Origin of the sequence: Streptomyces africanus (genome assembly GCF_030816955.1) — a bacterium.
Lineage (GTDB): Bacteria > Actinomycetota > Actinomycetes > Streptomycetales > Streptomycetaceae > Streptomyces > Streptomyces africanus.
Genome location: NZ_JAUSYP010000001.1, coordinates 8,481,233 through 8,536,585, shown reverse-complemented (window position 1 = coordinate 8,536,585; position 55,353 = coordinate 8,481,233). Strand labels below are relative to the sequence as shown.

Annotated in this window: 53 protein-coding genes and 2 pseudogenes (2 of these 55 only partly in view); 25 read left to right on the top strand and 30 right to left on the bottom strand. The window is 72.2% G+C overall.

What is annotated here, in order from left to right:
- The 8 genes from QF034_RS38815 to QF034_RS38780 form a co-directional block, all read right to left on the bottom strand.
- Positions 1-771: the 5' portion of a winged helix DNA-binding domain-containing protein gene (locus QF034_RS38815; protein WP_307179345.1), read on the bottom strand. 330 nt of this gene lie to the left of the window's left edge; only the first 771 of its 1,101 coding nucleotides appear in the window; its start codon is at positions 769-771; the stop codon falls past the left edge of the window.
- A 152-nt stretch (positions 772-923) separates the two neighbouring features.
- Positions 924-2,051 carry an LLM class flavin-dependent oxidoreductase gene (locus tag QF034_RS38810; protein WP_307179344.1) on the bottom strand — a complete coding sequence of 376 codons (1,128 nt, stop codon included), beginning with the start codon at positions 2,049-2,051 and terminating at the stop codon, positions 924-926.
- Positions 2,052-2,102: 51 nt separating this feature from the next.
- Positions 2,103-3,086: an ABC transporter substrate-binding protein gene (locus QF034_RS38805; RefSeq protein WP_307179342.1), complete on the bottom strand. Its 984-nt coding sequence runs from the start codon at positions 3,084-3,086 to the stop codon at positions 2,103-2,105.
- A 34-nt stretch (positions 3,087-3,120) separates the two neighbouring features.
- On the bottom strand, positions 3,121-3,885 hold the full coding sequence (locus tag QF034_RS38800; RefSeq protein WP_307179341.1) for an amino acid ABC transporter ATP-binding protein: 765 nt from the start codon (positions 3,883-3,885) through the stop codon (positions 3,121-3,123).
- Positions 3,882-4,814, bottom strand: coding sequence for an amino acid ABC transporter permease (locus QF034_RS38795; protein ID WP_307179340.1), 933 nt, complete (start codon positions 4,812-4,814; stop codon positions 3,882-3,884). Before QF034_RS38795 ends, QF034_RS38800 begins: the two co-directional genes overlap by 4 nt.
- Before the next feature lie 3 nt (positions 4,815-4,817).
- Complete coding sequence (locus tag QF034_RS38790) at positions 4,818-5,771, bottom strand: ABC transporter substrate-binding protein (protein ID WP_307179339.1); 954 nt, start codon at positions 5,769-5,771, stop codon at positions 4,818-4,820.
- Positions 5,768-6,265 carry a GNAT family N-acetyltransferase gene (locus QF034_RS38785; RefSeq protein ID WP_307179338.1) on the bottom strand — a complete coding sequence of 166 codons (498 nt, stop codon included), beginning with the start codon at positions 6,263-6,265 and terminating at the stop codon, positions 5,768-5,770. Before QF034_RS38785 ends, QF034_RS38790 begins: the two co-directional genes overlap by 4 nt.
- Positions 6,262-7,389 carry an LLM class flavin-dependent oxidoreductase gene (locus tag QF034_RS38780; protein ID WP_307179337.1) on the bottom strand — a complete coding sequence of 376 codons (1,128 nt, stop codon included), beginning with the start codon at positions 7,387-7,389 and terminating at the stop codon, positions 6,262-6,264. Before QF034_RS38780 ends, QF034_RS38785 begins: the two co-directional genes overlap by 4 nt.
- Before the next feature lie 555 nt (positions 7,390-7,944).
- Between QF034_RS38780 and QF034_RS38775 the strand changes: the two genes are divergently transcribed.
- From QF034_RS38775 to QF034_RS38765, 3 genes are all read left to right on the top strand, one after another.
- Entirely contained in the window at positions 7,945-8,940 is a 996-nt protein-coding gene (locus tag QF034_RS38775) for an amino acid ABC transporter permease (RefSeq protein WP_307179336.1), read from the top strand.
- A gap of 108 nt (positions 8,941-9,048) precedes the next feature.
- On the top strand, positions 9,049-10,278 hold the full coding sequence (locus tag QF034_RS38770; protein WP_307179335.1) for an acyl-CoA dehydrogenase family protein: 1,230 nt from the start codon (positions 9,049-9,051) through the stop codon (positions 10,276-10,278).
- Between the two features lie 52 nt (positions 10,279-10,330).
- Positions 10,331-11,230 carry a TauD/TfdA dioxygenase family protein gene (locus tag QF034_RS38765; protein ID WP_307179334.1) on the top strand — a complete coding sequence of 300 codons (900 nt, stop codon included), beginning with the start codon at positions 10,331-10,333 and terminating at the stop codon, positions 11,228-11,230.
- A 47-nt stretch (positions 11,231-11,277) separates the two neighbouring features.
- Here the strand turns inward: QF034_RS38765 and QF034_RS38760 are convergent, their stop codons facing one another.
- Positions 11,278-12,858 carry an MDR family MFS transporter gene (locus tag QF034_RS38760; protein ID WP_307179333.1) on the bottom strand — a complete coding sequence of 527 codons (1,581 nt, stop codon included), beginning with the start codon at positions 12,856-12,858 and terminating at the stop codon, positions 11,278-11,280.
- 111 nt (positions 12,859-12,969) lie between these two features.
- Complete coding sequence (locus QF034_RS38755; RefSeq protein ID WP_307179332.1) at positions 12,970-13,665, bottom strand: TetR/AcrR family transcriptional regulator; 696 nt, start codon at positions 13,663-13,665, stop codon at positions 12,970-12,972.
- 135 nt (positions 13,666-13,800) lie between these two features.
- Between QF034_RS38755 and QF034_RS38750 the strand changes: the two genes are divergently transcribed.
- The 3 genes from QF034_RS38750 (at position 13,801) to QF034_RS38740 (ending at position 15,906) form a co-directional block, all read left to right on the top strand.
- Positions 13,801-14,214 carry an SRPBCC family protein gene (locus QF034_RS38750; protein ID WP_307179331.1) on the top strand — a complete coding sequence of 138 codons (414 nt, stop codon included), beginning with the start codon at positions 13,801-13,803 and terminating at the stop codon, positions 14,212-14,214.
- Between the two features lie 16 nt (positions 14,215-14,230).
- Positions 14,231-14,539, top strand: coding sequence for a hypothetical protein (locus QF034_RS38745; protein WP_307179330.1), 309 nt, complete (start codon positions 14,231-14,233; stop codon positions 14,537-14,539).
- Between the two features lie 80 nt (positions 14,540-14,619).
- The gene (locus tag QF034_RS38740; protein WP_307179329.1) at positions 14,620-15,906 is read left to right on the top strand and encodes a cytochrome P450; all 1,287 of its coding nucleotides are present in this window, start codon (positions 14,620-14,622) and stop codon (positions 15,904-15,906) included.
- Positions 15,907-16,192: 286 nt separating this feature from the next.
- On the opposite strand, the gene QF034_RS38735 is transcribed toward QF034_RS38740, so the two are convergent.
- Entirely contained in the window at positions 16,193-17,185 is a 993-nt protein-coding gene (locus tag QF034_RS38735) for an SDR family oxidoreductase (RefSeq protein WP_307179328.1), read from the bottom strand.
- Between the two features lie 217 nt (positions 17,186-17,402).
- Here QF034_RS38735 and QF034_RS38730 point away from each other — a divergent pair, with 217 nt between their 5' ends.
- Positions 17,403-18,497: a carboxylate-amine ligase gene (locus QF034_RS38730; protein WP_307179327.1), complete on the top strand. Its 1,095-nt coding sequence runs from the start codon at positions 17,403-17,405 to the stop codon at positions 18,495-18,497.
- 14 nt (positions 18,498-18,511) lie between these two features.
- Here the strand turns inward: QF034_RS38730 and QF034_RS38725 are convergent, their stop codons facing one another.
- Both QF034_RS38725 and QF034_RS38720 read right to left on the bottom strand, forming a co-directional pair.
- On the bottom strand, positions 18,512-19,045 hold the full coding sequence (locus QF034_RS38725; protein ID WP_307179326.1) for a hypothetical protein: 534 nt from the start codon (positions 19,043-19,045) through the stop codon (positions 18,512-18,514).
- The gene (locus QF034_RS38720) at positions 19,042-19,185 is read right to left on the bottom strand and encodes a hypothetical protein (RefSeq protein WP_307179325.1); all 144 of its coding nucleotides are present in this window, start codon (positions 19,183-19,185) and stop codon (positions 19,042-19,044) included. Before QF034_RS38720 ends, QF034_RS38725 begins: the two co-directional genes overlap by 4 nt.
- A 304-nt stretch (positions 19,186-19,489) precedes the next feature.
- On the opposite strand from QF034_RS38720, the gene dhaK reads away from it, so the two are divergent.
- The 3 genes from dhaK to QF034_RS38705 are packed head-to-tail and all read left to right on the top strand — an operon-like array spanning position 19,490 to position 21,534.
- Positions 19,490-20,482, top strand: a complete 993-nt coding sequence (dhaK, locus tag QF034_RS38715; RefSeq protein WP_307179324.1) for a dihydroxyacetone kinase subunit DhaK — start codon at positions 19,490-19,492, stop codon at positions 20,480-20,482.
- A gap of 49 nt (positions 20,483-20,531) precedes the next feature.
- A complete protein-coding gene (gene dhaL / locus QF034_RS38710) occupies positions 20,532-21,131 on the top strand; it encodes a dihydroxyacetone kinase subunit DhaL (RefSeq protein WP_307179323.1) in 600 nt (199 codons plus the stop codon).
- Complete coding sequence (locus tag QF034_RS38705; RefSeq protein ID WP_086558469.1) at positions 21,124-21,534, top strand: PTS-dependent dihydroxyacetone kinase phosphotransferase subunit DhaM; 411 nt, start codon at positions 21,124-21,126, stop codon at positions 21,532-21,534. Before dhaL ends, QF034_RS38705 begins: the two co-directional genes overlap by 8 nt.
- A gap of 40 nt (positions 21,535-21,574) precedes the next feature.
- Here QF034_RS38705 and QF034_RS38700 read toward each other — a convergent pair whose 3' ends face one another.
- Positions 21,575-22,288 (bottom strand): glycoside hydrolase family 75 protein, encoded by a 714-nt coding sequence (locus QF034_RS38700; RefSeq protein ID WP_307179322.1) that lies wholly within the window; start codon positions 22,286-22,288, stop codon positions 21,575-21,577.
- 375 nt (positions 22,289-22,663) lie between these two features.
- On the opposite strand from QF034_RS38700, the gene QF034_RS38695 reads away from it, so the two are divergent.
- Both QF034_RS38695 and QF034_RS38690 read left to right on the top strand, forming a co-directional pair.
- Complete coding sequence (locus tag QF034_RS38695) at positions 22,664-23,674, top strand: fibronectin type III domain-containing protein (protein WP_370880915.1); 1,011 nt, start codon at positions 22,664-22,666, stop codon at positions 23,672-23,674.
- A 170-nt stretch (positions 23,675-23,844) separates the two neighbouring features.
- Positions 23,845-24,387: a hypothetical protein gene (locus QF034_RS38690; protein ID WP_307179320.1), complete on the top strand. Its 543-nt coding sequence runs from the start codon at positions 23,845-23,847 to the stop codon at positions 24,385-24,387.
- Positions 24,388-24,483: 96 nt separating this feature from the next.
- Here QF034_RS38690 and QF034_RS38685 read toward each other — a convergent pair whose 3' ends face one another.
- From QF034_RS38685 to QF034_RS38675, 3 genes are all read right to left on the bottom strand, one after another.
- Positions 24,484-25,044, bottom strand: coding sequence for a PadR family transcriptional regulator (locus tag QF034_RS38685; RefSeq protein WP_307179319.1), 561 nt, complete (start codon positions 25,042-25,044; stop codon positions 24,484-24,486).
- A gap of 28 nt (positions 25,045-25,072) precedes the next feature.
- Positions 25,073-27,088 (bottom strand): NADPH-dependent 2,4-dienoyl-CoA reductase, encoded by a 2,016-nt coding sequence (locus QF034_RS38680; protein ID WP_307179318.1) that lies wholly within the window; start codon positions 27,086-27,088, stop codon positions 25,073-25,075.
- A 169-nt stretch (positions 27,089-27,257) separates the two neighbouring features.
- The gene (locus QF034_RS38675) at positions 27,258-27,626 is read right to left on the bottom strand and encodes a hypothetical protein (RefSeq protein ID WP_307179317.1); all 369 of its coding nucleotides are present in this window, start codon (positions 27,624-27,626) and stop codon (positions 27,258-27,260) included.
- A 252-nt stretch (positions 27,627-27,878) separates the two neighbouring features.
- Here QF034_RS38675 and QF034_RS38670 point away from each other — a divergent pair, with 252 nt between their 5' ends.
- On the top strand, positions 27,879-29,957 hold the full coding sequence (locus tag QF034_RS38670; RefSeq protein WP_307179316.1) for a SpoIIE family protein phosphatase: 2,079 nt from the start codon (positions 27,879-27,881) through the stop codon (positions 29,955-29,957).
- Between the two features lie 36 nt (positions 29,958-29,993).
- Here the strand turns inward: QF034_RS38670 and QF034_RS38665 are convergent, their stop codons facing one another.
- Positions 29,994-30,788, bottom strand: a complete 795-nt coding sequence (locus tag QF034_RS38665; RefSeq protein WP_307179315.1) for a putative protein N(5)-glutamine methyltransferase — start codon at positions 30,786-30,788, stop codon at positions 29,994-29,996.
- A 285-nt stretch (positions 30,789-31,073) separates the two neighbouring features.
- On the opposite strand from QF034_RS38665, the gene QF034_RS38660 reads away from it, so the two are divergent.
- The 8 genes and pseudogenes from QF034_RS38660 to QF034_RS38625 all read left to right on the top strand — a co-directional run bounded on the left by QF034_RS38660 (position 31,074) and on the right by QF034_RS38625 (position 38,148).
- Positions 31,074-31,538: a MarR family winged helix-turn-helix transcriptional regulator gene (locus tag QF034_RS38660; protein ID WP_307179314.1), complete on the top strand. Its 465-nt coding sequence runs from the start codon at positions 31,074-31,076 to the stop codon at positions 31,536-31,538.
- Positions 31,539-31,597: 59 nt separating this feature from the next.
- Positions 31,598-32,203: a sulfite oxidase-like oxidoreductase gene (locus QF034_RS38655; protein WP_307179313.1), complete on the top strand. Its 606-nt coding sequence runs from the start codon at positions 31,598-31,600 to the stop codon at positions 32,201-32,203.
- Positions 32,196-32,951: a ferredoxin reductase gene (locus QF034_RS38650; protein ID WP_307179312.1), complete on the top strand. Its 756-nt coding sequence runs from the start codon at positions 32,196-32,198 to the stop codon at positions 32,949-32,951. The genes QF034_RS38655 and QF034_RS38650 overlap by 8 nt, the downstream gene beginning before the upstream one ends.
- A 325-nt stretch (positions 32,952-33,276) precedes the next feature.
- Entirely contained in the window at positions 33,277-33,861 is a 585-nt protein-coding gene (locus tag QF034_RS38645; RefSeq protein ID WP_307179311.1) for an Rv1733c family protein, read from the top strand.
- Positions 33,862-33,983: 122 nt separating this feature from the next.
- Positions 33,984-34,952, top strand: a complete 969-nt coding sequence (locus tag QF034_RS38640; RefSeq protein ID WP_307179310.1) for an acetylxylan esterase — start codon at positions 33,984-33,986, stop codon at positions 34,950-34,952.
- Positions 34,953-35,086: 134 nt separating this feature from the next.
- Positions 35,087-36,253, top strand: coding sequence for a serine hydrolase domain-containing protein (locus tag QF034_RS38635; protein ID WP_307179309.1), 1,167 nt, complete (start codon positions 35,087-35,089; stop codon positions 36,251-36,253).
- Between the two features lie 130 nt (positions 36,254-36,383).
- A pseudogene (locus QF034_RS38630) lies at positions 36,384-37,177 on the top strand (GntR family transcriptional regulator).
- Between the two features lie 149 nt (positions 37,178-37,326).
- Complete coding sequence (locus QF034_RS38625) at positions 37,327-38,148, top strand: alpha/beta fold hydrolase (RefSeq protein ID WP_307179308.1); 822 nt, start codon at positions 37,327-37,329, stop codon at positions 38,146-38,148.
- Here the strand turns inward: QF034_RS38625 and QF034_RS38620 are convergent, their stop codons facing one another.
- Together QF034_RS38620 and QF034_RS38615 are read right to left on the bottom strand one after the other, a co-directional pair.
- Positions 38,149-38,874: a class I SAM-dependent methyltransferase gene (locus QF034_RS38620; RefSeq protein WP_307179307.1), complete on the bottom strand. Its 726-nt coding sequence runs from the start codon at positions 38,872-38,874 to the stop codon at positions 38,149-38,151. It abuts the gene before it with no gap.
- Positions 38,875-38,878: 4 nt separating this feature from the next.
- Positions 38,879-39,442, bottom strand: a complete 564-nt coding sequence (locus QF034_RS38615; protein WP_307179306.1) for a PadR family transcriptional regulator — start codon at positions 39,440-39,442, stop codon at positions 38,879-38,881.
- Between the two features lie 69 nt (positions 39,443-39,511).
- Between QF034_RS38615 and QF034_RS38610 the strand changes: the two genes are divergently transcribed.
- From QF034_RS38610 to rho, 3 genes are all read left to right on the top strand, one after another.
- The gene (locus tag QF034_RS38610; RefSeq protein WP_307179305.1) at positions 39,512-39,910 is read left to right on the top strand and encodes a nuclear transport factor 2 family protein; all 399 of its coding nucleotides are present in this window, start codon (positions 39,512-39,514) and stop codon (positions 39,908-39,910) included.
- Between the two features lie 79 nt (positions 39,911-39,989).
- On the top strand, positions 39,990-40,817 hold the full coding sequence (locus QF034_RS38605; RefSeq protein ID WP_307179304.1) for a class I SAM-dependent methyltransferase: 828 nt from the start codon (positions 39,990-39,992) through the stop codon (positions 40,815-40,817).
- A 250-nt stretch (positions 40,818-41,067) separates the two neighbouring features.
- Positions 41,068-42,216 (top strand): transcription termination factor Rho, encoded by a 1,149-nt coding sequence (rho, locus tag QF034_RS38600; protein ID WP_307179303.1) that lies wholly within the window; start codon positions 41,068-41,070, stop codon positions 42,214-42,216.
- A 69-nt stretch (positions 42,217-42,285) separates the two neighbouring features.
- Here rho and QF034_RS38595 read toward each other — a convergent pair whose 3' ends face one another.
- Entirely contained in the window at positions 42,286-44,421 is a 2,136-nt protein-coding gene (locus QF034_RS38595) for an FG-GAP repeat domain-containing protein (protein WP_307179302.1), read from the bottom strand.
- 220 nt (positions 44,422-44,641) lie between these two features.
- Between QF034_RS38595 and QF034_RS38590 the strand changes: the two are divergent.
- Positions 44,642-45,475, top strand: a pseudogene (locus QF034_RS38590) (D-alanyl-D-alanine carboxypeptidase family protein); the annotation flags it as partial.
- A 59-nt stretch (positions 45,476-45,534) separates the two neighbouring features.
- Here QF034_RS38590 and QF034_RS38585 read toward each other — a convergent pair.
- The 9 genes from QF034_RS38585 to crcB form a co-directional block, all read right to left on the bottom strand.
- A complete protein-coding gene (locus QF034_RS38585; RefSeq protein ID WP_307179301.1) occupies positions 45,535-46,917 on the bottom strand; it encodes a glycosyltransferase 87 family protein in 1,383 nt (460 codons plus the stop codon).
- A complete protein-coding gene (gene mptB / locus QF034_RS38580; protein ID WP_307179300.1) occupies positions 46,914-48,308 on the bottom strand; it encodes a polyprenol phosphomannose-dependent alpha 1,6 mannosyltransferase MptB in 1,395 nt (464 codons plus the stop codon). Before mptB ends, QF034_RS38585 begins: the two co-directional genes overlap by 4 nt.
- 223 nt (positions 48,309-48,531) lie before the next feature.
- Positions 48,532-49,455, bottom strand: a complete 924-nt coding sequence (locus tag QF034_RS38575; protein ID WP_086558492.1) for a glutaminase — start codon at positions 49,453-49,455, stop codon at positions 48,532-48,534.
- Positions 49,456-49,499: 44 nt separating this feature from the next.
- Positions 49,500-50,912, bottom strand: coding sequence for an aspartate ammonia-lyase (gene aspA, locus QF034_RS38570; protein ID WP_307179299.1), 1,413 nt, complete (start codon positions 50,910-50,912; stop codon positions 49,500-49,502).
- 142 nt (positions 50,913-51,054) lie between these two features.
- Positions 51,055-52,071, bottom strand: a complete 1,017-nt coding sequence (locus QF034_RS38565) for an asparaginase (protein ID WP_307180079.1) — start codon at positions 52,069-52,071, stop codon at positions 51,055-51,057.
- 32 nt (positions 52,072-52,103) lie between these two features.
- Positions 52,104-53,546, bottom strand: a complete 1,443-nt coding sequence (locus QF034_RS38560; protein WP_307179298.1) for an amino acid permease — start codon at positions 53,544-53,546, stop codon at positions 52,104-52,106.
- Positions 53,543-54,220, bottom strand: coding sequence for a FadR/GntR family transcriptional regulator (locus QF034_RS38555; protein WP_307180078.1), 678 nt, complete (start codon positions 54,218-54,220; stop codon positions 53,543-53,545). The genes QF034_RS38560 and QF034_RS38555 overlap by 4 nt, the downstream gene beginning before the upstream one ends.
- Positions 54,221-54,395: 175 nt before the next feature.
- Positions 54,396-55,232, bottom strand: coding sequence for an undecaprenyl-diphosphate phosphatase (locus QF034_RS38550; RefSeq protein ID WP_307179297.1), 837 nt, complete (start codon positions 55,230-55,232; stop codon positions 54,396-54,398).
- A gap of 71 nt (positions 55,233-55,303) precedes the next feature.
- Positions 55,304-55,353, bottom strand: partial view of a fluoride efflux transporter CrcB gene (crcB, locus tag QF034_RS38545; RefSeq protein ID WP_307179296.1) — the 3' end only. Its footprint extends 298 nt past the window's final position; the window shows 50 of its 348 coding nt (coding positions 299-348); its start codon lies off the right edge, out of view — the gene reads right to left on this strand; the stop codon is at positions 55,304-55,306.

The window sequence follows — 55,353 nt, the reverse complement described above, 5'->3', positions numbered from 1 at the left end:
GTCCAGCAGTTCCCGGCCGCGCTCGTCGCGGAAGGCGACCAGTTCCTCGCGCAGGGCGGAGACCGCGGCCGGCAGTCCCGCCAGTCCGCACCAGGCGCGCAGATCGGCCGAGGCGGCGGGTCCGAACGCGGCCAGGTACCGCCTTACCAGTGCCTGTCCCACGGGATCGGAGCCGTCCGGGTCCGGTGGGTCGATCTCGCGCCCCAGCCAGGAGGAGACCAGGGCGTAGCGCACTCCCGCCGTCGTGCGCCACAGGCCGCGAGGCGGCAGCTGCACCATCGGGAGCAGGCCGGCGACCAGCATCTCGCCCAGTGGCCGGAGCCCCGCTGCCGGCCAGCGCCCGGCGACGGCTCGCGCGAGGTCGCCCATGGAACGGGGTTGGCCGTCGGCCATGACCTGCCGCCCCGCCGCCGCGAGTTCGCCGAGGTCCACGCCCTCCAACTCGCGGCGGTACGTGCCGAGTACCCGCTGGCGCAGCATCGCGTCGTGGCGGGCCCGCCAGGCCACGAGGTCGTCGGCGGTGACGAGGTGGACGGTGCGGCGCATGAGATGGGTCCGCACGACGCGCCGCCCGGTCAGCAGTTCCGACAGCACCGCCGGGTCGAACGCCCGCAGCCGGGACCAGAGCCCGATGAACGGTTCCTGCGGTTCCTGCGCCTGGAGACCGCCCAGGTGCGCGACGGCGTCGAGGACCGGCAGGTCGGCGCGGTCGAGGAGCAACTGCCGCGCGAGGGTGGCGCGGTTGAGCGCCCGGGCGTCGAGAACCGTCAAGGGAGCACCTCGGCCTTCGAGTCGTGTGCCGGCCCGTGGTTCGAGGGGCCCGGGCGGCTTGCCCGACCACCGTCGCAGGCGATGCGGTCAGGCTGTGACCGCATCCGCCCTCAGCCACGCGGCCCGGCCCCGTTCCCGCCGCGGCGAGCGGCTCAGCGGCGTTGCCATTCCTCGGCGAGGAGCCGGTACGAGCGCACCCGGTCGGCGTGGTCGTGGGTGATGGTGGTGACGAGCAGTTCGTCGGCGCCGGTGGCCTCCCGCAGTTGTTCGAGCCGGTCGGCGACGCGTCCGGGCGAGCCGACGAACTGGGTGTCGACGCGGTCGGCGACCAGGGCCCGGTCCTGCTCGGTCCAGTCGTGGGCGCGGGCCTGTTCGGAGGTCGGGTAGGGGATCGCTCCCTCGGCGGTGCGGATGCTGCGGACCCACAGGCCGTAGCCGGTGGCCAGTTCGCGGGCGGTGTCGTCGTCCTCGGCGACGACGACGTCGGCGGAGACGCTGACGTAGGGCTTGTCGAGGTGGTCAGACGGCTGGAACGCGGCCCGGTACCCCTCGGCCGCCTCCAGTACGGTGGCCGGGCTGACGTGGTAGTTGGCGGCGAAGCGCAGGCCGTTGCGGCCCGCGACGTCGGCGCTCTCCCCGCCGCTGCTGCCGAGGATCCACACCTGCACGTCGGCGCCTTCTCCGGGGACGGCGTGTGCTTCGAGCCCGTCCGCCGAGCGGTAGTCGCCGCGCAGCAACGCGAGGATGTCGCCGACCTGTTCGCCGTAGTCCTGGTGACGGGCGCCCGGTTGCCGCAGCAGTTGCTGCTGGAGCCTGAGGCGTGGTGAGTCGCGCAGGTGGTCGGGGGAGAACCGGGGCGGGATCTTCAGGCCGTTGGGGGTGCGCCCGTCGACGACGGGGGTGGTCGTCGGGCGGGGTCCCGCCGGCTGTCCCGGGGGACGTCCGCCGGAGCGGCCGAGGCCCAGGTCGAGTCGCCCGGGGTGCAGGGCGTCGATGAGGCCGAACTCCTCGACGGTGGACAGGGCCGTGCGGTGGCCGAGTTGCACGGCGCCGGAGCCGATCCTGATCGTGGAGGTCGCCGCGGCGGTCAGGGCCAGCAGCACCGCGGGAGAGGTGCCGGCCACGCCCGGGTTGAGGTGGTGCTCGGCGAACCAGTAACGGCTGTAGCCGAACCGCTCGGTCTGCCGCGCGAGGTCGATGGTGTGGTGCAGCGCGTCGGCGGAGGTGGAGCCGGACGGGACGGGGACGAGGTCGAGGACCCCGAGAGGGATGCCGGACATGGTCGGGTGCTCCTCAGCGGTCGGTGGGCAGGGCTGCGGGCCGGCGGACGGTCAGCCGCCGGTCTTCGGCAGGCCGGGCGGGTTGATCTCCGACCTGGTCACGGCCTCGCCGGACAGACCCCAGCGCTTCAGCACCTTCGCGTACGTGCCGTTGCCGATGACGTGGTTCAGCGCGTCGGCGAGCGGTTTCGCCAGTCCGCTGTCCTTCTTGGTGGTGGCCGCGATGAGGCCCTGGAGGCGGGCGCCGGCGCCCGAGTACGTGCCGACGACCTCCGTCCTGCCGGTGGTGGCCGCGTGGTAGGCGGCGGTCGGGTTGGGGCCGAGGCAGAGGTCGATCCGGCCGGACTGGAGAGCGAGGTAGGTGTCGCTGTCGTTCTGGTAGTACTTGATGTCCACCGGCTTGCGGCCGGCCTTCTTGTTCTCCGCCGACCACTCGATCAGCAGTTTCTCCTGGTTGGTGCCGCTGCCCACGGCGACGGTCTTTCCGGCGACGTCCTTCGGCCCGGTGACCTTCAGGCCGCTGCCCTTCTTCGCCTCGAAGGCCAGGTTGTCCTCGCGGTAGGTGGCGAAGTCGTACTTCTCCTTGCGTTCCTCGGTGACGGTGATGTTGCTGAGGCCGGCGTCGTACTTGCCGCTGTCGAGGCCGACGAAGATGTTCTCCCACGACACGGTGTTGAGGTGCGCCTTGAGACCGAGGACGTCGGCGACCAGGTGGGCGATGTCGGGCTCGACGCCGATGACGGTCTTGTTGTCGGTGGCGTAGAAGGTCAGGGGCGCGGCGGAGCCGGACGAGGAGACGAGTTCCAGGGTGCCTCTCCTGCGGATCTTCTCGGGGACTTCTGCCGCTATGGAGTCGACCTTTCCGGTCGTGACGCGGTTCTGGTCGGGGCTGATGTTGATCTTCGTCTTGCTGCCGGATGTGGCCGCGACCTCGGTCGTGCCGCCGTCGGTGGGGTTGGCGCAGCCGGCGAGGACGAGGGCGGTGGCGAGTCCGAGCGTTGCTGCGGTGGTGCGGCGGGCGTCGAGGGTGGCCACGGTGGTGCTCCTTGCGTGTGTGACGGTCGGGTGGTCAGAGGACCTTGGAGAGAAAGGCGCGGGTGCGCTCGTGCTGCGGGGCGTCGAGGACGGCCGAGGGCGGGCCCTGCTCCACGACGACTCCGCCGTCCATGAAGACCACGGTGTCGGCGACCTCGCGCGCGAAGCCGATCTCGTGGGTCACGACGATCATGGTGGTCCCGGTGCGCGCCAGGTCCTTGATGACGTCGAGGACCTCGCCGACCAGCTCCGGGTCGAGCGCCGAGGTGGGTTCGTCGAAGAGCAGCACCTTGGGTTCGAGGGCGAGTGCGCGGGCGATGGCGACGCGCTGTTGCTGGCCGCCGGACAACTGCCGGGGATAGGCGCCGGTCTTGTCGGCGAGCCCGACCCGCTCCAGCAGCCGGCGGGCGGTCTCCTCCGCGTCCCTGCGCGGGCGGCGCAGGGCGGAGACGGGGGCCTCGACGAGGTTCTCCAGGACGGTCAGGTGTGGGAAGAGGTTGAAGTTCTGGAAGACGAACCCGATGTGGGTGCGCTGCCTCAGAACGTCCTTCTCCTTGAGTTCGTGCAGCTTGTTCCCGGAGCGGCGGTAGCCGATGAGTTCGCCGTCGATGCTGATCCAGCCGCGGTCGACCTTCTCCAGGTGGTTGATGGTGCGCAGCAGGGTGGACTTCCCTGAGCCGGACGGGCCGAGGACCACGGTGACCTCGCCGGCGCGGACCGTGAGGTCGACGCCGCGCAGCACCTGAAGGGGGCCGAAGTTCTTGTGGACGCCGTGGACGTCGACCATGGCGGCACTCATGTGCTCTCCTTCGTCACGAAGCGCCGGGCGCGCTGGAGCGGGGTGGGCGGCGGGGTGCGGTCGGCGCCCCGGGCGTAGCGGCGCTCCACGTAGTACTGGGCGATCGACAGCAGGGAGGTCAGTACGACGTACCAGGCGGTGGCGACCAGCAGCAGCGGGATCACCCGGCCGTTGCGGCCGTAGATCACCTGCACCTGGTAGAAGAGCTCGCCGATGGACATCACGTAGACCACCGAGGTGCCCTTGAGCAGGCCGATGATCTCGTTGCCCGCAGTGGGCAGGATGGCGCGCATGGCCTGCGGGAGCACGATCCGGCGGATCTGCCGCAGCCGGGGGATGCCCAGCGCGGCGGCGGCCTCCAGTTGTCCGTGGTCGACGGCGATGACGCCGCCGCGGACGATCTCGGCGGCGTAGGCGGCCTGGTGCAGGGTCAGCCCGATGACGGCGGCGCCGATGGTGCCGATGAGCGTGTTGCTGTCGACGGACCAGAACACCGGCCCGAAGGGGACGCCGACGCCCAACTCCTTGTACAGGGCGCTGAGGTTGAACCAGAACACCAGCTGGACGATCATCGGGATGGACCGGAAGATCCAGATGTAGGTCCAGGCGACGGTCGAGAGCACCGGGCTGCGCGACAGCCGCATGAAGGCGAGCACGGTGCCGAGGAGGAAGCCGAGGACGGTGGCGTAGGCGGTGAGCTGGAGGGTCACCCACACCGCTTGGACGATCGTCTCGGAGAAGACGTAGTCGCTGAAGACGTGCCACTCCCAGACGGGGTTGGTGGCCAGGCCGTGGACGAACTGGGCGATCAGCACGACCACGGCGGCGCCGGCGGCCCAGCGGGCGTAGTGGCGGGTGGGTACGACCTTCAGCTCGGCCGGGTCTTCTACCAGCCTCGGGGCCGGTTCTGTGATGGTGTCGCTGCTCATGGGTCACCTGTGCTCGGGCGGGTTGATCTGCGATGCGTCGATCGCGGAGGCGGAGGTGCCCCACTTCTTGAGGATCCGGACGTACGTACCGTCCTTGATGAGCTCGTCGACGGCGGCCTGGAAGGCCTTGGTGAGCGGGGAGTTCTTCCGGAAGGCGAAGCCGACGTCGAGGCGGTGGTACTCGCCGAGGAAGGTGGTCTGCGCCGCGGGCTGGGCCGCCTGGTAGCGCAGGCCGTTGATGGTCGACATGATCACGTCGATGCGGCCCTGCTGGAGCGCGGTGAGCGTCGCGGCGTTCTCCGAGTAGACCTTCACCTCGTACGGCTTCTTGCCGGCCTTCGCGCAGACGTCTTTCTGCGCGGTGAGGGTGGTCTCGAAGGTGGTGCCGGCGCCGGTGCCGATGGTCAGCCCGCACAGCTGCTTGAGGTCGGTGACCTTCGTCTTGAGGGTGGTGTTGCCCTTCTTCACCGCGAAGCCCTGGCCGTCGTTGATGTAGGTGACGAAGTCGACGGTCTTCAGGCGCTGGGTGGTGACGCCGAAGTTGCCGGTGCCGACGTCGTACTTGCCGCTGCCCAGGGCGGGCAGGATCGTTTCGAAGGAGGCGTCCTGCCGCACCGCCTTCACGCCGAGGACCTTCGCCACCGCGTCGGTGATGTCGATGTCCTGGCCCGCGGGCGCCTTGCCGGGGCCGTTCGGATAGTAGGCCCCGGGCGGGAACCCGACGGAGCTCCCGATGCGCAGGGTGCCCGACCTGCGGACGTCGGCGGGCAGCAGGGCGGCGACGGAGTCCACCTTGCGTACGGCGGCGACCGGGTCGGAGGTCGGTGCGGGGGACTGCGCGCCCACCGGACCGGTCCCGGCCGTGCCGCCGGAGCCGCAGGCCGTCAGCGCCAGGGCGGGCAGCAGCGCGAGGGCGGCGGTTGCGCGCGGGCGGGTTCTGATCGTGCGGGTGTTCACGGGTGGAGGGCCTCTCGGAGGTGTTTCTCGAACGGCAGCGGCCCGATGGACTCCGGGTCGGCCTCTGTGTCAAACAGCGGGGTGTAACCGGTGGCCAGATACAGGGCGCGGGCCTCGGGCTGGCGCGGGCCGGTGGTGAGGAAGATCCGGCGGTAGCCGCGCAGGGCCGCCTCGCGCTCCAGCTCGGCGACGACGCGCCGGGCCAGACCGCGCCGCCGGTGGGCGGAGTGGGTCCAGATCCGCTTCAGCTCGGCCGTGGCCAGGTCGTACCGGCGGAAGGCGCCGCCCGCGACGGGCTCGCCCCGCTCCAGCAGCAACAGGAGCAGACCGCCGTGCGGTTCGGTGAACTCGTCATCCGGGTAGCGGGCGATCTCGGCGTGCGCATCCCTGCCGTAGCGGGTCGAGTACTCGTGGCCCAGTTCGCGCAGCAGCGGTTCCACGCGGGGGTCCGAGACGGGCACGTGAATGAACGTCAGTTCCGGTGCGGAGGTCACCCGTTCACCGCCGCGAGGGTCTGCGTCCCGCGGGCCGCCCGCTCGGCGTCGCGCTTGGCGACCTCCTCGCGGACGAGGGGGATCACGTACCGGCCGAAGTCGATGGCGTCGCCCAGCAGGTCGTAGCCGCGGGCGGAGAGGATGTCGACACCGAGGTCGTAGTAGTCGAGCAGGGCCCGGGCGACCGTCTCCGGGGTGCCGACCAGGGCGTTGGAGTTGCCCGCGCCGCCGGTCGCGGTGGCCGTCGGGGTCCACAGGGCGCGGTCGTAGCGCTCCCCCTCCTCGGCGATGGCGAGCAGTCGCTGCGATCCGGTGTTCTGCGGGGAGTCGGTACGGTGGCGCCGCTTGAGCCCTGCCGCGCCCTGCTCCCTGATGGCGCCGACCGTGCGGTGGGCCTTCTCCCAGGCCAGTTCCTCGGTCGGGGCGATGATCGGGCGGAAGGCGATCTGGATGCGCGGCACGTCGGTGCGGCCCGCCGCCTTCGCCGCGGCCTTCACGGCCTCGACCTGCTCGGCGGTCTTCTCCAGCGGTTCTCCCCACAGGCAGTAGACGTCGGCCTCGGCACCCCCGGCGGCATACGCGGCGGGCGACGAGCCGCCGAACGACACGTTCGGGCGGGGCCGCTGGACCGGGAAGACGTCACTGACGAAGTCGTGGAAGCGGTAGTGCTCGCCCTCGTGGTCGAAGGGCTCGTGCGTCGTCCAGATCTTCTTGACGACGCGGATGTACTCGCGGGTGCGGGCGTAGCGCTCGTCCTTGCTGAGGGTGTCACCCTCGCGGCCCTGTTCGTGGTCGTTGCCGCCCGTGATGAAGTGCACGGTCAGGCGGCCCTCGCTGATCTGGTCGAGGGTCGCGAAGGTCTTGGCGGCGAAGGTCGGGTACGAGACGTTGGGCCGGTGGGCGAGGAGGATCTGGAGACGGTCCAGCCGGCTTGCGATGTACGCGGCGGCCGGTGCCGGATCCGGCGATCCGGAGCCGTAGGCGAACAGCACCCGGTCCCAGCCGTGCTCCTCGTGCGCCCGGGCGAGCCGGAGCGTGTACTCCTTGTCGAAGGCGGCGCCGGAGCGCGGGGTGGTTTCGGAGCCGTCGTTGGTGGCGGCGATGCCAAGGAACTCCACGGGCATGGGTATGGCCTTTCCTCAAGTCCTGTGATGCCGTGCCGAGGGTTCGGTCCGAGGGCACGGGGGCACGGCGGGGCGGCCCTCGGCGCGGTCGGGAACGACGGCGCCTCAGGGCAGGGGAATGCGGGTGAAGAGCGGGCGTGATGACGCCGGGGTGTGGGCCCCGGGCGAGGTGGGGCGGCGACGGCAGCGCGTGTCAGGGAGGAGACTCGGCCCGCGACGGGGACACCGAGGGAGGGAAGGGCCGGTCAGACGGCCCGCTGCCGGGTCAGACGCAACACGCCGCGGACCACACCCGACCGAAGTCGATGTGGCCACGGGTGACCAGGCGCTGCTCGGCATTCATGCGCATACTTGAGCAGGACAACTCACGTTCCGTCAACCACGGCCCGGATGGCGGACGGAAGGTGAATGCAGCCCATGTGTGGTTGACACCTATGTGCGTCGACCCCATACGATCGACGGCACCGCGTTGAGGGACGCGGCGAGCGTGATGACGCCCCGGCCGGGCTCCGGTCCCGTATCCACGCCGTGCTTCCCTCCCTGGAGAGCCTTCTGATGGTCTCGCCGCCCGATCTCCCCGCACCCCTCCGCGCACCCGCAGCCGCGTCTGCGTCTGTGCCGCCCCCGGAGGGTGCGAAAGCCGAGGATCTTCCGCGGATCGTGCCGCGCCGGAACCCCGGCCGCCTGCTGTCCGCCGCCGTCGCGTTGCTGCTCTTCGCGATGGCGGTCAACTCCGTCGTCCGCAACCGTGCCTTCCAGTGGGAGGTGGTCGGCCGGTACTTCACCAGTGCCGCCGTGCTCGACGGGTTGCTGCTCACCCTGTGGCTGACCGGGGTGGTGATGGTGCTCGGTTTTCTGCTGGGCATTCCGCTGGCCGTGATGCGGCTGTCGGCCAACCCGGTCCTGGGCACCCTGAGTTGGGGCTATGTGTGGATCTTCCGGTCCACTCCCCTGCTGGTGCAGCTGCTGTTCTGGTTCAACATCGGCGCCCTCTACCCGACGCTCGGCCTGGGCATCCCCTTCGGTCCGCAGTTCGTCACCGTCAAGACGGTGAACCTGCTCGGCCCCGCCCTCACGGCCGTCATCGGCATGACCCTGCACGAGGCCGCCTACGCCGCGGAGGTGGTGCGCGGCGGGATCCTCTCCGTGGACGCGGGGCAGACGGAGGCCGCCCAGGCCCTCGGCATCGGGAAGGTGCGCGCCCTGCGGCGGATCGTCGTGCCGCAGGCGATGCGCTCAATCGTGCCGACCGCCGGCAACATGCTGATCGGCACCCTGAAGGGCACGAGCATCGTCAGCGTGCTGGCCGTGCACGACCTGCTGTACTCGGCGCAGTTGGTCTACAACCAGACGTACCAGGTCATCCCGCTGCTGATGGTCGCCACCCTCTGGTACATCGCCGTCACCACCGTGCTCGGTGTGGGGCAGTTCTATGTCGAGCGCCACTACGCGCGGGGCGCCGCGCGGGCCCTGCCGCCCACCCCTGTGCAGCGGCTGGCCGCGGCCGGGCGGGCACGGTTGGCCACATATCGCCGCGCTCTGCGCTCCTAGCTTCCCTACTTTTCCTATAGAATTACTAGGGAAGTATTGACGGCGCCCAGCGGCGCTGCACAGGATGACGTTACGTGCCTCAGACATCGACTTGAGGAGACCTCTGCCATGGGCGTTGCCCCTGCTCCGTCGGGCTCCGACGCGGAGTCGGACCGGACCGGGCCCGGGAGTGCTCACTGGCTGCGCGTGGCCCGCGAGACCGCGGACGACCTGGCCACGGACGCGGTGGCCAGGGACCAGGCGGGCAAGCCCCCGTTCGACGAGGTGTCGCGGCTGCGCGAGTCGGGACTGCTGACACTCCTCGTACCGGCCGGGCTCAAAGGCGGCGGCGCGGACTGGCCGACGGCGTACGCGGTGGTCCGGGAGATCGCCGCGGCCGACGGTGCGATAGGCCAGCTGCTCGGCTGTCACTACTTCATGTCGTGGAGCGCCCGGTTCTTCGCCGAGCCCGCTCTCGCCGCCCGGCTGGAGCAGCGGTCCGCGGCTCAGGAATGGTGTTGGGGTGGTGGTCTGGCGCGTCAGGAACCGGCTCTGACGCTGATCAAGGACGGGCAGGGGTATGTGCTGACCGGCCGGCAGAGCTTTGCCGCCGGCGTCCTGGTCGCCGACCGCCTCGCCGTGCGGGCGGTGCGGGCCGACACCGGCGAACCACTCGCCGTCGTGGTCGATCCGGCTCTGCCGGGCGTGGTGGTCGACGGCGACGCCGACCCCTTCGGGCAACGGCTCGCGGCCGGCGGAAGCGTGGAGTTCGACGCCGTGCCGATCGCCGCCGACGACGTCCTGGGCTCGCTGGCCGCGGACGAGGACGTGCTGTCGCCCCTGACCGCTCTGGTGTCCCCGGTCGGACGGCTCCTCTCGGTGCAACTGCGTCTCGGCATGGCGGAGGGAGTGCTCGCGGAGGCCCGCGAGTACAGCAGGACCGGCCGGTCCCTCTGGCACCCGGACTGGCCGGTCGGCTCACCTCAGGACCCGCAGGTGCTGACCGTGTACGGGGAACTCACCGTGCTCACCCGCTCCGCGTCCGCCCTCGCCGACCAGGCGCGGGACGCCGTACACGGCGGGCTGGCCCGTGGTGAGGACCTCGGCTACGACGAGTACGCGGAGATCTCCGTCCTCGTCGCCATGGCCGAAGCGGCCGCGTCCAGGGCCGTGCAGGAGTCCACCGCCCGTGCCCTCGACATCATCGGTGCCCGCTCCGCGTCCTCACGGCTGGGCTTCGACCGCTTCTGGCGCAATGCCCGGACCCACACCCTGTACGAACCCGTGGCCCACCGGCTCCGCGATGTCGGGGACTACTTCCTCAACGGTGCGCACCCTCCGTTCGTGCTCCCCGTCTGAAAGGCGTGCACCCGCCTGAAAGGCGTGCCTCCCGTCTGAAAGGACTGCGCACATGACCACCAGCACCGGCTTCGACGTCCGCCAGATCGGAGGCCGTATCGGCGCCGAGATCCTCGGTGTGGATCTCTCCGGCGGCCTCGACCCCGCCCTCGTCTCCGAGATCAACTCCGCGCTCCTGGAGCACAAGGCGCTCCTCTTCCGCGATCAGCACCTCGACGACGCGGGCCAGCTCCGCTTCGCCTCCTTGTTCGGCGAGCTCACCACCGCCCACCCCACCGTGCCCTCCGTAGAAGGCCAGCCCCGGATCCTGCCCGTCGACGCCGACGAGGGCATCCGCTCCAACGTGTGGCACACGGACGTCACGTTCGTCCGTACGCCCCCGAAGGCGTCCACGCTGCGCGGCATCGTCGTCCCGCCCTACGGCGGCAACACCCTCATCGCCAACTCGGCCGCCGCGTACCGGGATCTGCCCGAGCCGCTGCGCGAGCTGGCGGACCGGCTGTGGGCCGTGCACACCAACGCCTACGACTACGCGGCCCCGAAGAGCGAAAAGGCGGCCGAGTACCGCAAGCGGTTCGTCTCCCGCGCGTACCGCACCGTCCACCCGGTCGTCCGGGTCCACCCCGAGACCGGGGAGCGGGGCCTGTTCATCGGCGGTTTCGCCCAGAGCATCGTCGGTCTCGGCCCGTCCGACTCCCGTGACCTGCTGCGCATCTTCCAGTCGTACGTCACCCGCCCGGAGAACATCGTGCGGGTGGCCTGGACGCCGGGCGACGTCGTCCTGTTCGACAACCGCATCACCCAGCACTACGCCCCCGACGACTACGGCGACCTGCCGCGCCTGCTGCACCGGGTGACCGTCGCGGGCGACGTCCCCGCCGGCGTCGACGGCACCCTCAGCCACGTCCTCGAAGGTGACGACGCCTCCCACTACACCCCTGCCGTGGCCTGAGCCGCCGGGAGGGGACATGTCCCCCTGCCGGCGGCTCCGGCGCTCCGTCAGGCGTCGGCGTCGACGCGCGGGAGCGGGCCGCCCGCGGTGGTCCTGCCGGCGTTCGCCGACTCCTCGGAGAGCCGCTCCATGCCACTGGTGTTCTTCAGCGGCTTCTCCCTGATGAACAGCACGGCGATCAGCGCGAGCGCCGCGAACGGGGTGGCGACGAGGAAGAGTTCGGCGGTGGCGACCCCGTAGGCGTGCTCCACGATCTCCCGCATCGGCTCCGGCAGGGCGGTCATGTCGGGCACTCCCCCGTGCCCGGCCTGGCCTCCGCCCTCGACGGCACCCCCCGCGTCCTTCAGGCTCCTGGTCATCTCGGAGGCGACGCGGTGGGCCAGGATCGCGCCGAGCACGCTGGTGCCGATGGTGCCGCCCATGCTGCGGAAGAAGGACAACACCGAGGTCGCCGCGCCCAGTTCGGCCGCCGGTACGTCGTTCTGCGCGGCCAGCACCAGGTTCTGCATCAGCATGCCGACACCGATGCCCATGACCGCCATGTAGACGCTGAGGAGACCGAAGTGGGTGTCCCTCCCGATGGTGGAGAGCAGTCCGAGACCGACGGTCATGGTGACGGCGCCCCCGACGAGGTACACCTTCCACCGGCCGGTCGCGCTGATGATCTGCCCCGCGATGGTGGAGGAGACCAGCAGGCCAAGGATCATGGGCAGGCTCATCAGACCCGCCATCGTCGGGGACTTGCCGAGCGACACCTGGAAGTACTGCGACAGGAAGACCGTGCCGCCGAACATGGCCACACCGACGAAGAGGCTGGCCAGGGTGGTCAGCGCCACCGTCCGGTTGCGGAAGATGCCGAGCGGAATGACCGGCTCGGCGACCTTCGCCTCGACCGCGACCGCGAGGGCCAGCAGCACCACTCCGCCGCCGGTCAGAGCGGCGGTCTGCCACGACGCCCAGTCGAACTCGTTCCCGGCGAGCGTGACCCAGATCAGCAGCGCGCAGACACCCGCGACGATCAGGAAGGCGCCCAGGTAGTCGATCTTCGCCTCGCGGCGGACGGTGGGCAGGTGCAGCGTGCGCTGGAGCAGCGCGATGGCGAGCAGGGCGAAGGGCACGCCGATGAAGAAGCACCAGCGCCAGCCGAGCCACGAGGTGTCCACCAGGACGCCGCCGATCAGCGGACCGGCCACGGTGCCCACGGCGAAGACGGCGCCGAAGATTCCCGCGTACTTGCCCAGCCTGCGGGGCGGGATGATCGCCGCCATCACGACCTGCGCGAGCGCCGTGAGACCGCCGGCGCCGATGCCCTGGGCCACCCGGCTGAAGATGAGCAATCCCACGTCGTGAGAGAAGCCCGCCAGCAGCGACCCCACGACGAACAGGCCAAGGGAGAGCTGGAGCAGCAGTTTCTTGTTGTAGAGGTCTGACAGCTTGCCCCACAGCGGCACGGTCGCCGTCATGGCCAGCAGTTCGGCGGTGACGACCCAGGTGTAGGAGGACTGGCTGGCCCCGAGGTCGGCGATGATCCGGGGCAGCGCGTTGGACACCACGGTGCCGGCCAGGATGGCGACGAACATGCCCGCCATCAGTCCCGACATGGCCTGGAGTATCTGCCGGTTGGACATGGCGGACGGTGACGCCTCTGCGGGCGCCGCTGAAGAATTCACATCATCTCTTTCACGCGGTCTTGGACAAGGACCGGGACGGACCCGGGTCCCGGAGCGATGAGCGGTTGCCTACCGGTCCGCCGGTCCCGCCGGTGCCGGAGCCGGAAGCCCCGCCGCCAGGTGCTCGAACGTCTCCCGGAAGACGTCCGCGAAGGCGAGTTCGTCCTGCCGGACGCACCAGTGCTCGACGGCGACCCGGACGGCCGCGATGCCGACGGCGGCCAGCAGACGGGGGTGGAGACCCAGCGCCCGCCTCCTGCGTTCGTCGTCCGGCGACCCGAGCGCGGCCCGGTCCCCGGCGAAGAGCGGCGAGCCGGCACCCATGCGCTCGGCGAGCGTCTCGGCCAGGGCGAGTTCGTCGGCCATGTGGGCGCCGAGACTGCGTGCGAGCAGGTGCGGTGAGCGGCGCAGCACCTCGGCGTGCAGGCGCCACAGTTCCTGCTGCTGCTCGATCTCCGCCAGCTCGTTCGCCATGGCGTCGCGCAGCGCCTCCAGCGGGGACAGTTCGGCGGGCGCCGCCAGTACGGCCTGCCGGACCCTCGCACTGGCGTCCGCGCCGATCATGACGAAGACGTCGTCCCGGGCGTCGAAGTAGTTGAAGAACGTCCGCGCGGACACCCCGGCTGCCTCGCTGATCGCGTCGACGGTGACGTGCTCCGCCCCGTGTTCCGCCGCGAGCCGCACCGCGGCCGCCACCAGGGCGGCACGGGTCGCCCGCTTCTTGCGCTCACGCAGCCCGACGCCCGCCGGGTTCCCCTCCGTCATGATTGCATGGTACGCAAAGATGCAGACTCTGCAAAAAAGTCGCTGACACCGACGGCAGACGGAGCCTGATGGTTATGGCCGGGTAGGCCGGGAACGCGGTGCGCTGAACGAACCCGACGCGAGGCCGGTGCCGCGATGACCGAGTACGAACGTTCACGCACGATGCCCGCACAGCCCGAGCAGGTCTTCGACCAGGCCGCGAACATCGGCCAGTTGGACAGCTGGCTGCCGGCGGCCCTGCACGTCGAGGCCGGGGAGCTGCCCGCCGTCACCGTGCACGAGGACCGCACGGACGAGGACACCTCCGCCCTGCTGCGTGCCCAGCGCGACCAGATGCGGCTCGAATGGGGCACCCGCGACCAGGGCAGCTACACGGGCTGGCTCCAGGTCGCCGGGATCGACGGCGGGGCCAGTGAGGTGACGGTGCACCTGTCGTTCTTCGACGACAGCCACGACCCCGGCGAGACGATGGTCCGCGACGCCCTGGACAGCAGCCTTCAGCGCCTGGAGGAGCAGGTGCGGCTGCGCGTCGACCACGCGGCCGGCTGATCAGGGGCCGCACACCATGGCACGCGTCAAGCAGTACGCCGTCGCGGCGTCCGGGCAGTGGACCGACGAGGAGGAGGGCCGGCGCCGCCTGCCGTCCGGGGAGGTGCACGCCTGGGAGCCGGGGCTGAACCAGACCGTCTGCGGACTGTCCCTCAGCCGCTCCCGGCTGGTCCGCTTCCCGCACGTCACCTGGCCGGACACCTTCCCGGAGTCCGGCGGTGCGGCGGACCGGGTACGGCGCCAGTGCCCGCGCTGCGCCTCGGTCGCCGGGCGGCGCGGCAAGGACGCTCGCCCCCGGTGGCAGCGCACGAACCCGCGGCCGTGACGCCGTACAGGCGCGGACGTGGATCCGCCGGATGAGCCGGGCGGCGTTTCCCGCCGGGGCCGACGGGCACTCGCCGCGCCATGAATCAGAGTCGTCGTCCACCGATCGCCGACAGCTCTCTCGCCCTCCTGGCCAAGGGGTACACCTGGCTGCCCGACCGAAGGCGCCGCACCACCGCTCCGCTCGTGCGCACCCGGCTGATGGGACAGCACGCCGTCGCCCTGTACGGGCTGGAGGCGGTGCGGTTCTTCTACGACGAGCGGCATGTGGAGCGCAGGACCGCGCTGCCCGGCCCGGTGCTGAGCACGCTGTTCGGGCACGGAGCCGTGCACACCCTGGACGGGCGGGACCACCGCGTACGCAAGGAGATGTTCCTGTCCCTGCTCACCGGGGCGGAGGCGGTCGCCGGGCTCGTGGACCGCGTCACCGCGGTGTGGGACGAGGCGGTGGAGTCCTGGTCCGGCCGCCGGGTCGTGCTGTTCGACGAGACGAGCCGCGTGCTCACCCGGGGCGTGTGCCGGTGGGCCGGGATCCCCCTCGAGGACGCCGAACCGGTGGCCCGGGACCTGATCGCCATGGTCGACGGTTTCGCCACGCCGGGGCCGCGCCACTGGCGGGCCCGGCGCGCCCGCGCCCGCGGTGAGGCGTGGCTGGGGCGTCTGGTCGAGGACGTGCGGGCGGGGTCCGTCACCGCGCCGGCCGAGTCGGCGCTGGACGTGGTGGTCCGGCACCGGGACGCCGACGGCCGGCTCCTCGACGCGCACACCGCCGCCGTCGAGCTGCTCAATGTCATCCGCCCGACCGTGGCCGTGTCCTGGTTCGTCGCCTACGCCGGTCACGCGCTGCGTCTGCGGCCCGGCCTCCGGGAACGCCTGCGGCAGGACGACCCCGCCTACGCCGTGGCGTTCGCCCACGAGCTGCGGCGCTTCTACCCCTTCGCGCCCTTCGTCGGCGGCCGGGCCGTCACCGACCTGGAGTGGCGGGGGGAACCGATTCCGTCCGGCACGCTGATCCTGCTCGACCTGTACGGGCAGAACCACGACCCCGCCCTCTGGGACGATCCGTACACCTTCGAACCGCAGCGCTTCCTCGACCGGCCGCCCGGGCGCGACGAACTGATCCCCCAGGGCGGTGGCGACCGCGCCGCCGGTCACCGCTGCCCTGGCGAGGACGTCACGGTCGCTCTGCTGCGGGCCCTCGGGCCACGGCTGGCCCAGCTGGAGTACGACGTGCCCGACCAGGACCTGCGTATCCCGCTGACCCGCGTTCCGGCCCGTGTGCGCAGCGGGTTCGTCATCGAATCCGTCCGCGCTCCAGCGCTTTCGGTCGGGGCCCGGGCGGGCGGCATGGCGAGGACGACATCCTGAGGACGACCGGGGCCGGCCCGGGACGAGACGGCTGAGGACGGCCGACCCGGGGGGCCACGACGCGCGATCCGCCGGGCGGGTGCGCAACCCGGCGCTGCGGAGTGCCGCCGCGCCCACCCGCGCCGCCCCCAGCGGCACGACAGCCCGCAGCTCTGCCCGGAGAACGCCCGAGCGCACCCGGGCACACCCCGCAGCACGACCGCCCCAGCGGCACGACTGCCCGCAGCTTCAGCCGGCTACGGCGGGCGCGCGGGCCCACCCCCGGACGGTGCCCGCGCGTTGCCCGTCAGGTGCCCGTCGCGCCGTGAGTCGCCCGCCGCCCGGCGGCCACGGCCGCGCCCGCCAGCGCTGCGGCGACGGCCGTCCTGCGCAGGGCGGTGCGCCGTCGGCCGCCCCAGCCGCCGTGCACCGACCCCTCCCCCTCGGCCGGTACGTGCAGCGTTCCGTGCGTGGCCGGGGCCTCCTCGTCGTGGGACAGGTGGGTCTTGTCCGTCTGCCGTGCCATGGCCCGCTCCGCGAGTCCGGGTGCCATCCGGGCCTGGCGTACCAGCGCGCGGCCCGCGGGGCCGACCACCACTTCGCGACGCGGCCGGCCGGCGGCGAGCCGCACGACGGCCCGGGCGACCCGCTCGGGGCTGTACACGGGCGGCATGGCCACGACCTTGCGCCCGGTGTAGTTGGCCGCCTGCTGGAAATGCGGCGTGTCGATGGTCGCGGGCAGGACCGTGCACACCTCGATGCCCTTCACACCCTCCACCCGGAGCTGCTGCCGAAGGCTGGAGCCGAGCCCGCGGACGGCGTGCTTGGACATGCCGTACGGGTGACTGTAGGGCTGCGCCACGGCACCCACGATGGACGCGATGTTGATCAGCGTGCCCGTGCCCTGCTCCCGCATCACCCGCAGAGCCGCCCGGGCCCCGTGCACATAGCCCATGATGTTGACGTCCAAGACCTTGCGGAAGTCCTCCAGAGGTACGTCCTCGAAGCGACCGAAGGCGTTGACGGCCGCGTTGTTGACCCAGACGTCGATGCGGCCGAACTCCTCCACGGCACGCCGCGCCAGGTCCTCGACCGCCTTGGCGTCCGTCGTGTCGGTCGGCACGACCAGTGTCCGTGCCCCACGGTGCTTCGCGCACGCGTGCGCCGTCGCCTCCAGCGCCTCCTCGCGTCGCGCGGCCAGCACCACGGCACACCCCTTGCGCGCGAACGCCTCGGCCGTGGCGCGTCCGATCCCGCTGGACGCTCCGGTCACCACCACCACGTGATTGCGCAGACCCATCCCGTACCTCCTCACGTCCGCCCGAGCCGGGCGGACGTGCCCGGCTCCGCGGCGGGACGAGTACCCGGCACCGCCGACTCACCCCAGCATCATGCTTTGCCATGGTTTGTCCTGCCGTGGCCGCGGCACTCGGGGCACGCGCGAGCGTCGAGTCGACAGCGTCCGGCCGACGCCGCGCGAGCCGGCCCCGGCGACGGGGCAGAACAGAGGGTGACCGATGACGACGATCGGTGTGGAAGAGGAGTACCTGCTCCTCGACCCGGTGACCGGGCTGCCGGTACCCCTGGCCGACAAGGTGCGTGCGGCGGCGGGTCTGGCGCATCTCGTGGCCGACCAGGAAGTGCAGTGCGAGCTGCTCCAGGCGCAGGTCGAGGTGGCCACGCCGGTGTGCGGCACGCTGGAGGAGGCAGGGGGACATCTGCTGCGGCTGCGGCACGCCATCGGGGCGGCGGCCGAAGAGCACGGCTGCCGGATCGCGGCCTGTGGAACGCCCCCGCTGCGCCATCGTCACCCGGTGGCCGTCACCGACCAGGCCCGCTATCGGGCGATGCTCACGCAGGCGCCCCAGCTGGTGGCGGAGCAGCTGGTCAACGGCATGCACGTGCACGTGGCCGTGCCCGACCGGGAGACCGGGGTGCAGGTCCTGAACCGGGTCCGGGTCTGGCTGCCGACCCTGACGGCCATGTCGGCGAACTCCCCGCTCTGGGACGGCCACGACACCGGCTTCGCCAGCTGGCGCACCGTGATCTTCGGCCGCTGGCCGGTCAGCGGAGCGCCCCCGTTCTTCCGTGACGTGGCCGACTACGACCGGCGCGTGACGCGACTGCTGGAGACCGGTGTGATCTCGGACATCGGGCAGTTGTACTGGCAGGCCCGCCTGTCGGCCCGGTACCCCACCGTCGAGGTGCGCTGCCTGGACGTTCAACTGCGCGCGGACGACGCGGTCATGCTCGCGGGCATGACCCACGCTCTCGTGGACACGGCCATCAGGGAAACGGCCGCCGGGGCGCCGCTGCCCGACTGCGAACCGGAGCTTCTCCAGATCGCTCTGTGGCATGCCGCCCGTCACGGTCTGAGCGACACCTTGATCTGCCCGGGCGGCCGGCCGCGCCGCGCCGGGGACGTGCTGTACCAGCTCCTGCGGCACGTCGCTCCGGCCCTTGAGGCGTCCGGCGCGACCCGGCAGGTGACGGCCCTGGTCCACCGGCTCCTCCAGAACGGGACCGGAGCGGACAGACAGCGCGCCGCTCTCGCCGAGGGGGGCATACGGGCCGTCACCGACCTGATCGGCGCGGAAAGCAGCATGTCCTGACTCCCCGCGGCCCGTCAGACCGCGATGCCCTCCATGCCGGACTCGCCGAAGGCGGGCAGACCCTCCGCCGTCGTGACCTTGGTGAGGGCGCCGTTCGCCTCGACGCGGAAGCCGTCGACGGTGCCCGAGACGGCGTTCTGGACGTAGACGAACTTGCCGCCGTAGAAGTAGTCGCCCGCGCGCTCCAGCCGGCACAGGGTCTCCTGGCTGCTGGGTGGGGTTCTTGGAGCACCTTCAGCTTTCCGTCGCGCTTCACCCGGTACGAGGTGACCGTGGACTTCTCCGCCTCCGCGACCAGCATCCGCTTCCCGCTCCGGTCGAAGCTGATCGCGAACGGAACACCACCCGCGGAGTCGTTCACGACGGGCCTTCGTGGTGACCACCAGGTCGCGTCCGTCCGGGGTGAACTCGGCCTCGCCCGGCGAGGTGTCGAAGCGCGGTGTCGCCTCGTTGTCCAGGCCCAGGGAACGGTGCGACCCCTTCAGCGGCCTGAGCCCCTCACCGGTGATCCTGAAGCCCTGGACGCTGCCCTCGCCGACCGCGTTCATGACGTACGCGACATCGCCGTGCCGCTGCCCGCGTCGGCCACCGTGGCCGCCGCGGCGACGGCGAGGGCTCCGCCGCCGAACAGGATGCGCCGTGTCCTGGACTTGGCCCGGTGACCCCTGCGGCTGCCGTGCATGTTCACGTCCGTTTCCTCAATCTCTCCGCGCTGCCCGCGCGGCGCTGTCCGCGACCGCGGACGTGACCAGAGTGGCCAGAGGGAGGGGTGGGCTGATGCGGAACGGCGGTCGCGTCAGACTCCCGTAAGAGTCCCGCAGAGCGTCCGAACCTGACGGCCCGTCATCGGGGTCGGCATCGCGCGGGGATCCGTGCCGCCGCAGCCCGCTGCCGGCAACCGCGAACCGCCAAGATCGACAACTGGTCAAGCCCGAGAGGGCCTGCGAGGATGAAGGCAGAGGCGCAAGGGCTAGTCTCACCAGGAGGTACCCGTGAAGATGCTGATCAACGTCCCGGAGACCGTGGTCGCGGACGCGCTGCGTGGTCTGGCGGCCGCCCACCCGGAGCTGACCGTGGACGTGGAGAACCGGGTGATCGTGCGGCGGGATGCTCCCGTGGCCGGAAAAGTGGGGCTGGTCTCGGGCGGTGGTTCGGGGCACGAGCCGCTGCACGGGGGTTTCGTAGGGCCCGGCATGCTGTCGGCCGCCTGTCCGGGCGAGGTGTTCACCTCCCCGGTGCCCGACCAGATGCTGCGTGCGGCCGCCGCCGTGGACAGCGGGGCCGGGGTCCTGTTCATCGTGAAGAACTACACCGGTGACGTGCTCAACTTCGACATGGCCGCCGAGCTGGCCGAGGACGAGGGCATTCAGATCGCGAAGGTGCTGGTCAACGATGATGTGGCGGTGACCGACAGCCTGTACACGGCCGGGCGGCGCGGCACCGGAGCGACCCTCTTCGTGGAGAAGATCGCGGGCGCCGCCGCCGACGAGGGCATGCCGCTGGAGCGGGTGGAGGCCATCGCCAGGCAGGTCAATGAGAACTCCCGCAGTTTCGGTGTCGCGCTGAGCGCGTGCAGCACCCCGGCCAAGGGCAGCCCCACCTTCGATCTGCCGCCCGGCGAGCTGGAGTTGGGCATCGGCATCCACGGCGAACCCGGCCGCGAGCGGCGGGCGATGATGACCTCCGGCGAGATCGCCGAGGCCGCCGTCGAGGCGGTGGTGGAGGACCTGAGGCCGCGCAATCCGGTGCTGGTCCTGGTCAACGGCATGGGGGCGACGCCCCTGCTGGAGCTGTACGGCTTCAACGCCGAGGTGCACCGCGTGCTCGCCGCCCGCGGGGTCCCCGTCGCCCGCGTGCTCGTGGGCAGCTACGTCACCTCCCTGGACATGGCGGGCGCCTCCCTCACCCTGTGCCAGGCCGACGAGGACATGCTGCGACTGTGGGACGCGCCGGTGAAGACGCCGGGTCTGCGCTGGGGCATGTGACGCGGAAGGGGTAGAGGACCACCACGTACCTACCAGGCAAGGAGACCCAGTGCTCGACGCCGATTTCTTCCGCCGTTGGATGACGGCGACCGCCGCGTCCGTCGACCGGGAGGCGGAACGGCTCACCGCCCTCGACTCGCCCATCGGGGACGCCGACCACGGCAGCAACCTCCAGCGCGGCTTCACGGCCGTGACCGCGGCCCTGGAGAAGGAGGCTCCCGGCACGCCCGGCGGCGTCCTGACCCTGGCCGGGCGTCAGCTGATCTCGACGGTCGGCGGTGCCTCGGGGCCGCTGTACGGCACGCTGCTGCGCCGTACCGGCAAGGCGCTCGGGGACGCCGCCGAGGTCAGCCCGGAGCAGCTGGCCGAGGCGCTGCGGGCCGGGGTGGACGCGGTCAGGACGCTGGGCGGTGCCGCGCCGGGCGACAAGACCATGATCGACGCCCTGGTGCCCGCGGTGGACGCGCTGGGCGACTCGTTCACGGCGGCCCGGACCGCCGCGGAGGAGGGCGCCGTGGCGACGACGCCCTTGCAGGCACGCAAGGGCCGGGCGAGCTATCTGGGCGAGCGCAGCATCGGGCACCAGGACCCGGGTGCCACCTCGTCGGCGCTGCTCGTCGCCGGACTCGCGGAGGCCGCCGGTGAGTGACGAGCGGCTCGTGGGAATCGTGCTGGTGTCGCACAGCGCGGAGGTGGCCGCGTCGGTCGCCGAGCTGGCGAAGGGGCTCGCCGGCGGCGGCCCGGCAGTGCCCGTCGCCCCGGCGGGCGGGACCGAGAGCGGCGGGCTCGGCACCAGCGCCGAACTGATCGCCGCGGCGGCCGCGTCCGTCGACCGGGGTGCCGGCGTCGCCGTGCTGACCGATCTGGGCAGTGCGGTGCTGACCGTGAAGGCGCTGCTCGCGGAGGGTGACGAACTCCCGGAGCAGACGCGGCTGGTGGACGCTCCGTTCGTGGAGGGAGCCGTCGCCGCGGTCGTCACGGCGGCCACCGGGGCCGACCTGGCGGCGGTGGAGTCGGCCGCCGCGGAGGCGTACACGTACCGGAAGGTGTGAGACCGGGCCGGGCGCGCCGGAGAACGGCGTGCCCGGCGGTTTACTCGCGTTTTCCCTGACGCTCCGTCAATTGCTCAAGGCCGATGAACCGCCTCGCCAGCCGCTCCCCCGTCGCCTCGGTCGCCGCCTGGTCCTCGATGGGCGACACGCGGGCGTTCTTGAAGACGATGTAGGTGACGCCGGACGGCGCGCCGCCGCCGTGCGGGTCGGCGCGAATACCGAGGGCCTTGGCGGTCGCGTAGGACGCCTCTCCGATGATGTTCTGCGGGCCCTTGTCCCCGACGACCGCGTACTGCACGCGGTCGCGGTGGACGACGGCCACGACGGAACCGCCGCCCACGCCGTACTCCCGGTGGTCCCAGATGCGGCTCGGGGCGGGCACGACGACGAAGGGGAGGCGTTCGGCGCTCAGGGGGCGGCCGTCGGACTGTACGTAGGCGGTGCTGCCGGAGAAGTGGGGGTCCGTGCGGCGGTTGCAGCGGGGTCCGGGGCGGCCGTCGCAGTCGATGTCCATGTCGGCCTTCCAGAACACGGCGTCCCGGGTGTCGCAGACCGGGATGTCCGCGGGAGCGCCGCTGTCGCTGCGGTACCGGCCGCGGGAGACCGGGGCGCAGTCCCGCACCTTGGCCAGCAGGTCGGCGGCGCGGACGGGGGGCTCGCGCCACGCCACCGGCCGGGGCGGAACGACGGAGGGTGTCGTCGGGGCGAGCAGAGCGGCGCTGGCCGCGGCCAGGGTGAGCGACTGGACACGCACGATAGTGAAGCCTCTCGGAGGAAACCTGACGGGCACTCAGCCAATCTGGCCCCGAGGCGATCACCTGGCCACCGCTGGGGGGCCGGACGGTGCATGGCCCCAACCTCCGACAGGGGCCGGGGGCCTGAGTCCCTGTAAGGACTCGGGCCGGCCCGGCCACCCGCGCCGGCGCGGGATCTGCGACGACAGCGGTCCGCGCGACGGGCCCGAACTCCCTGGTGTCCGCCAGGAGTTCGGCCGTGAGGACTTCAGCATACGTAACTCTCCCGGGTGGTCACGAACGGCGGGAGGTGACGCCCCCACAGAGAGCTCCCCGACCCGCCCCTCTTGATGTGACCACGCCAGCCGCGCCATATTGGTCCGGACCATTCCCGTATGCCGGCCCCGGGAGGCAGTGTCGTGCGAGGCCTTTCCTTCCGCCCCTCCCACCTCCTTCGCCTCGCGCTGTGCGCGGCCCTCGTCCCGGTCGCCTCCTGCGGACGGACCGGCACGGGCCAAGGGGACGGCGGCTCTCCGCCCGGCGCGCCGACAGGCGTCACCGCGACAGCGGGCACGGCGACGAGCGTGCACATCATGTGGAACACGACCGCCCGGGCCGAGGCCTACGAGGTGTATCGCGGCACCACGAAGGTCAGGGAAGTGCCGGGTTCGAAGCACATGGTGGACGTCACCAAGCTTCGGCCCTCCACCCTGTATGTCTTCACCGTGCGGGCCCGGGATGCCGAGGGTCGGCCGGGACCTCGCAGCCGGGAGGTCCGGGCGAGGACACCCGCGGCCGTCGCGGACGACCGCTCCGCGCCCACCCGCCCGTCAGCGCCGCACGGCCGGGCGGTCGGCGACCGGGCAGTCCAGCTGTCCTGGTCCGCCTCGACGGACGAACGGGGCGTGGCGTCGTACGACATCCACCAGGGGGACGCGAAGATCCACAGCGTGAGCGGGTCTCAGACGGCCGCCGTGGTCACGGGGCTGCGGCCCGGCACGGCCTACTCGTTCACCGTCCGGGCCAGGGACGCGGCCGGGAACGTCTCCCCCGCCGCTCCCGCCGTCCGCGTCACCACGCCAGGCACGGACGACGGCCGCGCGACGGCCCCCACCGGCTTCCGGGCGAGAAGCCACCGCGCGGACGGGGCGTACTACATCGACCTGAGCTGGGTGCCGCCGCGCGTGGACGGCGAGGTCGCCGAGTACCAGATCCATCTGGACGGCCGGCCCGCCACCTCTCTGGTGTACGGCGGGGACGCGCCGCGCGACCGGGCCGCGTACAGCTTCTACGTGGGACGGGACGCCGGTGTCCGTCACCGGGTCCGGGTCCGTGCGGTGCTGCCGGACGGCACCTGGGGAGGGTTCTCGACGGAGCGGACGGTGACGACGGGTCCGGGGCCCTGACGCGCTCCCCGGCATGGTCCGGCCGCGGGAACCCGTCACCTGCATGGGGGCGCCCGGCGTGCGGCCGGGGCCGGGGGCGCCTTGGCTGACCCTGAGGCAGCACGGGCGTTCCCCGACCCTCGGCGGCGCAAGGGATGTACCGCCGACCGTGCCGCCGGAGGGCAGTCCACATGCGCAACTCATCGCCGCTTCTCCGCTCCGGCCTGACCGTGGCAGCCGCTGCCGCGCTGCCCCTCTCCCTGGCCGCGGTGCCCGCTGCCGCCGGCCCCGGCATCTCCGTGAGCACCACGGGTTCCACGGTGTCGGTCACGACCAGCGCGTGCACCCAGATCAACGGCAGCTGGGGCACCGCCTCGCTTCTCACCAGCAGTCAGGGCAGTTTCGCCCAGGGCCGCCAGGTGACCCTGTCGGGGACGTCGACCAGTCAGTCCGCCGCCTGGTCGAACGTCTCCGCGGGGACGTTCACCGTCATCGTCATCTGCTCGGACGGCACCACCGCCGGCACGCAGTCGGTCGTCGTCTCCCCCGCTCCCTCCCGCACGAGGTCGCCGTCCCCGTCGGCATCGCCGTCCCGCGGTGTCATGGGCGGGGCCGGCGGGGCTGCCAGGGACTACGGCACCGTCACACTCGTGGCGGGCGGCACGCTGGTCGGCACCGGCCTCCTCGCGACGGCCTGGTACCTGCGCCGCCGCAACAGGCCGTACCGGCTCTGATCCGGTACGAACGGCGGCCCGACCTGCCGAAGCGCTCCGGTCGGGCGGGCCGCCGCCACATCCCGGTCGGGCCGGCGGCCCGTCGCCGCACGCCGGTCAGGCCGGGCGGGCCGGCTCGTCGTCCGGGAGAGCGGCGACGTCCGCCAACGCGCGCCTGAGCCACTGCGTCCAGAACGTCTCCAGGTCGATGCCGGCCTGGAGCACCAGATGCCGCAGCCGGTCCTCGGCACCGTCCCGCCCGGGCGGGAAGTCGCGCCTGTCGATCTCCTGATATTCCGCCAGCTGCCGTTCGTGCAGCTCGAGGTGGCGCCGCAGGTCGGCCTCCAGGCCCGCGGTGCCGACCACGGCCGCCGCCCTCAGCCGCAGCAGCAGCGCGTCGCGGTGCGGCTTGGGGTCCTGCGAGGCGGCCGTCCAGCGGACCAGTTCGGCACGGCCCGCCGGCAGGACCTCGTAGCTCTTCTTCTGCCCGCGCGTCGGCTGCTCGGCGGGCAGGGCCCGGATCAGGCCGTCGGCCTCCAGCTTTCCCAGCTCGCGATAGATCTGCTGGTGCGTCGCGGACCAGAAGTACCCGATCGACCGGTCGAACCGGCGGGTCAGCTCCAGCCCGGACGACGGCTTCTCGAGCAGGGCGGTGAGGATCGCGTGCGGGAGTGACATGGCCTCATCCTAGGGACGCGTATCCGCACTACAGGGCGGCCGCCAACTCGGTGCCCTGCTTGATGGCGCGCTTGGCGTCCAGTTCCGCGGCCACGTCGGCGCCGCCGATGAGGTGGGCGCTGCGCCCGGCCGCGATCAGTTCCTCGTACAGTCCGCGGCGCGGCTCCTGGCCCGTGCACAGCACGATCGTGTCGACCTCCAGGAGCGTGCTCTCCTCACCGACGGTGATGTGCAGTCCGGCGTCGTCGATCCGGTCGTAGCGCACGCCCGGGACCATGGTGACGCCGCGGTGCTTGAGTTCGGTGCGGTGGATCCAGCCGGTGGTCTTGCCGAGGCCGGCGCCGACCTTGGAGGTCTTGCGCTGGAGCAGGTGGACGGTGCGCGGCGGGGCGGGCCGCTCGGGCGCGGCGAGGCCGCCGGGGGCGCGGTAGTCCAGGTCGACGCCCCACTGGCGGAAGTACGTCTGCGGGTCCTCGTGCGCCTTGTCGCCGCTGTCCGTGAGGTACTCGGCGACGTCGAAGCCGATGCCGCCCGCGCCGAGGATCGCGACCCGGTCGCCGACGGGGGCGCCCTCGCGCAGGACGTCGAGGTAGCCGAGGACGCTCGGGTGGTCGACGCCGGGGATGTCGGGGGTGCGCGGGGTGACGCCGGTGGCGACGACGACCTCGTCGAAGTCGTCGAGGTCGCCGGCCGTGACGGGGGTGTTCAGCCGGATGTCGACGCCGTGCCAGTCGAGCTGGGTGCGGAAGTAGCGGAGTGTCTCGTCGAATTCCTGCTTGCCGGGGACCTTACGGGCGACGTTGAGCTGGCCGCCGATCTCGCTCGCCGCGTCGAACAGCGTCACCTCGTGCCCGCGTTCGGCGGTGGAGACCGCGCACGCCAGTCCCGCCGGTCCGGCGCCGACGACCGCGACGCGCTTGCGCAGCCGGGTCGGCGAGAGCACCAGTTCGGTCTCGTGGCAGGCGCGCGGGTTGACCAGGCAGGAGGTGATGAGGCCGCTGAAGGTGTGGTCGAGGCAGGCCTGGTTGCAGCCGATGCAGGTGTTGATCGCCTCGGGCCGGCCGGCGGCGGCCTTGATGACGAAGTCCGGGTCGGCGAGCATCGGGCGGGCCATCGACACCATGTCGGCCGCGCCCTCGGCGAGCAGCTCCTCGGCGAGTTCGGGGGTGTTGATGCGGTTGGTGGTGACGAGCGGGACGGACACCTCGCCCATCAGCCGCTTGGTCACCCAGGTGTAGGCGCCGCGCGGCACGGAGGTGGCGATGGTGGGGATGCGGGCCTCGTGCCAGCCGATGCCCGTGTTGATGATGGTGGCGCCGGCGGCCTCGACGGCCTTGGCGAGGGTGATCACCTCGTCGAGCGTGGAGCCGCCCGGGACGAGGTCGAGCATGGACAGCCGGTAGACGACGATGAAGTCCTCGCCGACCGCCTCGCGCACCCGGCGCACGATCTCCAGGGGGAAGCGCGTGCGGTTCTCGTACGAGCCGCCCCAGCGGTCGGTGCGCTGGTTGGTCTGCCGTGCGATGAACTCGTTGATGAGGTAGCCCTCGGAGCCCATGATCTCGACGCCGTCGTAGCCCGCGTGCCGGGCCAGGCGGGCGGCGCGCGCGTAGTCGTCGATGGTCCGCTCGATGTCGGCGTCGGTGAGTTCGCGGGGCGGGTGGGGGCTGATCGGGGCCTGCAGCGGGCTGGGCGCGACCAGGTCCCGGTGGTAGGCGTACCGGCCGAAGTGCAGGATCTGCATCGCGATCCGCCCGCCCTCGCGGTGCACGGCGTCGGTGATGACCCGGTGCTGCTCGGCCTCCGCCTCGGTGGTGAGCTTCGCGCCGCCCTGGTAGGGGCGTCCCTCGTCGTTGGGTGCGATGCCGCCGGTGACGATCAGGCCCACTCCGCCGCGGGCACGGGCGGCGTAGAAGGCGGCCATGCGGGCGAAACCGCCCTCGGCCTCCTCCAGACCGACGTGCATGGAGCCCATGAGGACCCGGTTGGGCAGGGTCGTGAAGCCCAGGTCGAGGGGGGTCAGCAGGTGCGGGTAACGGCTCATCGGGCCCTCCGTGCGCGGTGTCGTGTCTGTAGTTGTAGAGGACCGCGGACGGTTTATGCAACTAGTTGCACAAGGTGATGGAGGGCACAGTGGGCCGATGACCAGGGGCTCCAGGGCGCACGCGTCTACCGGCAGGCCGTCCTCGGCCTGCCGGAAGGGTGAAGGGCGGTCACCGGCTTTCGAGGCGCACGTGCAGTTCCGTCTCCTGGTCGCCGGAGACCGTGCTGAGGTCCCGCACGTCGAACAGCGAGTCCAGCCTCATGCGGAACTGCTCGATCGCCCAGTAACCACCGTGCAGGTCGGCGTCGACGGAGGACGACAGCCGGGCCGGTCGGGCCCCCTCGTGCGTGTCGGCGACGTCGAACGTGCCGAGCCACACGGTCGGGCGGGTCGCGTGCAGATCCTCGGGTACGTCGTCGGCGCACCGGTCGGACTCGAAGCAGGAGCACAGCGTGTCGAACACGATCCGGGCGTCCTGCTTGCTGCACCCGCTGATCTCCACCGAGACGGAGTGGGGGTGCGGTCGCTCCTCGTCCATCGTGGTCGCTCCTCTCGTGGCGTATCCGCCCCTACCCCAGCAAAGCACCACCTTCTGCCGAGCACTACCGGCGGCGCACCTGGCGTGATGACGGGTCTGCGGAGCGGGCGGCTCCGTGTTGGGAGATGGTGGAAGGTGACGGAAGGGGCCTCGGATCGACGGCTCCGCGCGGTAGAACAGCGGTAGAACATGGGGTGTCGGCACCGTGACGGCGTGCCGCGAGATCCGAGATCGGCGAAGGCGGGGCGTGGGATGAGTGCAGCCGGGTCTCCCCTGGCCGAGGGCGACGAGCCGGCGCGCGCGCCGGTGCGGCCGAGCGGGCTGCTCGACGTCCTGCGCGTGGCCTCGGTGGTCCTGGACGCCGAGGGCCGCATCGTGCTGTGGAGCCCGCAGGCCGAGGAACTGTTCGGGTACGAGGCGCGGGAGGCGCTCGGGGAGTACGCCGCCCGGATCATGGTCCACGAGCAGCACATCGACCTCGTGGTCAAGCTGTTCGCGGACGTCATGGGGACGGGACAGAGCTGGGCCGGGGCCTTCCCCGTCCGCCGCAAGGACGGCACCACACGGCTCGTGGAGTTCCGCAACATGCGGCTGCTGGACGACCAGGGGGACGTCTACGCGCTCGGTCTGTGCGCCGACCAGTCGACCGTGCACCGGCTGGAGCGCGAGGTGGCGCTGTCCACGCGGATGATCGCCCAATCCCCGATCGGGCTGGCCGTGCTGGACACCGGCCTGCGGTACGTCTCGGTCAACCCGGCGCTGGAGGAGCTGAACGGCGTGCCGGCCGAGGAGCACCTGGGCCGGACGGTCCGCGAGGTGGTGCCGCTGATGGACGTCGACGCCCTGGAGGCCGCGGCGCGCCGGGTGCTGGACACCGGGCAGCCGGTCGTCGACCAGTCCACGATCGGCCGCACCCCGGCCGACCCGCACCAGGACCACGCCTGGTCGATCTCGCTGTACCGGCTGGAGAACGCCTTCGGGACCGTGCTGGGCGTGGCCCTGTCGGTCGTGGACGTCACCGAGCAGTACCGCGCGGGCATCGAGGCCGAGGCCGCGCGGCGCCGCCTGGCCGTGATCGCCGACGCCTCCGGCCGCATCGGCACCACGCTGGACCTGGACCGCACGGCCCGCGAGCTCGCCGACGTGGCCGTGCCGGAACTCGCCGACATCGCGGCCGTGGACCTGCTGGACGCGGTGGTGCAGGGCCGGCGCACCAGCCTCGGCCCGGCCGAGGCGGCCGTCATCCGCGCGCTGGCGGTGCAGGGCTACGACTCCGCCGAGGCGCTGGAGGCGGCCGACCCGCCCGGGCAGGTCGCCGCGTACGCGTCCGACCGGCTCGTCACCCAGTGCGTGCGCACGGGCAGTCCGGTGATGCTTCCGGAGGTCACGGACGACGACCTGCCGCGCATCGCCCGGTCCCCGGAAGCGGCCGGGCTGCTGGGCCGGGCCGGGGTGCACTCGTATCTGGCGGTGCCGCTGATCGCGCGCGGCGAGGTGCTGGGCGCCCTGGACCTCAAGCGCACGCGCAATCCGCTGCCGTTCACCGAGGACGACCTGCTGCTGGCCCGCGAGCTGGCCGCGCGGGCCGCGGTGCAGATCGACAACGCCCGCTGGTACCAGAGCGCCCGCGAGACCGCGCTCACGCTCCAGCGCAGTCTGCTGCCCAGCCATCCGCCCGTGACGGGCGGGCTGGAGGTCGCCTCCCGCTACCAGCCGGCCGGGGCCACGAGCGAGGTGGGCGGCGACTGGTTCGACGTGATCGGCCTGGAGGGCGGCAAGACCGCGCTCGTCGTGGGCGATGTGATGGGCAGCGGCATCCCCGCGGCGGCGGCCATGGGGCGGCTGCGGACGGCGACCAACACGCTGGCCTCCCTCGACCTCGATCCCGCCCGGCTCCTGGAACACCTCGACAAGATCACCGCAGGGCTGGAACAGGCCATCGCCACCTGCGTCTACGCCGTCCACGATCCGCACCTGCGGCAGTGCCGGATCGCCAACGCCGGGCATCTGCCGCCGGTGCGCCTGCGGGCCGGGCGGCCTCCCGAACTGCTCGACCTGCCGACCGGGGTGCCGCTCGGGGTCGGCGGTGTCGCCTTCGCCACGACGACCGTCGACCTCGAGCCGGGCGACCGGCTGGTGTTCTACACCGACGGCCTCGTCGAGACCCGGCGCGACTCGCTCGACGACCGTCTCGACACGCTGCTGTCCCTGCTCGACGGGCCCGACCGTCCGCTGGAGGAGGTCTGCGACCTGCTGCTGCGCACCCTGCACGAGCCGGACAACTTCGACGACGTGGCACTGCTCATCGCGCGGGCGACGACACCGGAGTGACGGGGGCGCACCGGCGTTCGCCTGCCCGCGCGGTCGCTACGGTGCGACGCCGATCACCACTTGGGCGTACAGCTCCTCCGAGACGGCCAGGTGCGCCGTCAGGCCGCCGCGTTCGAAGGCGTCGAGCGCGGCCGGTGCCTGGTGGCGGCTCGTCTCCACCAGGACGCAGCCGCCGGGGGCGAGCCAGCGGGGCGCCTCGGCCGCGACCCGGCGCAGGACGTCGAGGCCGTCCGCGCCGCCGTCGAGGGCGACCAGCGGCTCGTGGGCGCGGGCCTCCGGCGGCAGCAGGCCGATCTCGCCGCTCGGGACGTACGGCACGTTGGCCGCGAGGATGCCGACGCGGCCCCGCAGGTCGGCGGGCAGCGCCTCGAACAGGTCGCCCTGGTGGACGTGGCCGCCGGCGGCGGCGACGTTGCCGCGGGCGCAGCGCACGGCGGCGGGGTCGAGGTCGGCGGCGTGCAGTTCGACGCGGCCGAGTCCGGCGGCCAGCGCCGCGCCGACGGCGCCCGAGCCGCAGCACAGGTCCACGACGACACCGGCGCCGGGCGCCCGGGCCAGGGCCTGTTCGACCAGGAACTCGGTGCGGCGACGCGGCACGAAGACGCCCGGGTCGACGGTGATGCGCAGGCCCCGGAACTCGGCCCAGCCGACGACGAGTTCGAGGGGCAGGCCCGCGACGCGGCGTTCGACCATGGCGGCGGCTTCGGCCGGGGTGCGGGCGGTGGTGAGGATCAACTCGGCCTCGTCCTCGGCGAAGACGCAGCCCGCGGCGCGCAGGGCGACGACGACGGAGTCACGGGAGGACGGCGGGACGGGAGACACGGAGGGCATGGAGCCAGGAGCCTTTCGAGATGCGAAGGGCGCTCCTGCGGTCGCCTACGGCCGGCGATCCGCGCGACATCGAGGAGAGAGCACCCGGGCTGACACAGCGGTAATGGGTCTCACCTCCTCGGTTTCCGACGGCTGGGGTCCGTCCACAGCCGGACGGCAACACTACCCGACGGCCCGGCCGGCCGGTACGGCACCTGATCCGCCGCCCCGTCGGCGGGTGGTTGGGTTATGCAACCATGGAAGAAGTCATGGAAGACCGGAGGACGACGTGGTGAGGGAGGTCCGATGAAGCCTGCCGATGCCGTGGAGACGATCCAGCGGGAGATGACGGTCTTCGCCCGCCGTGCCCGTGCCGCGGCGGGGCGGATGCACCCGGAGCTGTCGCTGGTGTCGTACACGCTGCTCGGACACCTGGAGGAGAGCGGCGGGTGCCGTGCCACGGACCTGGCCGCCCACTACGCCCTGGACAAGTCCACGGTCAGCCGTCAGGTGGCCGCGCTGGAACGCGCCGGTCTGATCGAACGCCGCCCTGACACGGAGGACCAGCGTGTCCTGGTGCTGCATCTGACGGAGGCCGGCCGGCGCATCCTGGCCCAGGTCACCGAGAGCCGCCGGGCGGCCTTCCGCGAGCGGCTGGCGGACTGGCCGGCCGAGGACCTGGAGCGATTCGCCGGCTACCTCGTGCGCTACAACGCGGGCCCTGGTCCCGGCCGGCACGACCAGGGGCGCGCCGCACGTACGGTTGATTAGGCAACTACTGAGTACGCCGGTCCGGTGGGGCACCGTCGGCCGGCCCGGAGGCACACCGCATGCACATCACCCGAGGCTTCACCGGGCGCCCACGCGTGGCCGAACCCGGTCTGCCGCCCGGCCAGTACGACGCGGGCGACGACTGGCCCGTGCTGTCCGCGGAGGTCACGCCCGACCTCGCACCCGCCGACTGGACGTTCCGTATCGACGGTCTGGTGGACGAGCCGCGCACCTGGGACTGGGAGGAGGCGCACCGGCTGCCGCCGTCGGCGTACGAGGGCGCCATCCACTGTGTGACGAGCTGGTCGAAGTTCGGGGTGCGCTTCGCGGGGGTGTCCCTGGACGCGTTCTGGGATGTGGTCCGGCCCCAAGGGTCGGCGACCCATGCCGTCGCCTACTCGCACACCGGCTACACCACGAACCTCCCGCTCGCCGACCTGACCGGCGGGCGCGCCTGGATCGCGTGGGAGTACGACGGCAGGCCGCTCGCCCCGGAGCACGGCGGCCCGGCGCGGCTGCTGGTGCCGCACCTGTACTTCTGGAAGAGCGCCAAGTGGATAGCCGGCCTGCGGGTCCTCGACCACGACGAGCCGGGTTTCTGGGAGCGGAACGGCTATCACGAGCGGGGCAACCCCTGGGAGGAGCAGAGGTACTCCGGTGACTGAGACGTTCGTGCCTCCCACGCGCTTCGCGGTGCCCGGGCGCATCGCCGTGAACGAGCAGGCCGCCTCCGTGTGGCAGACCGCGACGCTCACCGGGATCCGCCGCGAGACCGCGCGCGCCGCCACCTACCGGTTCGCCGTGCCCGGCTGGCGGGGTCACCTGCCCGGCCAGCACCTGCTGCTGCGGCTGACCGCCGAGGACGGCTACGCGGCACAGCGCCACTACTCGATCGCGTCCGCGCCCGACGACTCCGGGCACGTCGAACTGACCCTGGACCACGTCGAGGGCGGCGAGGTCTCGGGCTGGTTCCACACCGTCGCCCGGCCCGGCGACCAGGTCGAGGTGCGGGGCCCGGTCAGCGGCTTCTTCGCCTGGCCGGGTGACCGGCCCGCGCTGCTGATCGGCGCCGGCTCCGGCGTCGTACCGCTGATGTCGATGGTCCGGCACCACCGGGCGCGGAACCTGGCCGTGCCGCTGCGCCTGCTGGTGTCCGCGCGCAGCCCCGAGGAGCTCATCTACGCCCGGGAGTTCGGACCCGAGACGACGCCCGTGTTCACGCGGAGCGCGCCGGAGGGTGTGGCGGTGGGACGTATGGCGGCCGCACATGTGGCGCCGTTCCTGGCCGAGCAGCCTTCCGGTGGGTGGGAGGCCTATGTGTGCGGCTCCAACTCCTTCGCCGAGCACGCCTCCCGGCTGCTCGTGACGGCCGGTCAGCCGGTGGACCGTATCCGGATCGAACGGTTCGGCTGAGCTGGACGGCGGCTCCTCCCCCGGTGGCCCCGACAGGCCCTTCCCCCGGTGGTGTCAGCAGCCCCTCCCCGGCGGTGTCACCCGCGTGGCGTGTGACGCGCCACAGGGGCGCGCCCCGGTGTTTCACCGCGGCGGGCCCGGGCACTCCGGCCGAAGGGCTCCGGCATGCGGCGACCCGGGCCGTGCCGAGCGATCGATGTGTGTCGGAGGGGGTACCCGACCCGTGTGGGCACTCGCACATGCGACGTGACGTGGAGGGAGCGGCGGCACCGCCACCGCACGGCCGGTCCGGCCCTCCGGCCGCGGTGACGGCGAGGAGGTCGACATGCGAACCCGGGTGCGCGGCTGGCGTTGGCGGCGCAGTCCGCTGCGGCGCCGGTCGGATGTCGTCGAGGCGTGGACGCTGCTGGTGGTCGCCGTCCTGATACTGGTGGGAGCGCCCCTGGCGGGGGCGACCGCCGCCTGGTGGGCCCACGACGAGGCGCGGTCGGTCGCGGCGGAGCAACAGGCCGAGCGTCACCGTGTCCGTGCCGAGGTCGTCGGCGAGCGGGGCGACTCGCTGCCGTCGGTGCAGGCCGACGGGCGGCACGCGTACCGGGCCACCGTGCGCTGGACCGAGCCGGGCCAGGGCACGCGCACCGCGACGGCACGGGTCCCCGGCGGCACCCGGCCGGGTGAGGCCGTGGACGTGTGGTTCGACTCCCGGGGTCGGAGTGTGACCCCGCCGATGGACGGCACGGCGATCTGGCAGCACACCCTCACCATGGGCACGTGCGCCGCGGGCGGTGTGGTGCTCGTGGTGCTCCTCGGCCACTCCGCCGTACGCCGGGTCGCGCTGCGCCGCCGGCTGGCCGAGTGGGAGCGGGAGTGGGCCCGTACGGAGCCGGAGTGGACGCATCGCGGCGTCTGACGCGGCCGACGCACGGCAGGTGAACGGGCTGCGGCAAAAGGCCTGGCGAGTCCTCGGAGCCCACACGTAGTGTGATCATCCGCACTGTCTCCGCAGCCGTTCCTCACCCAAGGCGGTCCTACATGGCCCAGTTCGACCTTCCTGTCGACGAACTCCGCGAGTACCGCAGCGCGTCCACCGAGCCCGAGGACTTCGACGCGTTCTGGTCCAAGACGCTCCAGGAGGCGCGTGAGCACGACCTGGACGCCCGCTTCGAACCGGTCGACACGGGGCTGTCCACTGTGCAGGTGTTCGACGTGACGTTCGCCGGGTTCGGCGGCCATCCGGTCAAGGGCTGGCTGACGCTGCCGGCGGGGGCGGACGGCCCGCTGCCGCTGGTCGTGGAGTTCATCGGCTACGGCGGCGGACGCGGGCTGCCGCACGAGCATCTGCTGTGGGCGTCCACGGGCCGGGCGCACTTCGTGATGGACACCCGCGGGCAGGGCAGCGCCTGGGGCGGGGGCGGCGGCACGGCGGACCCGGTGGGCGGCGCGCCCGCGTACCCCGGTTTCATGACGCGCGGTATCGACGCCCCGGAGAACTACTACTACCGCCGGGTGTTCACGGACGCCGTGCGTGCCGTGGAGGCGGCCCGCTCGCACCCGCTCACCGACCCGGCGCGCACGGTCGCCGTCGGCGGCAGCCAGGGCGGCGGCATCACGATCGCGGTGGGCGGCCTGCTCCCGGACCTGGCGGGCATAGCGCCGGACGTGCCGTTCCTGTGCGACTACCCGCGCGCGGCGACGCTCACGGACCGCCACCCGTACCGGGAGATCGGCCTGTACCTCAAGACGCACCGCGGCCGTAGCGAGCAGGCCCTGCGCACGCTCTCCTACTTCGACGGCGTCCACTTCGCCGCCCGTGGCCGGGCCCCCGCGCTCTTCTCGGCCGCCCTCGAAGACCAGACCTGCCCGCCCTCGACCGTCTTCGCGGCCTTCAACGCCTGGAACCACGAGGACAAGACGATCGAGGTGTACGACTTCAACGACCACGAGGGCGGCGGTCCCTTCCAGGAGGAGGCCAAGCTGCGCTGGATGCGCTCGTACATCTGATCCCGCCGCCGGCCGGCGACTGATCCCGGCCGTTCCGGCGGCGGCGGGCTTCCACCGAGTCCGACCAGTCGGTACGTTCTTCGCGCCCGGGCCGCACCTCGGCGGCCCGGCCCGGCGAGGTGGTGGAGGGGCCCATGTCAGAGCACCAGGCACAGGTGCGCGGTCACTGCGACGTGCGTTTCACGGCGGTGCGCAGGGCGTTCGAGGAGAACTTCCGGGAGCGGGGCGAGGTGGGGGCCGCGGTGGCCGTCACCGTCGGCGGCGAGACGGTGGTGGACCTGTGGGGCGGTTGGTCCGACGCGGCACACACCCGGCCGTGGGAACAGGACACGCTGGTCAACGTGTGGTCCACGACCAAGGGGCCGGTGGCGCTGTGCGCGCACATCCTGGCCGACCGGGGGCTGCTGGATCTCGACGCGCCGGTGGCCGCGTACTGGCCGGAGTTCGCCGCGGCGGGCAAGGAGAAGGTCCTCGTACGGCACCTGCTGTCCCACCGCGCCGGCCTGGCCGGGCTGCGCGAACCGCACTCCCCGGAGCAGCTCTGCGACTGGGAGCTCACCACCCAGCGGCTCGCGGCGACGCAGCCCTGGTGGGAGCCGGGAACCACGTCCGGCTATCACGCGCTGACCTACGGCCATCTGGTCGGTGAGGTCGTCCGGCGGGTGTCGGGGCTGCTGCCGGGGGCCTTCCTGGAGCGGGAGGTGACCGGTCCGCTCGGCATCGACTTCCGCATCGGCCTGCCGGAGAAGGACTACGGGCGGGCGGCCGAACTGGTCCAGCCGCCGGTCGCGCCGAGCAGTGAACAGGCCGCCGTCTTCGCCCAGTTGGCGCCCGCGGCGATCGCCGCGCTGACCAACCCCGCGGTGTCCGCCGCCGGGGCCCTCACGCCCGGGTGGCGGGCCGCCGAGATACCGGCGGCGAACGGGCACGGCACCGCGCGTGCGGTCGCCGACCTGTACGGCGTCTTCGCGGGGCGCGGCACGTACGGCGGCAAGCGCATCCTGTCCCCCGAGGCCGCCGAGCGGGTGCGGGAGGGACAGGGCAGCTGCCGGGATCTGGTGATCGGTGCCGGGTTCGCGGGCGAGACCGAGGCGGGGCTCGGCCTGTGGCTCAGCGGATCCGACGGCTCCTACGGGCCCAACCCGCGCGCTTTCGGTCATGACGGCTTCGGCGGCTCCTGCGGGCTCGCCGACCCGGAGGCGGACGTGTCGCTGGGATACGTGATGAACCGTATGGGGCCTCATATCGCCAACGACCCGCGCAAGATGGCGCTGGTCGACGCCGTGTACAGCGCTCTGTGACGGCCGGTGCGGGCGGTCCGGTTTCGGCCGAACCGCCCGGCCGCCCTTCCCAGCTGGTTTAGACCAATGCTAGACCTGGTGGCGCACCGAGCCCGCGCGGCTACCGAACGTCACCAACAGGAGGCGCGGCATGGCCCGCACCACCCGCACGACCACCCGCCGACCGAAGGAGAGCCCCTGTACCGGCGGATCGCCATGGAGTTGCTCGGCGAACTGCGCGACGGCACCGTGCCGCCCGGCGAACGACTGCCCGGCGAGCGGCGGCTGGCCGGGCACTTCGGGGTCAGCCGGGAAACCGTACGGCAGGCGCTGGAACTGCTGCGCCGCGACGGTCTCGTCGCCACCGACCGGCGCGGCAGCCACGCCACCCTGCCCGGCCTGCCGGTCGAGACCCCGGCCTCGCTCACCTTCCCGGTCGGCGCCCGGGCCACGGCCCCGGGCACGGTCGCCCGCGCCACCGTGACCTGGGAGCCGCCCCCGCAGGACCACGCGGAGGCCCTGGGACTGGCCCCGGGCCGGCCGACCCTGATCCACCGCTACCGGTGCGCGACGGCCGACGGACGCGGGCTGCGTACCGCCGTGACGTCCTTCTCCGCCGTGGCGCTCGCCGAAGTGGCGGAGCTGGCCCTCCCCCACTGCCTGAACGGCGTGGGAGGTGCCCCCATCCGCGACCGCGCCGACGGCACCGCCACCGCGCATCTGCGGCGGGCCTACGACTGGATGCGGCGGGCCGGTCTGACCCTGCACCACCGCGACGCCATCACCCGCCTGGCGGGCACACCGTCGGTACGGGTCACGCGCCACGTGCACGATCAGTATGCGCGCCCGCTGGAGATGACCGACTTGGTGGTGGACGCCCAACGGGACGCCCTGGTCTACGAGTTCACCCTGCCGGGCCGGACGCCGGCGCCGAGTGGCGCGTGAAGCGGCCGGGGTCGCTCAGGACCCGGGCCGGGTACGCCCCCGCGGGGGGCCCGTCTCCTGCCGGCACCGACGGCGCGAACCCGGGATCACGGAGATCATCGAGAAGAAGCTCGACATCACACCCCGATGCCGCACCGAGAGGATGCTTCATGAGCACGTTCACCACGTCCGACGGAACCGAGATCTACTACAAGGACTGGGGTGAGGGGCAGCCCGTGGTGTTCAGCCACGGCTGGCCCCTCAACGCGGACGCCTGGGACGGACAGGCGCGGCTGGTGGCCGAGCACGGGTTCCGGGCGATCGCGCACGACCGCCGCGGGCACGGCCGCTCGGGTCAGCCGTGGCAGGGCAACCACATGGACCGGTACGCCGACGACCTGGCCGAGCTGATCGAGGCGCTGGACCTCACCGACGCGGTCCTGGTGGGCCATTCGACCGGCGGCGGAGAGGTGGCCCGCTACATCGGGCGGCACGGGACCGCGCGGGTCGCCAAGGCCGTGCTGCTGGGCGCGGTGCCGCCGCTGATGCTGCGGACGGAGGCCAACCCGGAGGGCACCCCGAAGGACGCCTTCGACGGGATCCGCGCGGCGGTGGCGGCGGACCGCTCGCAGTTCTACTGGGACCTGAGCGAGAGCTTCTACGGCTTCAACCGGCCCGGGGCCGCCGTGTCGGAGGGCATGCGGCGGGCGTTCTGGATGTGGAGCATGCAGGCCGGGCTGAAGGGCGCCTACGACTGCGTCGCGCAGTTCTCGGAGACCGACTTCACGGAGGACCTGCGGCGGATCGACGTACCGACGCTGGTCGCGCACGGCGACGACGACCAGATCGTGCCGATCGGCGCCTCGGCCCACCGGACCGCCCAGCTCGTCAAGGACGCGACGCTGAAGGTGTACCCGGGCGCCCCGCACGGCCTGGTGGGCGACTACGAGCAGGCGTTCAACAACGATCTGCTGAACTTCCTGCGCGGCTGACTAGCCCGGAGTCCGGGCGACGACCAGCCGCACCCGCGGGCTGCCGTCCCGTCGCCGCCCGAACTCCGGCAGCGCGTGGAGGTCCACCCGGAAGCCGGCCCGGGCGAGCTCACGCCGTACGTCCCCGAAGCGGAACGCGCGGTAGTACATGACGAACGGAGGCCGCCACAGCGCGTTGCGCACCCGCATCACCGCGTCGAAGCCGAGCAGCATCCAGTAGCCGAGCGAGCCCGGGCGGGGCGGCGCGACCAGCGGAAACGCGAAGCAGCCGCCCGGCCGCAGGACGGAGCGGGCCTGCGCGAACAGTCCGGGCAGCTCGCTGGGCAGGAAGTGCCCGAAGGCCCCGAAGCTCACCACCAGGTCGAAGTCGGGCCCGAAGGGCAGGGCACGGGCGTCCGCACGGACGAAGGAGACCGGCGGCCCCGCCGGCCGGACCCGCTCCCGGGCCACGTCGAGCATCCCCGCACTGAAGTCGACCCCGACGACCCGCTCCCGGCACACCCCCGCCAGCACGCCGACGCCCGCTCCGGTGCCGCAGCACAGGTCGAGTCCGGCGTCGAAGGGGCCGGTCCGCCGCAAGGCCGATTCGACGGCGCCGAGGACCGCGTCGGGCGTCCGGAAGGGGGTGTGGTCGAACTTCGGCGCGAGGAGGTCGTAGCCGCGTTCGACGGACGACAGCGCCTGAACGGCGAGTTCGCGCAGACTGGGGCCTTCGGGGCTGAACATCGGCTCAGCCTAGGACAGCTCGCTGCTTGAGGATCGTAAGGACGCGTGCGCACCAGCGGAGGTTCTCCTCCTCGTAGGCGATGCCTCCCATCAGCGTGAGGTAGGGGCCGATGCGGTCGGCCTCCCGCAGGTACTCCTCCTCGCCGCGGCCGGCCAGGAGGCGTTCGCGGACGCGCTCGTAGCGGGCGAGCTTGCCGCGCGACCACGCCTCGCGCTCCTCGACCAGCGCGCGGGTCGCCTCGGGGTCCGCTCCGTCCATGGCCTGGATCTTGATGAGGAGTTCGTCGCGGATGGCGGTGGGCCGGCGGGGCGGTGTGACGGCGAAGGCGCGCAGGTCCTGACGGCCCGCCTCGGTGAGCGTGAACATCCGCTTGTCGGGCCGCCGTTCCTGGCGTACGACCCTGGCCTCGATCAACCCGTCCTGCGCGAGCCGCTCCAGTTCCCGGTAGAGCTGCTGCGGGGTCGCGGCCCAGAAGTTCGCGAGCGACACGTCGAACACCTTGGACAGCTCGTAGCCCGAGGCCTCGCCCTCCAGGAGAGCGGCCAGCACGGCGTACTTGAGAGACATATGGACACCGTATCAACCGTTGATTAATCTACTCCGCACCTACTCAATTAATTGACTAAGGCGGGTTCGATGCGTGCATTCCGTGAGGCGGTCGAGGCACTCGACCTCGACGCCGCCGAGGCGCTGCTGGCGCCGGACGTCGTCTTCACCAGCCCGGTCGTGTTCAAGCCGTACACCGGCAAGCCGATCACGGCGGCGATCCTGCGCGCCGTCTGCGGTGTCTTCGAGGACTTCCGCTACGTGCGCGAGATCAACGACGCGAACGGCCGGGACCACGCCCTGGTCTTCACCGCCCGCGTGGGCGACCGGGAGCTGAACGGCTGCGACTTCATCCACGTCGACGAGAACGGGCTCATCGATGAACTGACCGTGATGGTGCGCCCGTTGTCGGCGGCGCAGGCCCTGGCGGCGGCCATGGGCGCGCAGTTCGAGCGGATCGCCGAGGAGGCGCGGGCGCGCTCGATGTGAGCGACACGTGACGACACATCCGGGGTCCGTTTCCCGCGTTCTGCCGCCGCTCACGGCCCGCCGGCGGTTGGATGTCCCCATGACGTCCGTCGATCACGACCGGCTGATGCGGGCCAACCAGGCGAACTGGGACGCCCGCACGCCCGTCCATCTCGCCAGCCGGTTCTACGGTCTCGACCAGGACCCCGACCCCGAGCGCTGGTTCGCGCCCTGGGAGTGGGAGGACCTCGGCGAGCTGGCCGGCCGTGACGTGCTGCACCTCCAGTGCCACCTCGGCACGGAGACGATCGCCTTCGCACGGCGCGGCGCCCGGGCCGTCGGCCTCGACTTCTCCGAGGCGTCCGTGGCTGCGGCGACCGGCATCGCCGCGAAGGCCGGCGCGGACGTGTCGTACGTGCGGGCGAACGTGTACGACGCCGACGAGGCCCTGGAGGGGCGGCGGTTCGACGTCGTCTACACCGGCAAGGGCGCCCTGTGTTACCTGCCGGACCTGGACCGGTGGGCGGAGGTCGTGGGCCGGCTCCTGCGTCCCGGCGGCCGGTTGTACGTCGTCGAGTTCCATCCCCTGCTCAACTCGCTCGGGCCGAAACCCGCTCCGGGCGAGGGCCCCGAACTGCTCCTGCGCCATGACTACCTGGGCGGCGGCGGTCCCGTGCACCGGGACGCGACCCACACGTACACGGACGGCCCGGCCGTCGAGGGCGCCACGGACAGTTACGAGTGGATGCATGGAATGGGCGAGGTCGTCAACGCGTTGACGGAAGCGGGACTGACCGTCCGGCGGCTGCGGGAAAGCGACGAACTGCCCTGGCCGCGCTGGCCGCGGATGGTCCGCACGGAGTCCGGCTGGTGGCGGCTGCCCGAGCCGCGTATTCCCCTGCTGTACGGGCTGCTGGCCACCCGCTGACGCGCATCTCTCTCCCCCACCGCCCCAACGGGTGGTAGCCTGCAAACAGCACTCGTGCACGCCCCTCTCTGTGTGGGCGCCGGTGCGGTTCTTCCTTTCTCTCCATCATTTCCGGCATCTCGTCGGGCTCTGTCGTACCCGAGGTGCTGTTCCCCCGCCGCCGGAGGCCTGCCCCAGGCCCTCCCTTCGCGGCTCTCTCCCTTTCCCTTCGCATGTCCCATGCCTGCCGTCCGTGAAAGGACACATCACCATGACCACCACACTCGACACCCCACCCGCCCAGCGGCAGTCCGAGCCCCGGACCGCCCTCGGCGTCCTCGACATCGACACGAGCGGGAAGGGGCATCTGCGCGGCGCGAACTGCCTGCCCGCGCCCGCCGACCCCGCCGTCTCCCCCGCCCTGATCCGCCGCCACGGCCTGCGCAAGGGCGACCTCGTCGAGGGCCCCTTGGGCGACCGGCACGCTCTCAGCGACGTCGCACGGGCCGACGGCCGTACGCCCGCGGAACTGCGCGGCCGCCGGCACTTCCGGGACCTGACGCCCCTGCATCCGCACGAGCGCCTGCGTCTCGAACACCCGGCCGCCGGACTGGCCGGCCGGGTCGTCGACCTGATCGCACCGGTCGGCAAGGGCCAGCGCGGGCTTCTCGTGGCCCCGCCCAAGACCGGCAAGACCGTCCTCCTCCAGCAGCTCGCCGCCGCCGTCACCGGCAACCATCCCGAGTGCCGGCTGATGATGCTGCTGCTCGACGAGCGGCCCGAGGAGGTCACCGACATGCGGCGCAGCGTGCGGGGCGAAGTGTACGCCTCGACCTTCGACCGGAGCGCCCGGCAGCACATCGCGCTCGCCGACCTCGTGATCGAGCGGGCCAAGCGGCTCGTCGAGGCCGGTGAGGACGTCGTGATCCTCCTCGACTCCCTCACCCGGCTGTGCCGGGCGCACAACAACGCGGCCGCCTCCGGGGGCCGCATCCTCACCGGGGGCGTCGACGCGTCGGCGCTGACCGGCCCGAAGCGGTTCTTCGGCGCCGCCCGGTCGGCCGAGGAGGGCGGTTCCCTCACGATCCTCGCGACGGCGCTGGTGGAGACCGGTTCCCGGGCCGACGACTTCTACTTCGAGGAGCTGAAGAGCACGGGCAACATGGAGCTCCGCCTGAGCCGCGAACCGGCGTCCCAGCGCGTGTTCCCGGCCGTCGACATCATCCCCTCCGGCACCCGACGCGAGGAACTCCTGCTGCCCCCGGTCGAGTTGGCGGCGGTACACGGCCTGCGGCGTGTGCTGCAGAACCGGGACGGGCAGGGCGCCCTGGAGACCCTCCTGGAACGGATGCGCGAGACCCCGGACAACGCGACGTTCCTGCGGCGCATCCAGCCGACGCTGCCCCAGGGAGCGTCTTGACTGGTCGAGCCAGATGAGGAACCCGCCTCCGGGGCCCCACGGTCCCGGACCGCGCCCGGATCTCTGCCGTCAGGAGATGCGGATGTCCGACCAGTTCGTCGTCTTGCCGACCTGGGACCGGTTGTCGAAACCGCCCTTGCCGTTGCCCCGGTTCAGCCAGGCTCGGCCGTCCTTGTCGAGTGAGACCAGGTCGGCCCGGCCGTCGCCGGACAGGTCGAGTCCGCCGACGACGTCCTTGTAGGAGGTGCCCCAGTCCTTGAAGACCAGCGAGCGCGGCTTGAAGGTGCCGGCGCCGGTCCCGTCGAACCGCCACAGCTCGTTCGACGCGTCGATGGCCAGCAGGTCGTTCTTGCCGTCGCCGCCCAGGTCTCCCGCGGCGATCAGCCTCTTGTAGCCGCCGAAGCCGGACCCGGCGAGCGCTTGGGCCTTGAAGCCGCCCGCGCCGTTGTTCGCGTACACGTACAGCTTCCCGGTCGAGGTGGACCGGGTCAGCAGGTCGGCCCTGCCGTCGCCCGTCACGTCGCCGGGCGAGACGACCGCGTTGTACGCGCTCCAGTCCGAGGAGACCTTCATGGAGAACGACTGCTGGTCGGGCAGCCCGCCGTCGCAGATCGTCGGGTGGACGCGGGCCTCGCCCTTCGGGGAGCGGACGAACACGTCGTTGCAGCGGTCGCCGTCGAGGTCACCGAAGGGCAGGACGAGCGTGCCCGTCGGCCAGCCGCTCGCGCGCTGCCCCGCGGTCAGCTTCGTCGCGTCACCCGCGTACACCTTGAGCCCGGCACTGCCCCGGCCGAACAGGTCGGCTTTGCCGTCGTCGGTGTAGTCACGCCACTTGGGCAGCGCGCGGCCGGTGGTGGTGGCCTGGTACACGCCGTCCAGGACGGTGTTGTTCGTCTCGCCCCGCAGGTACTCGTCCCACAGCACGACGGGCCGGCCGAGCGCGTCGGCGGCCACCTGTGGCGGCCCGGCGAACTGGGCGCTCTTCGCACTCAGCCGCCGCGGGGTGGACCAGGTGCCGCCCTTGAAGACGGCGGCCATCGTGTACTCCTCGTACGAGTAGCCCTCCCGCCACGTCACCGTGACCGTGCCGCCGGAGGTGGCGGCCGCGGCGACATTGCGCACCTTCTGGTGAGTGGAGAAGCGCTGCGCGTACGACCGCCAGAGGCCGGTGGCCGCAGAACGCACCGCGTACCAGGGGGTGGTGGGCCCGCCGGCCACGAAGAGGTCGCCGTTGGGCAGGTGGACGGGCGCCGTCATCCTGTACGTGCTGCCATGGCTGTCGGCGGACTGCGGGGTGCTCCACTGCATGGCGCCGGCGGGTCGGCGGGAGTGCATGAGATGCGCGAGGTCGTCGTAGAAGACGTCGAAGCCGCCCTGCGGATCGGCGAACACCTTCGGGCGCGCGAGATCCTTGTCCGGGACCGGGAAGCCCTCGACGGCGGTCCAGGCGGACGCGCCGGGGGCCTTCTCCAGGGCGACGACGGCCTTGCTCGCCTGCCACTGCCACACCAGCAGGGCGGTGCCGTCCTCGGCGACCGCCAGGTCCATGTTGGCGATGTCGCGGCTGCCGGACGGCGGCTGCGCGTTGAGGTCGGCCGGAGCGGTCCACGCGGCCTGCGGACCGGCCTTCTCGGCGGCCCTCACGACACCGGAGACCGACCACACGGCGACCAGCCGGCCGTCGGGGGCCGCCGCCAGATGGTGATAGCCCTTCTCGGGGACCGCGGCGACGTATTCGGGCTCGGAGAAGGCGGTCGCGCCGGGCGTGAGGGTGGCGACCTTCAGCCAGTGGTTGCCGTGGTCGTCGGCGCGCTTGGCCCGCCAGGCCAGGCGCACCGAGCCGTCGCCGAGCGAGACCAACTCGGTGCTGTACTGGCCGGCGTCCGGCCAGTTCTGCGGGGTGAGCCAGCGGGTGCTGCCGGCGGGCCGGATCCGGGTGGAACGCCCGTCGCGGGTGAGGGAGACCAGGGCGCCGTCCCCGGCCGACACCAGGGCGGTCAGCCCGCCCGCGGCGTCACCCGGGTTGGGGGCCGGGGCGTGCAGGGCGCGGGTACCCCACGGGCCCGGCGCACGCGTCTCGACGGCGGCCGTGGCGGTGGTGACGGCGGCCGTGTCGGTGGTGTGGGCGGCGGCCGGGTCGGCGGCCGCCAGAGCGAAGACGGGAGTGAGCGCGATGCCGAGCACCGCGCGGGACTGCGAAGTCATGGGAATGCCCCCCCGGGCAGGACGAATCGGTTGACACGGATTCGCCAAACAGTTCGAACAAGTCAGACGCAGCGTATATCAACAAGATCGTCCCGCCTGGGGGAATTTGCTCCCCGTGCCCGGTGGTGTTCGGCGCCGTACGTGCGGCATCCGGGTGCTCGCGCGTGGTATCCGGCCCGGTCGTCGCGGCACGGAGGACATCCGTTTCTACGTTGATCATATGATCAACGGATTCTCTTCCCGGGTGGCCGCGTCGACCTGTGCGCTCTGTGCGGCGGGGCTGCTGGCCCTGATGCCCGCCGCGGCGGCCCGTTCCGGCGGGGCGGAGCCCAGTCCCCCGGCCGGTCCGAGGACGGCCCCGCACTCTTCGCTGCTGCACCGTCCGGGCACTCAGGTCCGCCCGCGCGCCGGGGCGCCCCGCCTCCCGAAGCCCTCCGCGCTGTCCTGGCTGGTGGCCGACGCCCGCACCGGCGACGTGCTCGCCGCCCACAACGCGCACCGCAGGCTGCCCCCGGCCAGCACCCTGAAGACCCTGTTCGCCCTCACCCTGCTGCCCACGCTGCCGGCCGGCACCCGGCACACGGTCCGCGCGGAGGAACTCCGGGGCATCGGGGCCGGCAGCAGCATGGTCGGGGTCACCGAGGGCCGTACCTACCGGGTCGCCGACCTGTGGCGGGGCGTCTTCCTCAACTCCGGCAACGACGCCGTCCATGTCCTGGCCGAACTCAACGGCGGCTGGCGCGTCACGGCTCAGCGCATGCAGGCCAAGGCCCGGTCCCTCGGCGCCCGCGACACCCACGTGGTCTCCCCGGACGGCTACGACGCGCCGGGCCAGGTGTCCTCGGCGTTCGATCTGGCGGTCTTCGGCCGGGTCGGGCTGCGCAACCCCGACTTCGCCCGGTACTGCGCCACCGCCGAGGCCAGGTTCCCGGGCGGCGGACGCTGGTCGTACCCGATCCGCAACACCAACCGGCTGCTGAGCGGCGCCGGCGGTGTGAAGCCGTACCCGGGACTGATCGGCATCAAGAACGGCTACACCAGCAAGGCGGGCAACACGCTCGTCGCGGCGGCGCGACGCGACGGCCGCACCCTCGTCGTGACGGTGATGAACCCTCAGGAGGGCGGCTCCGCGGTGTACGAGGAGGCCCGCTCACTGCTCGACTGGGGTTTCGAGGCGGGCAGCCGGGTCGAGCCGGTGGGTTCGCTGGAGGCGTCGAAGCCTGCCGCGCGACCGGCCGCGGCGACTACGCCCGCCGTGGCGGCCGCCGTGCCGGAGGAGGCCGGCTCCGGCTGGAGGAAAGCGGGGCTGATCGCGGGTGCCGCCGGACTGGGCGCGGCGGCCGTGGTGCTGGTGCTGCGGCTGCCGGTCCGCCGTTCCGGAGACCGCTGACCGGCCGGCAGCCACAGCAGCAGGCCCAGGGTGATCCAGGCGTAGGTGTTGCTGCCCAGGAAGCCGTCGACGCCGGACGCGTCGTCGAACCACAGCCACACCACGCTGGTGCACAGCGCCGCGTACAGGGCGCCTGCGATCCGGGCGTGCCCGGTGCGGATCAGCACGGCGAAGGACGGCAGCAGCCACACGAGATGGTGCACCCAGGTGACCGGGCTGACGAGACAGGCGGCGAGACCGGTCAGGGCGAACGCCGCCGTCCAGTCCCCCGCGGCGACCGCCCGGTGGGCCCGCAGCACCCACACGCCGAGGACCAGCAGGACCGCCGCCGCCCACACGGCCCGGTCCGCTTCGCCCAGGCGGGCCAGGATGCCCTGCACCGACTGGTTCGAGACGTAGCCGAGGCGGCCCACCCGGTTGGTGTCCCACAGCGCCTCGGTCCAGTAGAAGCGTGAGGCGCCGGGGTCCACCCACGCCGCGAGGGCCGTGGCACCGAGGGCGACGGCCGTGGCGACCGCCGCCGCACACCACCTTCTGGCCACCAGCAGCAGACCGATGAACAACGCCGGCGTGAGCTTGATCGCGGCCGCCAGCCCGATGCCGATGCCGGCCCAGCGGGTGCGCCCGGTGGCGAGCAGCGCCGCGTCGGTGAGCACGAGCGCCAGCAGCAGGAGATTCACCTGGCCGAAGCTGAAGGTGTCGCGGAGCGGCTCGAACAGCGCGAGGACGCAGGCGGTCAGGGCCCAGCCGTACCAGCCGTGGCGCCGCCAGGCCGGGCCGGCGAGCAGCCGCAGGATCAGTGCCAGGGCCGCCGCATTGAGCAGCAGGGCGGCGGCGATCGCGGTGCGCAGGTCCAGCAGGGCCATCGGCAGCATGACGACGGCGGCGAACGGCGGGTAGGTGAAGCCGTACACCGTGCCGGGGACCCGGTAGTCGTAGATCCGGCCGCCGTGGTGGACCCAGCTGTCGATGGTTCCGTAGTAGACGCGCAGGTCGAACCAGTCGCGCAGCAGGGGCACGGTCGCCGTGAAGACCGTCACCACCGTGGCGAGCGCGAGCAGGAGCAGCAGTCGTCCGCGGTCGGAGCGCGGCAGGCCCGGGGTCATGCCGTGTGTCCCAGCGCCGGTGCCAGCTCGGCCTGGTGGGCCTGCCACAGCACGACGACCGCGAGGGCGCCGCCGGAGACGGCCAGCACGAGTTGCCCGGTGTCGGCCGGACCGCCGCCGGGCAGGACGCAGAGCGCGAGCACGCCGGTCACGGCCGCCATGCGGTGGCGTACGGAGGTGCTGGGCGCGGCGGCGGCGATGAGGAACAGGCCCCACAGGGCGTACCAGGGGCGGATCGCCGGGCCGAGCGCGGCGACCGCCGCCAGGCTCAGACCCAGCGCGTACAGCGGTCGTGGCCGTAGCCGGAGCCATATCAGGACGATCGCGGCCCCGGCCGCCACGACGCCCAGCGCGTGCCAGGCGGGGATCGCCAGGGGCGCGAGATCGCTGCCGAGGTGTTCCAACAGGGCGCGGGTGGCGCGGCCGAGGAGGGTGGTCAGGGCCCAGTTCTGGGGCGAGACGGGGGTGTTCAGGGCACCGATCCAGCCGTATCCGGTGCCCGCCGCGGCCGTGGCCGCGACGGTCGTCCCCGCGGCCGCGACGGTGGTCGTGACGAGGGCCTTCGGCGTACTGCGGCCCGCACGGACTTGAAGGACGACGACAGCGGCGAGACCCAGCGCGGCGGGCGCCTTGACCAGCGCGGCGAGCGTGACGAGGACCGCGCCGAGGAACGGCCACCGGCCGAGCGCCGCCACCAGGCCGGCGCCGAGCAGGCCCAGCATGACGGCGTCGTTGTGCGCGCCCGCGACCAGATGCAGCAGGACGAGCGGGTTGAGGGCGCCCAGCCACAGCGCGGCGGCCGGGTCGGCGCCGCTGTGGCGGGCGAGGCGGGGCAGCGCGGCGGCCATCAGGGCCACGCCGGCGAGCGCGACGAGCCGCATCCCGAACAGTCCGGCGGGCAGTTCACCGCGCGTCAGCGCCGACAAGGCCGCCGCGACGGCGAGGAACACCGGCCCGTACGGGGCGCCGGTGTGGCGCCAGAGCGGGGCGACCTCGCCGGCGAGCGGGCCGCCGAGCTGCGACGGCCCGTGCGCGTAGACGTCCATGTGCGCCTCGACCATCGCCCCTTGGGCGAGGTAGCTGTACACGTCCCGGCTGAACAGCGGCGGGGCGAGCAGCAGCGGGGCGGCCCAGACGGCGAGCACGAGCAGCAGGGCGCGGGGCGCGGGCGGTCGCGGCCCCCGGACCAGCCGGCCCAGCAGTGCCCAGGCCGCGATCAGCAGGACGAGTCCGAAGTACACCGCCACCAGGCCGAGGGCGGCGCGTGCGGAGGCCGGGTGCAGGAGGTCGCGTACGGGCAGGGCTCCGGCCGTCTCACCGCCTGCCGTGAGGAAGGCGGTACCGGCCAGACCGAGTATCTGGCAGCGGCGGAGATCGACGGGGAAAGCCATGGCCAACACTCGGGCAGCGTGTCAACGTGGGGTGGCTCGAAAGCGACGTGGAGTGCTCCGGCGGGAAGCCGAAGTGTGTCCGGCCGGTGATCGGGTGCGGGGCGGTGGGGACCGGCGAGCAGCTGCCGGGTGCGGTGGTGTGCGGAGTGCGGGCTCGTCGTGGCTTGTCGCGCAGTTCCCCGCGCCCCTGAGGCATCACAGCACGCTCTGCCGGGAAGTTCTGTCAGAACACCGACAGGCCCGTCAGCGTCGTGAATCTGTCCAGGGCCGCCACGCCCGCCACCGAGTTGCCCCGTTCGTCCAGGCCGGGGCTCCACACGCACAGCGTGCAGCGGCCCGGGACGACGGCGATGATGCCGCCGCCCACGCCGCTCTTGCCGGGCAGGCCCACGCGGTAGGCGAAGTCGCCCGCCGCGTCGTACGTGCCGCAGGTGAGCATGATCGCGTTGATCTGCTTGGCCTGGCTGCGGGTGAGCAGGCGGGTGCCGTCGGCGCGTATGCCGTGCCGGGCGAGGAAGGTGGTGGCGAGGGCGAGGTCGGCGCAGGACGCCGCGATCGAGCACTGCCGGAAGTACTGGTCGAGCAGGACCGGCACCGGGTTGTCGATGTTGCCGTAGGACGCCATGAAGTGGCCGAGGGCGGCGTTGCGGTCGCCGTGGGCGGACTCGGACGCCGCGACCTCCTGGTCGAAGGTCAGGTCCGTGTTGCCGCTCTCCGCCCGCAGGAACTCCAGCAGTTCGCCCGACGCGTCGCCGGTACGGGTGTGCAGCCGGTCGGTGACGACGAGGGCGCCCGCGTTGATGAACGGGTTGCGCGGGATGCCGTTCTCGTACTCCAGCTGGACCAGGGAGTTGAAGGGGTTGCCGGACGGCTCGCGGCCGACGTGTTCCCACAGGGCGTCGCCCTCGCGGGCCAGGACGAGGGCGAGGGTGAAGAGCTTGGTGATGGACTGCGCGGAGAAGGGCCGCCGCCAGTCCCCCACGCCGTACACCGTGCCGTCCGGCTCGGCGACGGCCATGCCGAAGCTGCGCGGGTCGCGGGCGGCGAGCGCCGGGATGTAGTCGGCGGGCCGGCCCCGCCCGGGCGTGCGCTCGATCTCCTCGGCGATGCGCTCCAGGACCGGCTGAAAGGTCGTCGACGACGTCATGATCCGATTGTCCCTCCGTGCCGGTCCCGGTGCGCTCGTGTCCGTCAGGCCGCAGGGGCCGGGCCGCTGCCGGCCAGGACCTCCGGACGCAGCAGGCCGGCGAGCGTCTCGGCGGGCAGCAGGCCCTTCTCCAGGACGAGTTCCGCCACGCCCCGGCCGCTGGCGAGGGCCTCCTTGGCGATGTCGGTGGCGGCCGTGTAGCCGATGTGCGGGTTGAGGGCGGTGACGAGGCCGATGGAGTTCTCGACGGTCGCGCGCAGCGCCTCGGTGTTGGCGGTGATGCCGGCCACGCAGCGTTCGGCGAGGGTGAGGCAGGCCGCGCGAAGGTGCGTGATGCTCTCCGACAGGGAGTGCAGGATGATCGGCTCGAAGGCGTTGAGCTGAAGCTGTCCGGCCTCGGCGGCCATGGTGATGGTGACGTCGTTGCCGATCACCTCGAAGGCGACCTGGTTGACGACCTCGGGGATCACCGGGTTGACCTTGCCGGGCATGATGGACGAACCGGCCTGCACCGGCGGCAGGTTGATCTCGCCGAGCCCGGCGCGCGGGCCGGACGACAGCAGCCGCAGGTCGTTGCAGCTCTTGGAGAGCTTGACCGCGATGCGCTTGAGCACGCCCGACATCTGGACGAAGGCGCCGCAGTCCTGGGTCGCCTCGACGAGGTTGGCCGCCGTCACCAGGGGCAGCCCGGTGATGGCCGCGAGGTGGCGGCGGGCCGACTCGGCGTATCCGGCGGGGGCGTTGAGACCGGTGCCGATCGCCGTGGCGCCGAGGTTGATCTCATGGATCAGCTCGACGGCCTCGGCAAGACGTGACCGGTCCTCGTCCATCATGACGGCGTACGCGGAGAACTCTTGACCCAGCGTCATCGGCACCGCGTCCTGCAACTGTGTACGGCCCATCTTGAGCACGTCGCGGAACTCGACGGCCTTGCGGGCGAAGGTCTCCTGGAGGACGGACATCGCGTCAAGCAGGCCGCGCACCGCGAACACCGTCGCGATCTTGACGGCGGTCGGGTAGACGTCGTTGGTGGACTGGCCGAGGTTGACGTCCTCGTTGGGGTGCAGATACCGGTACTGGCCCTTGGCGTGGCCCAGCAGTTCCAGCGCCCGGTTCGCCACGACCTCGTTGGCGTTCATGTTGGTGGAGGTGCCGGCGCCGCCCTGGACGACGTCGACGACGAACTGGTCGTGCAGCTTGCCGTCGCGGATCTCCCGGCAGGCGGCGACGATGGCGGTGGCCTTCTCCGGCTCCAGCAGGCCGAGTTCCTCGTTGGCGAGGGCGGCTGCCTCCTTGACGGCGGCCAGCGCGTCGATCAGGTGCGGGTAGGCGGAGATGGGCATGCCCGTGATGGGAAAGTTCTCCGTGGCACGCAGGGTGTGCACACCCCAGTAGGCCTCGGCGGGAACATCCCGGTCCCCGAGCAGATCGTGTTCGGAACGGGTGGCGGCGGTCATGAGGGTGAGGTGCCTCTTTATCTGACGGAGTGAAGGTGGACGCCCCGAGGGGCGCGGGGAACTGCGCGATCAAGCGGCGGCGCGGACGGACGGCCGTCGGCCGGGCGACAACCCGCAGTCCCCCATCGGATTCGGCATGGAGCTACAGGTCAGCCGTCACCGGCAGTGCATCCAGCGCACGCACCGGCCGTACGCGTCCCACCGGCTCCCCGCCCCCGAGCAGCTGCTCACCCGCGAACTCCGTGAGCGACTCCGGGTCGACGCCCGCCCGGGCCAGCGCGGCGGCGGTGACCGGGATCCGCGCCCGGTTCGCCCCGTCCGCGATCTTCACCGCCACAGCCCGCCCGTCGGCCAGCGCAGCGACCTGCACGCCCTCGAAGCCGTCCTTGGTGAGCAGGCCCGGCACGGCCCGCATCAGCGCGGCGACGTCCCGGCCGGAGCCGGAGGCCATCTCGGCGTGCTCGCGCATCGCGTCGGCGACCCGGGCCTCGGGCGTGCCCGGCGCGGCGGTGACGATCCGGGCGGTGGCCCGGGCGAGGCCGTGCAGGGAGATGGAGAACAGGGGCGCGCCGCAGCCGTCGACGGTGACCCGGGCGATGCGCTGCCCGGTGAGGTCCTCGACGATCTCGGCGATGGCCTGCTGGAGCGGGTGGCCGGGGTCGAGGTAGTTCTCCAGCGGCCAGCCGTTGAGGGTGCAGGTGTAGAGCATGGCCGCGTGCTTGCCGGAGCAGTTCTGCGCGAGCCGGGAGGGCAGCCGGCCCTCACGCACCCAGGCGTCCCGGACGACCGGATCGAACGGCAGGTCCGGGACGTTGCGCAGGTGCTCCTCGGTGAGCCCGGCAAGTTCGAGGATGCGCCGGGTACCGGCGAGGTGGCGTTCCTCACCGGAGTGGCTGGCCGCGGTCAGCGACAGCAGGTCGCCATCGAGCGGGAGCCCGGCCCGGGCCATGGCCACGGCCTGGACGGGCTTGATCGCGGAGCGGGGATAGAAGGCGGCCTCGATGTCTCCGATCTGGAGCTGGACCTCTGAGTCGGCGCCGAGGACGACGACGGAGCCGTAGTGGATGCCTTCGACGATTCCGCCGCGGATGAGGTGGGCGACGGGGGCGTGGACGGGTTCACGGACAAGGGGTGCGTCCGCGAGGGAACTGCTGTACATCACTGCCTGCTTCTCGTGGAGCGGCGCGTCTGTCACGCGTCGGCTCCGGTGGTGGACTTGCGCGCGACACGGCCGCGGACGGCGAACCATCCGGCGACCAGTGCCCCGACGATCAGCGGCAGGCACAGCACGGTGGTGCGTCCCGCGCCGCCGTCGGCGTACATGAGGACCAGGACGGAGGCGAGGAACGCCAGCGTCACGATCTCGGTCCAGGGGGAGCCCGGCAGCCGGTAGCCCGGGCGGCTCAGCTCGCCCTTCTGGGTCTTCTGCCAGAAGAGGAGGTGACAGAGCATGATCATGCCCCAGGTGGCGAGGATACCGATCGCCGCGAAGTTCAGCACGATCTCGAACGCCTCGGCGGGCACGACGAAGTTGAGGCCGACGCCCAGGACGCAGATGCCGCTGGTCAGCAGGATGCCGCCGTAGGGGACCTGGCTGCGGCTCATCACGGAGGTGAACTTGGGCGCGGAGCCGGCCATGGCCATGGAGCGCAGGATGCGGCCGGTGGAGTAGAGGCCGGAGTTGAGGGAGGACATCGCGGCGGTGAGGACGACGAGGTTCATCACGCCGCCGGCCGCCGGGACGCCGATGTTGGACAGCACCGTGACGAAGGGGCTCTCCCCCGCCGTGTACTTGTTCCACGGCAGCAGCATCGACAGCAGGACGACGGAGCCGACGTAGAACACGCCCACGCGCCACATGATCGAGTTGATCGCCTTCGGCATGATCTTCTCGGGGTTCCGGGTCTCCCCGGCGGCGACGCCGACGAGCTCGACCGAGGCGTAGGCGAAGACGACGCCCTGGATGATCAGCAGCATCGGCAGCAGGCCGTGCGGGAAGATGCCGCCGCTGTCGCTGATGAGGGACGGGCCGGGGCTATGGCCGTCGACGGGGTGCTGGGTGACCAGCAGGAAGATGCCTATGCACATGAAGACGACGAGCGCGCCGACCTTGACGATCGCGAACCAGAACTCCAGTTCGCCGAAGATCTTCACCGAGATCAGGTTCACGGTGAGCACGACCGCCAGCGCGATGAGCGCGATCACCCACTGCGGGATGTCGGAGAACATGCCCCAGTAATGGGTGTAGGTGGCCACGGCGGTGATGTCGGCGATGCCGGTGGTCGCCCAGTTGAGGAAGTACATCCAGCCGGCGGTGTAGGCGCCCTTCTCTCCCATGAACTCGCGGGCGTACGACACGAAGGCGCCGGAGGAGGGCCGGTAGAGGACGAGTTCGCCGAGGGCGCGCACGACGAGGAAGGCGAAGAGGCCGCAGACCGCGTAGGCGATGAAGAGGGAGGGGCCGGCGTCGGCGAGGCGGCCGCCGGCGCCGAGGAAGAGGCCGGTGCCGATGGCGCCGCCGATGGCGATCATGTTGACGTGCCGGGACTTCAGGGACTTGCTGTAGCCGGCGTCTCCGGCGTCGACATGGCCGGAACGTTTCTGCACGCCTTCGTGCAGGGACTGCTCGCTCACGCCTCGGGTCCGCCTTCCGTGGGGGTGTCCGTGCGCGCGGGGCGCACGATGTCGGTGAGGGTGGTCTCGACGCGGTCGAGGTGGTGGGCCATGGCCTCCACCGCGTCGTTCTCGGAACCGTCGATCAGCGCCTCGACGATCGCCCGGTGCTCGCGGTTGGACTGCTCGCGGCGGCCGCCCAGCTCGTTGAGGAAGGCGGACTGGCGGGCCAGCGCGTCCCGGATCTCCTCGATGACCCGGCGGAAGACCGGGTTCTGGGCGGCCTCGGCCACGGCGAGGTGGAACAGCGTGTCCATCGCGACCCAGGCGGTGGTGTCCGTCTCCTGTTCCATCCGGTCCAGGAGGTGGGCCAGGTGGTCGAGGTTCTCCGGGGTGCGGCGCCGGGCCGCGTACCCGGCGACCGGGATCTCGACGTGGCGGCGCACCTCCAGCAGGTCGCTGGCCGAGTAGTCGCCGAACGTGGGGTCCTCGACGGTGCTGGCGACGACGAAGGTGCCCTTGCCGGTCCTGGAGACGGTCAGGCCCATGGTCTGCAGGGCTCGCAACGCCTCGCGCAGCACGGGCCGGGAGACCTCCAGGGTGCGGCACAGCTCCGCCTCGGAGGGGAGCTTGTCGCCGATCGCGTAGTCGCCGCGCTCGATGGCGCCGCGCAGATACGCCAGCACCGCTTCCATGGCACTGACGCGCCGCACGGGCTGTCCGGCTGTCCGGCTGTCTGACAGGTTCACGGTGGCGATCCTGGGGGTCGCGGCAGGCGCCTGTCAAGGGGTCGCAACAAAACGTTCAGGGGGCCGGAAGCCCGCGTTCACGCTTCCGGCCCGCGCCCGGCCTCCTGGCCGTCGCGACCGGTCAGCCGGTGAGCACACCCGTCCCGAGCAGGCCGAACAGCAGCACTCCCACGACGATCCGGTAGATCACGAAGGCGTTGAAGGAGTGCTTGGCGACGAACTTCAGCAGCCAAGCGATGGAGCCGTAGGCCACCGCGAAGGACACGATCGTGCCGACGGCGAGCGGGGCCGCGCCCACGCCGGTGCCCAGGGCGTCCTTGAGTTCGTAGAGGCCGGCGCCGGTCAGGGCGGGGATGCCGAGGAAGAAGGAGAGCCGGGTGGCGGCGACCCGGTCCAGATCGAGGATCAGCGCCGTGGACATGGTGGCGCCGGAGCGGGAGAAGCCGGGGAAGAGCAGGGCGAGGATCTGGGAGCTGCCGACGAGCATGGCGTCCTTGAAGGAGGTGTCGTCCTCGCCGCGCTTGTGCCGGCCCATCTGGTCCGCCACCCACATGACCCCGCTGCCGGCGATCAGCGAGCCGGCCACCACCCACAGCGAGGCGAGCGGGCCCTGGATGAGCGGCTTGGCGGCGAGTCCGACGGCGACGATCGGGATCGTCGCGTAGATGACCCACCAGGCGAACTTGTAGTCGTGGTGGTACCGCTCCTCACGGTCGCGCAGACCCCGCCCCCACGCGGAGACGATCCGCACGATGTCCTTGAAGAAGTACACGAGCACCGCGGCGATCGCGCCGACCTGGATGACGGCCGAGAACCCGACCACGGCGTGATCGTCGACGGGGATGCCCATGAGCCCTTCGGCGATCTTCAGATGGCCGGTGGAGGAGACGGGCAGGAACTCGGTCACCCCCTCGACGGCTCCGAGGACGACGGCCTGACCGACACTGATGACGCTCATGGGATCCAGTTCTGTGCGGGTGAGACGGGCGCGGAGAGGACCGTCTTACTACACGCGGGCGAGAACGGGGCTCACAGACGCGCGAGTGCCACCCCCGTGAACGCCGCCCCGAGACCGGCCG

Excerpts from the sequence above, each read along its gene's own strand:
- QF034_RS38725 (WP_307179326.1), bottom strand. The coding sequence starts at position 19,045 with ATGAACGCGGTCGGCGAGGGCAGCGTCCAGGGCTTCAGGATCACCGGT.
- QF034_RS38605 (WP_307179304.1), top strand. The coding sequence starts at position 39,990 with ATGACGTCCGTCGATCACGACCGGCTGATGCGGGCCAACCAGGCGAAC.
- QF034_RS38800 (WP_307179341.1), bottom strand. The coding sequence starts at position 3,885 with ATGAGTGCCGCCATGGTCGACGTCCACGGCGTCCACAAGAACTTCGGC.
- QF034_RS38665 (WP_307179315.1), bottom strand. The coding sequence starts at position 30,788 with ATGCCCTCCGTGTCTCCCGTCCCGCCGTCCTCCCGTGACTCCGTCGTC.
- QF034_RS38765 (WP_307179334.1), top strand. The coding sequence starts at position 10,331 with ATGACCACCAGCACCGGCTTCGACGTCCGCCAGATCGGAGGCCGTATC.
- QF034_RS38770 (WP_307179335.1), top strand. The coding sequence starts at position 9,049 with ATGGGCGTTGCCCCTGCTCCGTCGGGCTCCGACGCGGAGTCGGACCGG.
- QF034_RS38750 (WP_307179331.1), top strand. The coding sequence starts at position 13,801 with ATGACCGAGTACGAACGTTCACGCACGATGCCCGCACAGCCCGAGCAG.
- QF034_RS38675 (WP_307179317.1), bottom strand. The coding sequence starts at position 27,626 with ATGGACGAGGAGCGACCGCACCCCCACTCCGTCTCGGTGGAGATCAGC.
- QF034_RS38565 (WP_307180079.1), bottom strand. The coding sequence starts at position 52,071 with ATGTACAGCAGTTCCCTCGCGGACGCACCCCTTGTCCGTGAACCCGTC.
- QF034_RS38775 (WP_307179336.1), top strand. The coding sequence starts at position 7,945 with ATGGTCTCGCCGCCCGATCTCCCCGCACCCCTCCGCGCACCCGCAGCC.
- QF034_RS38730 (WP_307179327.1), top strand. The coding sequence starts at position 17,403 with ATGACGACGATCGGTGTGGAAGAGGAGTACCTGCTCCTCGACCCGGTG.
- QF034_RS38670 (WP_307179316.1), top strand. The coding sequence starts at position 27,879 with ATGAGTGCAGCCGGGTCTCCCCTGGCCGAGGGCGACGAGCCGGCGCGC.
- QF034_RS38735 (WP_307179328.1), bottom strand. The coding sequence starts at position 17,185 with ATGGGTCTGCGCAATCACGTGGTGGTGGTGACCGGAGCGTCCAGCGGG.
- QF034_RS38680 (WP_307179318.1), bottom strand. The coding sequence starts at position 27,088 with ATGAGCCGTTACCCGCACCTGCTGACCCCCCTCGACCTGGGCTTCACG.
- QF034_RS38685 (WP_307179319.1), bottom strand. The coding sequence starts at position 25,044 with ATGTCACTCCCGCACGCGATCCTCACCGCCCTGCTCGAGAAGCCGTCG.
- QF034_RS38610 (WP_307179305.1), top strand. The coding sequence starts at position 39,512 with ATGCGTGCATTCCGTGAGGCGGTCGAGGCACTCGACCTCGACGCCGCC.
- QF034_RS38625 (WP_307179308.1), top strand. The coding sequence starts at position 37,327 with ATGAGCACGTTCACCACGTCCGACGGAACCGAGATCTACTACAAGGAC.
- QF034_RS38695 (WP_370880915.1), top strand. The coding sequence starts at position 22,664 with ATGCCGGCCCCGGGAGGCAGTGTCGTGCGAGGCCTTTCCTTCCGCCCC.
- QF034_RS38745 (WP_307179330.1), top strand. The coding sequence starts at position 14,231 with ATGGCACGCGTCAAGCAGTACGCCGTCGCGGCGTCCGGGCAGTGGACC.
- QF034_RS38615 (WP_307179306.1), bottom strand. The coding sequence starts at position 39,442 with ATGTCTCTCAAGTACGCCGTGCTGGCCGCTCTCCTGGAGGGCGAGGCC.
- QF034_RS38655 (WP_307179313.1), top strand. The coding sequence starts at position 31,598 with ATGCACATCACCCGAGGCTTCACCGGGCGCCCACGCGTGGCCGAACCC.
- QF034_RS38780 (WP_307179337.1), bottom strand. The coding sequence starts at position 7,389 with ATGCCCGTGGAGTTCCTTGGCATCGCCGCCACCAACGACGGCTCCGAA.
- QF034_RS38640 (WP_307179310.1), top strand. The coding sequence starts at position 33,984 with ATGGCCCAGTTCGACCTTCCTGTCGACGAACTCCGCGAGTACCGCAGC.
- QF034_RS38795 (WP_307179340.1), bottom strand. The coding sequence starts at position 4,814 with ATGAGCAGCGACACCATCACAGAACCGGCCCCGAGGCTGGTAGAAGAC.
- mptB (WP_307179300.1), bottom strand. The coding sequence starts at position 48,308 with ATGGCTTTCCCCGTCGATCTCCGCCGCTGCCAGATACTCGGTCTGGCC.
- QF034_RS38755 (WP_307179332.1), bottom strand. The coding sequence starts at position 13,665 with ATGACGGAGGGGAACCCGGCGGGCGTCGGGCTGCGTGAGCGCAAGAAG.
- QF034_RS38740 (WP_307179329.1), top strand. The coding sequence starts at position 14,620 with ATGAATCAGAGTCGTCGTCCACCGATCGCCGACAGCTCTCTCGCCCTC.
- aspA (WP_307179299.1), bottom strand. The coding sequence starts at position 50,912 with ATGACCGCCGCCACCCGTTCCGAACACGATCTGCTCGGGGACCGGGAT.
- QF034_RS38660 (WP_307179314.1), top strand. The coding sequence starts at position 31,074 with ATGAAGCCTGCCGATGCCGTGGAGACGATCCAGCGGGAGATGACGGTC.
- QF034_RS38575 (WP_086558492.1), bottom strand. The coding sequence starts at position 49,455 with ATGACGTCGTCGACGACCTTTCAGCCGGTCCTGGAGCGCATCGCCGAG.
- QF034_RS38690 (WP_307179320.1), top strand. The coding sequence starts at position 23,845 with ATGCGCAACTCATCGCCGCTTCTCCGCTCCGGCCTGACCGTGGCAGCC.
- QF034_RS38620 (WP_307179307.1), bottom strand. The coding sequence starts at position 38,874 with ATGTTCAGCCCCGAAGGCCCCAGTCTGCGCGAACTCGCCGTTCAGGCG.
- QF034_RS38595 (WP_307179302.1), bottom strand. The coding sequence starts at position 44,421 with ATGACTTCGCAGTCCCGCGCGGTGCTCGGCATCGCGCTCACTCCCGTC.
- QF034_RS38635 (WP_307179309.1), top strand. The coding sequence starts at position 35,087 with ATGTCAGAGCACCAGGCACAGGTGCGCGGTCACTGCGACGTGCGTTTC.
- QF034_RS38645 (WP_307179311.1), top strand. The coding sequence starts at position 33,277 with ATGCGAACCCGGGTGCGCGGCTGGCGTTGGCGGCGCAGTCCGCTGCGG.
- QF034_RS38810 (WP_307179344.1), bottom strand. The coding sequence starts at position 2,051 with ATGTCCGGCATCCCTCTCGGGGTCCTCGACCTCGTCCCCGTCCCGTCC.
- QF034_RS38550 (WP_307179297.1), bottom strand. The coding sequence starts at position 55,232 with ATGAGCGTCATCAGTGTCGGTCAGGCCGTCGTCCTCGGAGCCGTCGAG.
- QF034_RS38555 (WP_307180078.1), bottom strand. The coding sequence starts at position 54,220 with ATGGAAGCGGTGCTGGCGTATCTGCGCGGCGCCATCGAGCGCGGCGAC.
- rho (WP_307179303.1), top strand. The coding sequence starts at position 41,068 with ATGACCACCACACTCGACACCCCACCCGCCCAGCGGCAGTCCGAGCCC.
- QF034_RS38760 (WP_307179333.1), bottom strand. The coding sequence starts at position 12,858 with ATGTCCAACCGGCAGATACTCCAGGCCATGTCGGGACTGATGGCGGGC.
- QF034_RS38585 (WP_307179301.1), bottom strand. The coding sequence starts at position 46,917 with ATGACCCCGGGCCTGCCGCGCTCCGACCGCGGACGACTGCTGCTCCTG.